At 70.2% G+C, this 56,591-nt stretch carries 46 protein-coding genes and 2 pseudogenes (1 of these 48 running past the window's edge); 19 read left to right on the forward strand and 29 right to left on the reverse strand.

Annotated features, from left to right (window positions below):
* Positions 1-216 precede the first annotated feature (216 nt).
* Positions 217-834: a TetR/AcrR family transcriptional regulator gene (locus tag HEP73_RS21150; RefSeq protein ID WP_185821439.1), complete on the reverse strand. Its 618-nt coding sequence runs from the start codon at positions 832-834 to the stop codon at positions 217-219.
* Between the two features lie 133 nt (positions 835-967).
* Here HEP73_RS21150 and HEP73_RS21155 point away from each other — a divergent pair, with 133 nt between their 5' ends.
* The 5 genes and pseudogenes from HEP73_RS21155 to HEP73_RS21170 all read left to right on the forward strand — a co-directional run bounded on the left by HEP73_RS21155 (position 968) and on the right by HEP73_RS21170 (position 7,561).
* Positions 968-2,131 carry an isovaleryl-CoA dehydrogenase gene (locus tag HEP73_RS21155; RefSeq protein WP_185821440.1) on the forward strand — a complete coding sequence of 388 codons (1,164 nt, stop codon included), beginning with the start codon at positions 968-970 and terminating at the stop codon, positions 2,129-2,131.
* 125 nt (positions 2,132-2,256) lie between these two features.
* Complete coding sequence (locus HEP73_RS21160) at positions 2,257-3,867, forward strand: carboxyl transferase domain-containing protein (protein ID WP_185821441.1); 1,611 nt, start codon at positions 2,257-2,259, stop codon at positions 3,865-3,867.
* Positions 3,868-4,625: 758 nt separating this feature from the next.
* Positions 4,626-6,302, forward strand: a pseudogene (locus HEP73_RS21165) (acetyl-CoA carboxylase biotin carboxylase subunit); the annotation flags it as partial.
* A gap of 45 nt (positions 6,303-6,347) precedes the next feature.
* A pseudogene (locus HEP73_RS22865) lies at positions 6,348-6,614 on the forward strand (acetyl-CoA carboxylase biotin carboxyl carrier protein subunit); the annotation flags it as partial.
* 209 nt (positions 6,615-6,823) lie between these two features.
* On the forward strand, positions 6,824-7,561 hold the full coding sequence (locus HEP73_RS21170; RefSeq protein ID WP_185821443.1) for a DUF6065 family protein: 738 nt from the start codon (positions 6,824-6,826) through the stop codon (positions 7,559-7,561).
* Positions 7,562-8,144: 583 nt separating this feature from the next.
* Here the strand turns inward: HEP73_RS21170 and HEP73_RS21175 are convergent.
* Both HEP73_RS21175 and chrA read right to left on the reverse strand, forming a co-directional pair.
* The gene (locus tag HEP73_RS21175; RefSeq protein WP_185821444.1) at positions 8,145-8,717 is read right to left on the reverse strand and encodes an excalibur calcium-binding domain-containing protein; all 573 of its coding nucleotides are present in this window, start codon (positions 8,715-8,717) and stop codon (positions 8,145-8,147) included.
* An 88-nt stretch (positions 8,718-8,805) separates the two neighbouring features.
* The gene (gene chrA, locus HEP73_RS21180) at positions 8,806-10,023 is read right to left on the reverse strand and encodes a chromate efflux transporter (RefSeq protein WP_185821445.1); all 1,218 of its coding nucleotides are present in this window, start codon (positions 10,021-10,023) and stop codon (positions 8,806-8,808) included.
* Positions 10,024-10,951: 928 nt separating this feature from the next.
* Here chrA and HEP73_RS21185 point away from each other — a divergent pair.
* The gene (locus tag HEP73_RS21185) at positions 10,952-12,295 is read left to right on the forward strand and encodes a hypothetical protein (protein WP_185821446.1); all 1,344 of its coding nucleotides are present in this window, start codon (positions 10,952-10,954) and stop codon (positions 12,293-12,295) included.
* 129 nt (positions 12,296-12,424) lie between these two features.
* On the opposite strand, the gene HEP73_RS21190 is transcribed toward HEP73_RS21185, so the two are convergent.
* From HEP73_RS21190 to HEP73_RS21210, 5 genes are all read right to left on the reverse strand, one after another.
* A complete protein-coding gene (locus HEP73_RS21190; protein ID WP_185821447.1) occupies positions 12,425-12,586 on the reverse strand; it encodes a hypothetical protein in 162 nt (53 codons plus the stop codon).
* A gap of 288 nt (positions 12,587-12,874) precedes the next feature.
* Positions 12,875-13,162, reverse strand: coding sequence for a hypothetical protein (locus tag HEP73_RS21195; RefSeq protein ID WP_185821448.1), 288 nt, complete (start codon positions 13,160-13,162; stop codon positions 12,875-12,877).
* 226 nt (positions 13,163-13,388) lie between these two features.
* The gene (locus HEP73_RS21200) at positions 13,389-13,811 is read right to left on the reverse strand and encodes a hypothetical protein (RefSeq protein ID WP_185821449.1); all 423 of its coding nucleotides are present in this window, start codon (positions 13,809-13,811) and stop codon (positions 13,389-13,391) included.
* 60 nt (positions 13,812-13,871) lie between these two features.
* On the reverse strand, positions 13,872-14,249 hold the full coding sequence (locus tag HEP73_RS21205; RefSeq protein WP_185821450.1) for a hypothetical protein: 378 nt from the start codon (positions 14,247-14,249) through the stop codon (positions 13,872-13,874).
* 120 nt (positions 14,250-14,369) lie between these two features.
* Entirely contained in the window at positions 14,370-17,066 is a 2,697-nt protein-coding gene (locus HEP73_RS21210; RefSeq protein WP_185821451.1) for a bifunctional acetate--CoA ligase family protein/GNAT family N-acetyltransferase, read from the reverse strand.
* Between the two features lie 522 nt (positions 17,067-17,588).
* Between HEP73_RS21210 and HEP73_RS21215 the strand changes: the two genes are divergently transcribed.
* Complete coding sequence (locus tag HEP73_RS21215) at positions 17,589-19,418, forward strand: monovalent cation:proton antiporter-2 (CPA2) family protein (protein WP_185821452.1); 1,830 nt, start codon at positions 17,589-17,591, stop codon at positions 19,416-19,418.
* Between the two features lie 624 nt (positions 19,419-20,042).
* On the opposite strand, the gene zwf is transcribed toward HEP73_RS21215, so the two are convergent.
* A complete protein-coding gene (gene zwf / locus HEP73_RS21220; protein ID WP_185821453.1) occupies positions 20,043-21,860 on the reverse strand; it encodes a glucose-6-phosphate dehydrogenase in 1,818 nt (605 codons plus the stop codon).
* Positions 21,857-23,647, reverse strand: coding sequence for a glycoside hydrolase family 15 protein (locus HEP73_RS21225; protein WP_185821454.1), 1,791 nt, complete (start codon positions 23,645-23,647; stop codon positions 21,857-21,859). Before HEP73_RS21225 ends, zwf begins: the two co-directional genes overlap by 4 nt.
* Positions 23,648-23,812: 165 nt before the next feature.
* On the opposite strand from HEP73_RS21225, the gene HEP73_RS21230 reads away from it, so the two are divergent.
* On the forward strand, positions 23,813-24,520 hold the full coding sequence (locus HEP73_RS21230) for a response regulator transcription factor (protein ID WP_185821455.1): 708 nt from the start codon (positions 23,813-23,815) through the stop codon (positions 24,518-24,520).
* On the opposite strand, the gene HEP73_RS21235 is transcribed toward HEP73_RS21230, so the two are convergent.
* Positions 24,496-25,896 carry a sensor histidine kinase gene (locus HEP73_RS21235; protein WP_185821456.1) on the reverse strand — a complete coding sequence of 467 codons (1,401 nt, stop codon included), beginning with the start codon at positions 25,894-25,896 and terminating at the stop codon, positions 24,496-24,498. The two genes, HEP73_RS21230 and HEP73_RS21235, sit on opposite strands and share 25 nt — an antisense overlap.
* Positions 25,897-26,111: 215 nt before the next feature.
* Here HEP73_RS21235 and HEP73_RS21240 point away from each other — a divergent pair, with 215 nt between their 5' ends.
* Positions 26,112-28,478 (forward strand): YadA family autotransporter adhesin, encoded by a 2,367-nt coding sequence (locus HEP73_RS21240; RefSeq protein ID WP_185821457.1) that lies wholly within the window; start codon positions 26,112-26,114, stop codon positions 28,476-28,478.
* A gap of 65 nt (positions 28,479-28,543) precedes the next feature.
* A complete protein-coding gene (locus HEP73_RS21245; RefSeq protein ID WP_185821458.1) occupies positions 28,544-30,436 on the forward strand; it encodes a S8 family serine peptidase in 1,893 nt (630 codons plus the stop codon).
* Positions 30,437-30,637: 201 nt separating this feature from the next.
* On the opposite strand, the gene HEP73_RS21250 is transcribed toward HEP73_RS21245, so the two are convergent.
* Complete coding sequence (locus HEP73_RS21250; protein ID WP_185821459.1) at positions 30,638-33,958, reverse strand: ankyrin repeat domain-containing protein; 3,321 nt, start codon at positions 33,956-33,958, stop codon at positions 30,638-30,640.
* Positions 33,951-34,211 (reverse strand): YcgL domain-containing protein, encoded by a 261-nt coding sequence (locus HEP73_RS21255; protein ID WP_185823536.1) that lies wholly within the window; start codon positions 34,209-34,211, stop codon positions 33,951-33,953. The genes HEP73_RS21250 and HEP73_RS21255 overlap by 8 nt, the downstream gene beginning before the upstream one ends.
* A gap of 221 nt (positions 34,212-34,432) precedes the next feature.
* Here HEP73_RS21255 and HEP73_RS21260 point away from each other — a divergent pair, with 221 nt between their 5' ends.
* From HEP73_RS21260 to HEP73_RS21280, 5 genes are all read left to right on the forward strand, one after another.
* Positions 34,433-35,632, forward strand: a complete 1,200-nt coding sequence (locus tag HEP73_RS21260; RefSeq protein WP_185821460.1) for a beta-ketoacyl-[acyl-carrier-protein] synthase family protein — start codon at positions 34,433-34,435, stop codon at positions 35,630-35,632.
* An 8-nt stretch (positions 35,633-35,640) separates the two neighbouring features.
* Entirely contained in the window at positions 35,641-36,417 is a 777-nt protein-coding gene (locus HEP73_RS21265) for a beta-ketoacyl synthase chain length factor (protein ID WP_185821461.1), read from the forward strand.
* Positions 36,414-37,235, forward strand: coding sequence for a glycosyltransferase family 2 protein (locus HEP73_RS21270; RefSeq protein ID WP_185814454.1), 822 nt, complete (start codon positions 36,414-36,416; stop codon positions 37,233-37,235). Before HEP73_RS21265 ends, HEP73_RS21270 begins: the two co-directional genes overlap by 4 nt.
* Entirely contained in the window at positions 37,232-38,857 is a 1,626-nt protein-coding gene (locus tag HEP73_RS21275) for an NAD(P)/FAD-dependent oxidoreductase (protein WP_185821462.1), read from the forward strand. Before HEP73_RS21270 ends, HEP73_RS21275 begins: the two co-directional genes overlap by 4 nt.
* Positions 38,858-39,022: 165 nt before the next feature.
* The gene (locus tag HEP73_RS21280) at positions 39,023-39,235 is read left to right on the forward strand and encodes a hypothetical protein (RefSeq protein ID WP_185821463.1); all 213 of its coding nucleotides are present in this window, start codon (positions 39,023-39,025) and stop codon (positions 39,233-39,235) included.
* Positions 39,236-39,299: 64 nt separating this feature from the next.
* On the opposite strand, the gene HEP73_RS21285 is transcribed toward HEP73_RS21280, so the two are convergent.
* The 13 genes from HEP73_RS21285 to xanC all read right to left on the reverse strand — a co-directional run bounded on the left by HEP73_RS21285 (position 39,300) and on the right by xanC (position 48,760).
* Positions 39,300-40,256, reverse strand: coding sequence for an exosortase/archaeosortase family protein (locus HEP73_RS21285; RefSeq protein WP_185821464.1), 957 nt, complete (start codon positions 40,254-40,256; stop codon positions 39,300-39,302).
* Positions 40,257-40,271: 15 nt separating this feature from the next.
* Complete coding sequence (locus HEP73_RS21290) at positions 40,272-40,439, reverse strand: hypothetical protein (RefSeq protein WP_185821465.1); 168 nt, start codon at positions 40,437-40,439, stop codon at positions 40,272-40,274.
* A 103-nt stretch (positions 40,440-40,542) separates the two neighbouring features.
* A complete protein-coding gene (gene fabG, locus HEP73_RS21295; RefSeq protein WP_185821466.1) occupies positions 40,543-41,280 on the reverse strand; it encodes a 3-oxoacyl-ACP reductase FabG in 738 nt (245 codons plus the stop codon).
* Between the two features lie 142 nt (positions 41,281-41,422).
* Positions 41,423-41,992, reverse strand: a complete 570-nt coding sequence (locus HEP73_RS21300) for a hypothetical protein (protein WP_185821467.1) — start codon at positions 41,990-41,992, stop codon at positions 41,423-41,425.
* Positions 41,993-42,029: 37 nt separating this feature from the next.
* Positions 42,030-42,473 carry a phosphotransferase gene (locus HEP73_RS21305; RefSeq protein WP_185821468.1) on the reverse strand — a complete coding sequence of 148 codons (444 nt, stop codon included), beginning with the start codon at positions 42,471-42,473 and terminating at the stop codon, positions 42,030-42,032.
* A 10-nt stretch (positions 42,474-42,483) separates the two neighbouring features.
* Positions 42,484-44,838 carry an MMPL family transporter gene (locus HEP73_RS21310; RefSeq protein ID WP_185821469.1) on the reverse strand — a complete coding sequence of 785 codons (2,355 nt, stop codon included), beginning with the start codon at positions 44,836-44,838 and terminating at the stop codon, positions 42,484-42,486.
* Positions 44,835-45,056, reverse strand: coding sequence for a hypothetical protein (locus HEP73_RS21315; protein ID WP_185821470.1), 222 nt, complete (start codon positions 45,054-45,056; stop codon positions 44,835-44,837). Before HEP73_RS21315 ends, HEP73_RS21310 begins: the two co-directional genes overlap by 4 nt.
* A gap of 82 nt (positions 45,057-45,138) precedes the next feature.
* Positions 45,139-45,786: a LolA-related protein gene (locus tag HEP73_RS21320; protein ID WP_345776844.1), complete on the reverse strand. Its 648-nt coding sequence runs from the start codon at positions 45,784-45,786 to the stop codon at positions 45,139-45,141.
* On the reverse strand, positions 45,710-46,684 hold the full coding sequence (locus HEP73_RS21325) for an LpxL/LpxP family acyltransferase (RefSeq protein WP_185814460.1): 975 nt from the start codon (positions 46,682-46,684) through the stop codon (positions 45,710-45,712). The genes HEP73_RS21320 and HEP73_RS21325 overlap by 77 nt, the downstream gene beginning before the upstream one ends.
* The gene (locus tag HEP73_RS21330; RefSeq protein WP_145703931.1) at positions 46,681-46,968 is read right to left on the reverse strand and encodes a hypothetical protein; all 288 of its coding nucleotides are present in this window, start codon (positions 46,966-46,968) and stop codon (positions 46,681-46,683) included. The genes HEP73_RS21325 and HEP73_RS21330 overlap by 4 nt, the downstream gene beginning before the upstream one ends.
* A 12-nt stretch (positions 46,969-46,980) precedes the next feature.
* On the reverse strand, positions 46,981-47,730 hold the full coding sequence (locus HEP73_RS21335) for a lysophospholipid acyltransferase family protein (RefSeq protein ID WP_185816748.1): 750 nt from the start codon (positions 47,728-47,730) through the stop codon (positions 46,981-46,983).
* 54 nt (positions 47,731-47,784) lie between these two features.
* Positions 47,785-48,516 (reverse strand): ketosynthase, encoded by a 732-nt coding sequence (locus HEP73_RS21340; protein ID WP_185821471.1) that lies wholly within the window; start codon positions 48,514-48,516, stop codon positions 47,785-47,787.
* A complete protein-coding gene (gene xanC, locus HEP73_RS21345; protein WP_003470209.1) occupies positions 48,491-48,760 on the reverse strand; it encodes a xanthomonadin biosynthesis acyl carrier protein XanC in 270 nt (89 codons plus the stop codon). The genes HEP73_RS21340 and xanC overlap by 26 nt, the downstream gene beginning before the upstream one ends.
* Before the next feature lie 129 nt (positions 48,761-48,889).
* On the opposite strand from xanC, the gene HEP73_RS21350 reads away from it, so the two are divergent.
* The 3 genes from HEP73_RS21350 (at position 48,890) to HEP73_RS21360 (ending at position 51,989) form a co-directional block, all read left to right on the forward strand.
* Complete coding sequence (locus HEP73_RS21350; protein ID WP_255423593.1) at positions 48,890-50,257, forward strand: NAD(P)/FAD-dependent oxidoreductase; 1,368 nt, start codon at positions 48,890-48,892, stop codon at positions 50,255-50,257.
* Positions 50,254-51,264 carry a chorismate transformation enzyme, FkbO/Hyg5 family gene (locus HEP73_RS21355; RefSeq protein ID WP_185814462.1) on the forward strand — a complete coding sequence of 337 codons (1,011 nt, stop codon included), beginning with the start codon at positions 50,254-50,256 and terminating at the stop codon, positions 51,262-51,264. The genes HEP73_RS21350 and HEP73_RS21355 overlap by 4 nt, the downstream gene beginning before the upstream one ends.
* 176 nt (positions 51,265-51,440) lie before the next feature.
* Complete coding sequence (locus HEP73_RS21360) at positions 51,441-51,989, forward strand: AAA family ATPase (RefSeq protein ID WP_255423594.1); 549 nt, start codon at positions 51,441-51,443, stop codon at positions 51,987-51,989.
* A gap of 197 nt (positions 51,990-52,186) precedes the next feature.
* Here the strand turns inward: HEP73_RS21360 and HEP73_RS21365 are convergent, their stop codons facing one another.
* The 3 genes from HEP73_RS21365 to HEP73_RS21375 form a co-directional block, all read right to left on the reverse strand.
* The gene (locus HEP73_RS21365) at positions 52,187-53,548 is read right to left on the reverse strand and encodes an AMP-binding protein (RefSeq protein WP_185821472.1); all 1,362 of its coding nucleotides are present in this window, start codon (positions 53,546-53,548) and stop codon (positions 52,187-52,189) included.
* 136 nt (positions 53,549-53,684) lie between these two features.
* Positions 53,685-54,701 (reverse strand): cytochrome d ubiquinol oxidase subunit II, encoded by a 1,017-nt coding sequence (gene cydB / locus HEP73_RS21370; protein ID WP_185814465.1) that lies wholly within the window; start codon positions 54,699-54,701, stop codon positions 53,685-53,687.
* Positions 54,701-56,101: a cytochrome ubiquinol oxidase subunit I gene (locus tag HEP73_RS21375; protein ID WP_185821473.1), complete on the reverse strand. Its 1,401-nt coding sequence runs from the start codon at positions 56,099-56,101 to the stop codon at positions 54,701-54,703. The genes cydB and HEP73_RS21375 overlap by 1 nt, the downstream gene beginning before the upstream one ends.
* A 254-nt stretch (positions 56,102-56,355) precedes the next feature.
* On the opposite strand from HEP73_RS21375, the gene HEP73_RS21380 reads away from it, so the two are divergent.
* Positions 56,356-56,591, forward strand: partial view of a S9 family peptidase gene (locus HEP73_RS21380; RefSeq protein WP_185821474.1) — the beginning only. 2,146 nt of this gene lie beyond the right edge of the window; 236 of the gene's 2,382 nt are visible here — the first part of the coding sequence; the start codon lies at positions 56,356-56,358; its stop codon lies beyond the right edge, outside the window.

The following is a 56,591-nucleotide window of genomic DNA, read 5'->3' on the forward strand; positions in this document are numbered from 1 at the left end:
GCACGGCAGTCCGGCGATGCGGCCAATCGCAGACGATGCGTGCTGCATCGCAGCAGTTTTGCCCCCAAGCAGGGACACGGCTTGGGTATTACGGCTGTGCAGGTGTTTTGACTGTGGCATGCCAAGGCGACCGAAGCGCTGCCGCCACCGTCCCTCTGCGCGCATTCGCTTGCTGCCTGAGGCCGCACTGCGCAGAGGTGGCCCCCGCAAAACTTCTTATCCCGCCTGCGCGCTGCCGACCGCGCGCAGGCAGAAACCGCACACCGCCTCGACCAGGCGGTCGCTGTCGCGCGGGCCGTCGCGGCTGGGCGCGGTCGGGCCGACCAGGGCTTCGGTGTAGGCGCCGACCAGGCAGGCCGCGGCCGCGTCCAGGTCCTGCGCCGGGAATTCGCCCGCGGCCACACCGTCGGCGAGGATGCCCTTGAACAGATCGCCGAACAGGCGCCGGCAGCGGATGCGCTCGGCATCCACCTCCGGCTCCACCGGCTCGGCGATGAAGGCATAGGCCAATCCCGGCCCGGCCAGCGCGCGGCGCACGAACGAGGCGATCGCCGCGCGCAGGCGCTGCGTCGCCGGCGCCGGTTCGGCGGCGATGCCGCGCAGGATCGCCAGTTCGTAGTCCACCGCCGCGGTCAGCACTTCCACGAACAGCTCGGCCTTGGACGGGAAGTGGCGGTAGATCAGCCCGGTGGACACCCCCGCCTCGGCCGCCACCGCGGTCACCGGCGCGCCGCGGAAGCCGCCGGCCGCAACCAGCCGCCGCGCCGCCAGCAGGATCCGCTGGCGGTTGCCGGCAAGGCGTTCTTCCATCAGCGCGGAGCGTTTGTAGGCCATGGGGTGATTCTAGGTTCAATTAATGAATTATTGTTCACTTCTTCGCCGTTCCCGGCTACGCTGGCGTCCATTCCCCGGCGCCGCCTGGATTCTAGGCGCCCCGTCTGCCGCACGCCTGCCTCCGGAGCCCGCCATGCTGATGCCGTCGTTGAATTTCGAACTGGGCGAGGACATCGACCTGCTGCGCGACACGGTGGCCGCCTTCGCCGCGCGCGAGATCGCGCCGCTGGCCGAACAGGCCGATCGCGACAACGCCTTCCCCGCGCCACTGTGGCGCAAGCTCGGCGAGCAGGGCCTGCTCGGGTTGACCGTGGAGGAGGAGTACGGCGGCAGCGCGATGGGCTACCTGGCGCACGTGGTGGCGATGGAGGAGATCTCGCGCGCCTCCGGCGCGATCGGCCTGTCCTACGGCGCGCATTCGAACCTGTGCGTGAACCAGCTGCGCAAGAACGGCAGCGACGCGCAGAAGGCGCGCTACCTGCCCAAGCTGTGCAGCGGCGAGCATGTCGGCGCGCTGGCGATGAGCGAGCCGGGCGCCGGTTCGGACGTGGTGTCGATGAAGCTGCGCGCCGAGTTGCGCGGCGATCGCTACGTGCTCAACGGCAACAAGATGTGGATCACCAACGGCCCCGATGCCGACGTACTGGTGGTCTACGCCAAGACCGACCCGGCCGGCGGCGCGCGCGGCATCACCGCGTTCCTGGTCGAGAAGGGCATGCCCGGCTTCAGCACCGCGCAGAAGCTGGACAAGCTCGGCATGCGCGGCTCCAACACCTGCGAGCTTGTGTTCCAGGAGTGCGAGGTGCCGGTGGAGAACGTGCTGGGCAGCGTTGGCGGCGGCGTGCGCGTGCTGATGTCGGGCCTGGACTACGAGCGGCTGGTGCTGTCCGGCGGCCCGCTGGGGCTGATGGCCGCGGCGATGGACGTGGTGATGCCGTACGTGCACGAACGCCGCCAGTTCGGCGAGGCGATCGGCAGCTTCCAGCTGATGCAGGGCAAGCTGGCCGACATGTACGTGGGCCTCAACGCCTGCCGCGCCTATGTGTATGCGGTGGCGCGCGCCTGCGACGCCGGACGCACCACCCGCCAGGACGCCGCCGGCGCGATCCTGTACGCGGCCGAGAAGGCGACCTGGCTCACCGGCCAGGCGATCCAGGTGCTCGGCGGCAACGGCTACATCAACGACTACCCGACCGGGCGCCTGTGGCGCGACGCCAAGCTGTACGAGATCGGCGCCGGCACCTCGGAAATCCGGCGCATGCTGATCGGCCGCGAGCTGTTCGAGCGGACCAAGTGATGCGCTTCGTGTAGGAGCGGCTCTACGTGGCCTCGGGCCATCGGCCGCGACACGCTCCCGGTAAGGCGTCGCGGCTGAAGCCGCTCCTACACGAATCTCCTTTCCTCCTTTTCGATGGCCCTGCCATGAGCGTGATCCAGACCAAGTTGCAACCCGGCGACGACGCCTTCGCCGCCAACGCCGCGGCGCTGCGCGCGGTGGTCGACGAGCTGCAGCAGACCCAGGCGCGCATCGCCCAGGGCGGCAGCGCCGCGGCGCGCGCCAAGCATCAGGCGCGCGGCAAGCTGCTGGCGCGCGAGCGCATCGACGCGCTGCTCGACCCGGGCAGCGCGTTCCTGGAGATCGCCCCGCTCGCCGCGCTGGGCCTGTATGCCGATGAGGTGCCGTGCGCCGGCGTGGTCGCCGGCATCGGCCGCGTGTCCGGCGTGGAATGCGTGATCGTCGCCAACGACGCCACGGTCAAGGGCGGCACCTACTACCCGATGACGGTGAAGAAGCATCTGCGCGCGCAGGAGATCGCGCAGCAGAACCGGCTGCCATGCATCTACCTGGTCGATTCCGGTGGCGCGTTCCTGCCGCTGCAGGACGAGGTGTTCCCGGACCGCGACCATTTCGGCCGGATCTTCTACAACCAGGCCAACCTGTCGGCGCAGGGCATCGCCCAGATCGCCTGCGTGATGGGCTCGTGCACCGCCGGCGGCGCCTACGTGCCGGCGATGAGCGACGAGACGGTGATCGTGCGCGAGCAGGGCACGATCTTCCTCGGCGGCCCGCCGCTGGTGAAGGCGGCCACCGGCGAGGAGGTCAGCGCCGAGGAACTGGGCGGCGCCGACGTGCACACGCGCATCTCAGGCGTGGCCGACCATTTCGCCGACAACGACCTGCAGGCGCTGGCCCGGGTGCGCGCGATCGTGGCCCAGCTCAACTGGCGCAAGCCCGAGCCGGCGCTGGCGTTGCGCGCGCCGGAGCCGCCGCTGTATCCGGCCGAGGAACTGTACGGGGTGATCCCGGCCGACCCACGCAAGCCGTTCGACGTGCGCGAGGTGATCGCGCGGGTGGTCGACGGTTCGCGCCTGGACGAGTTCAAGGCGCGCTACGGCACCACCCTGGTCACCGGTTTCGCGCACCTGCACGGCTATCCGGTCGGCATCATCGCCAACAACGGCATCCTGTTCTCCGAGTCGGCGCTGAAGGGCGCGCACTTCATCGAACTGTGCGCGCAGCGCGGCATCCCGCTGGTGTTCCTGCAGAACATCACCGGCTTCATGGTCGGGCGCAAGTACGAGCACGGCGGCATCGCCAAGGACGGGGCCAAGCTGGTGATGGCGGTGGCCTGCGCGAAGGTGCCCAAGTTCACGGTGGTGATCGGCGGTTCGTTCGGCGCCGGCAACTACGGCATGTGCGGCCGCGCGTATTCGCCGAATTTCCTGTGGATGTGGCCGAACGCGCGGATCGGGGTGATGGGCGGGGAGCAGGCGGCGAGCGTGCTGGCGACGGTGCGCCGCGACGGCATCGAGACCAAGGGCGGCACTTGGCCGGCCGAGGACGAAGTTGCCTTCAAGACGCCGATCCGCGAGCAGTTCGAGCGCCAGGGGCATCCGTATTACGCCAGTGCGCGGCTATGGGACGACGGCATCATCGATCCGGCGCAGACGCGGCGGGTGCTGGGCCTGGGCCTGTCGGCGGCGTTGAACGCGCCGGCGGAACCGACCAAGTTCGGGGTGTTCCGGATGTGAGCGGGCACGATCGCCCTGCTTTGCACGCGCGGCGGTCGCCTGCCGTCCCACCGACCGTGGCCGACAGCTCCGCTGTTGCTGTTGCCTCTGCTGTTGCCTCTGCTGTTGCCGTTGCTTCTGCTCTCGCTGTCGCCTTTGCTTTGCTTGTGATCTACCGGGTCCCCTCAGCGCGGCAGGCCCGGCGGGCGAAAACCCGAAGGGCGGCGCGCAGGATGCGCGACGTTTTTCGTTGGCACATGGATGTGCCATCGAAAAATGCCCGTTGGGGCTGCGGACCCGGAGCGCGCAGCGCGGAGGGCGCGCTGCGGGGTGTGCTTTCTTTTGGTTACTTTTCTTTGCACAAGCAAAGAAAAGTGACCCGCGCCAGCGGAAGCTCTTGCTCTTGCTCCAAAGCTTCAAAACCTCAATGCCAGAACCAAGGCAAGGGCAAAGGCTTTCGCCTTGCGGCGAGTCACTTTTCTTTGCTCGCGCAAAGAAAAGTAACCAAAAGAAAGCGCGCCCTGCCTCGCGCCCTCCGCGCTGCGCGCTCCGGGTCCGCGTCCATACCGGGGATTCGCGGAAGGGGCATCCTGCCCCTACCGCGAACGGCGCACATCCTTGTGCGCCGCCCTTCGGGTTTTTCCCCGCCATGGCCGCCGCTGCGGAAGGGAACCCGGTAAGTCAAAAGCAATGGCAACAGCAACAGCCCAAGCAACTGCAACTGCAAGACACGACACCCCTTCTCCAGGCAACTGACCATGGCCACGCCCGACCTGCCGATGTTCGACAAGATCCTGATCGCCAATCGCGGCGAGATCGCCTGCCGCGTGATCGCCACCTGCCGCAAACTCGGCATCGCCAGCGTCGCCGTCTATTCCGATGCCGACCGCGGCGCCCGCCACGTGCGCCTGGCCGACGAAGCGATCCACATCGGCGCCGCACCCGCGCGCGACAGCTACCTGCGCAGCGAACGCATCCTCGACGCCGCCCAGGCCAGCGGCGCCCAGGCGATCCACCCAGGCTACGGATTCCTGTCCGAGAACGCCGACTTCGCCGAAGCCTGCGCCGCGCGCGGCATCGTGTTCATCGGCCCGCCGCCGGCGGCGATCCGAGCCATGGGCGACAAGAGCGCGGCCAAGGCGCTGATGCACGCCGCCGGCGTGCCGCTGACCCCGGGCTACCACGGCGAACGCCAGGAGCCGGAGTTCCTGCGCGAACAGGCCGACGCCATCGGCTATCCGGTGCTGATCAAGGCCAGCGCCGGCGGTGGCGGCAAGGGCATGCGCCGGGTCGATCGCAGCGAGGACTTCGTCGCCGCCCTGGCCGCCTGCCAGCGCGAAGCGCAGGCCGCGTTCGGCAACGCCCACGTGCTGGTGGAGAAATACGTGCTGCGCCCGCGGCATATCGAGATCCAGGTGTTCGGCGATACGCATGGCGAACTGGCCTACCTGTTCGAACGCGATTGCTCGGTGCAGCGCCGCCACCAGAAGGTGCTGGAGGAAGCGCCGGCGCCGGGCATGAGCGGCGAACGCCGCGCCGCGATGGGCCAAGCCGCGGTGGAAGCCGCGCGCGCGGTCGGCTATGTCGGCGCCGGCACGGTGGAGTTCATCGTCGCGCCCGACGGCGGGTTCTACTTCATGGAAATGAACACGCGGCTGCAGGTGGAACACCCGGTCACCGAATGCATCACCGGCACCGACCTGGTCGAGTGGCAGCTGCGCGTGGCCGCCGGCCAGCCGCTGCCCAGACGCCAGCACGAACTGGCGATCCGCGGCCATGCGCTGGAGGCGCGGCTGTACGCCGAGGATCCGGCGCGCGGCTTCCTGCCTTCGACCGGCACGCTGCAGCATCTGCGCCTGCCGGCGGCGGACGCGCACACCCGCGTCGATGCCGGCGTCGAACAGGGCGACGTCATCAGTACGCACTACGATCCGATGATCGCCAAGCTGATCGTCTGGGACGAGACCCGCGAACGCGCGCTGCGGCGCATGCAGGCGGCGCTGGCGGCGTGCCAGGTGGTCGGCGTGGCCACCAATGCCGCCTTCCTGCAACGCTTGATCGGCACCACGGCGTTCGCACAGGCCGATCTGGATACCGCACTGATCGAGCGCGAACATACGGCGCTGTTCGAGACTGCGCCGGCCACTGCCGAGCCGACCTGGACGCTGGCCGCGCTGGCCTGGCTGCTGCACGACCGCGCCGACGCCGCGCAACCCGGCGACCCGCATTCGCCCTGGGACCTGCGCGACGGCTGGCGCCTGGGCGAACCGGCGCCGCGCAACCTGATCCTGCAGCACGGCGAGACGCGCCGCACGCTGCGCGCGGTGGCGACCGACGCGGGCTGGCGCATCCACGATAGCGCCACCGATGCCGTGCTGCTCGCCACCGGCAGCCTGCAGGAGCAACGCCTGCAGGCGCAGCTCGACGTGCAGCGCGTGCACGCCGACGCGGTGTTCGCCGGCAGCCGCCTGCATCTGTTCGTCGCCGGCCAGGCGCACCTGTTCGACCTGCACGACCCGGTCGCCGAGGCCGACCAGCCGATCGCCGATGCCGGCGGGCTGACCGCGCCGATGCCCGGCCGCGTCGTCGCGCTGCTGGTCGCGCCTGGCACCCGCGTGGCGCGCGGCACACCGTTGCTGGTGCTGGAGGCGATGAAGATGGAGCACACCCTGCAGGCCCCCGCCGATGGCGTGGTGCATGGCTACCGCGTGCGCGAGGGCGAACTGGTCGGCGACGGCGTGGCGCTGCTGGAGTTCGAGGCGGACTGAGCGCGGGTCGGCGCGCCGGCAGCGCGCACGCCTGGCAAAGCAGGCACCGCCTGCTTTGCGCCATCGACCGCGCACGATCGCACTGCGATGCGTACGACCGCGACCAGCCACGGCCAACCGCAGCGAGCGCAATGCGGCCGCCGCGCGCGGTCACCAGGCGTGCGCCGACGCGTCACACTCGGCGCACACCCTCCGCCAAGCCCGCCGCCATGAAACTCACCGCCCACGTTCTCGATGGCCACACTCTAGACGTGCGCCCGGCGCCGCGCGAGCGGCCGTGGATGGACCGCACCGACCAGCGCTACGCCTACCGCTGCCTGCCGCTGGACATCGCCAACGCGCACGGCTGGGAGCTGCTGTGCCAAAGCGGGTTCGAGGCCGAATGGAGCGGCGGCAACGCGCTCGACGCCATCCGCATCCACCCCGATGCCGGCAGCCACGCGCCGGCGGTCAGCCATTTCGGCTACGGCGTGCTTACCTTCGACGTGCCTTGCCTGTTCCGCACCGAACCGGGCATGGACCTGTACGTGACCGCGCCGGTCAACCGGCCCAAGGACGGCATTGCCGGGCTGACCGGATTGATCGAGACCGACTGGAGTCCCTACACCTTCACCATGAACTGGCAGTTCACCCGCCCCGGACGCGTGCGCTTCGACGCGGGCGAACCGTTCTGCCACTTCTTCCCGGTGCAACGGCGGGTGCTCGTCGAGACCGAACCGCGCTGGCAACCGCTGTCGCAGACCCCGGAACTGGAGCGCGATTACCAGGCCTGGATGCGCAGCCGCGGCCAGTTCCTGCACGACCTGGAGCAAGACGATCCAGAGGCCAAGCGCGAAGGCTGGCAGCGCAGCTATTTCCGCGGACCGGCGCCGGGGCAGTGCCCGGCCGGGGTCGAGCATCGGGTCAAGCTGCGGTTGGCGCCGTTCACCCGTGATGACGACAGCTGAGTTGGCGTCAATGCATCGCCGAGGGCGGTTTATCTTGTGCGTGGCTGACTGCGTGTATGCAGCAGCTCAGAGATTCCCCTATCGAAGCCAGCCCGCGGAGCCGCATCGGTTTTAGAGGCTCTTCAACTGGCGTCCGGCCTCCGGCCATTTGTCTGGACGGCCTGCTCGGATGTAATCAAGGTATTCCGACTGAGCAATGCCCTGATTCACCCAGTGGGCTGGATCGGTTGCCAGTGATGTACTCGCATAGGCAAGTGCATCTTGTGGATCAGCGAATGACGCTACCGGCGCATCAGGACCGTCCGGCTCCAGATATGGGAAGTCATATAGGTCTAGGCGGTCCTGGTTGCCGATATCTTCGACGTCATGGACCCAGACCTCTATCGCCCCTTTCGCGGGACGCAACTCGACATGGCGCACGCACTCCCCATGTTCGGGACTACGGCCAAGGAATTGCTCAACGGACACTTCCCGATGAAGTGTGGCGGGGATATCGATAGCTGGAAGATACCGCACGATGGTCTGACACCTGGTTCGAGCCGCGTTGCAAAGGGATATCGCTTGAGTGAGTGAAGCGCAAGTCCTAATGGCACCACTGCCGTTCGCACGGCACGCCGTCGTGGTTGCCATCCATCTGCACGCCGGGGCAATTGCGCAGGAAATAGGTCGCCTCCTCGCACGAAGTCATCTGTGCGCAGTGGGTGCGTCCGTCGCATTGGAAGTGCTGCCCGGATGCCGCCGCCGCGGCTGGCACCGTGGCCGGTGCACTGGAAGTGGGTGCGGTGGCTGCACTCGGCGTCGGCGTCGACGTGCCAGCGAAGCGCGGTGCGAGCAGCGAATACGCATAGGCGCCGATGCCGATCACCAACAGCACGGCAAGCACGCGGCCGAACGCGCTGCCGGAACGTGCGTCAGCCGCGGCGCGGCGCGCCGGCGTGGTCGGTGCGCGGCCGGGGCGCATCACCCGCACCGCGCGTGGCCGTCCTTCCGCGTCCTTTTCCAGATCGAACGAAATCAACTCGCCGAGCCGCGGACGCACGCCGTCGTGCGGGAACGCCGCGATGTGCACGACTATCTCGGCATCGCCATGCGCCGAGCGCACGAAGCCGAAGCCCCGCTCATCGTCCCACTTGATCAACGTTCCGTGCGTACGCATGGCCCCTTTCCCCAAAGAGAAATCGCATTCCCGCTTACCGCCGACAACAACGCAAACGATGCCCGATTGCGGCCATCGGCGGCGGCGCCTAGCGCCCCAACGCGCCGAAGCCGAGCGCCGACACCGCACACCATGCCACGACCCACAGCGCCGGGCGCTGCAGGCGTGCCATCAGGATCAAGCCCAGTGCCACCACCAGCAGATCCGGCGGGCTGCGGATGCCGTCACGCCACAGCGGGTCGTACAACGCCGCGGCCAGCACGCCGACGACCGCGGCGTTGATGCCGGCCAGCGCCCGCGCCACCGGCCGGCGCCCGGCCAGCACCTGCCACAGCGGCAACGCCGCGCCCAAGACCAGCAGGCCCGGCGCGAACAACGCCGCCAGCGCCAGCATTGCCGCCGCACCCGGCGCGATGCCGCTTCCGGCGCTGGCCCCCAGGTAGGCGGCCAGCGCGAACATCGGACCCGGCATCGCCTGTGCCGCGCCGTAGCCGGCAAGGAAGGTGTCCGCGGACATCCACCCGCTGGCGACCAGTTCGCGCTGCAGCAACGGCAGCACCACGTGGCCTCCACCGAACACCAGCGCCCCGGCGCGGTAGAACGCCGCAGCGAGCGGCGCCGGCGCCGGTATCGCGGCGTTGCTTGAAGAGACCCACAGCGCCGCCAGCAGCAATCCGCCGAACGCCAGCGCACAGCACAGTCCCACATCGCGGCGCCAGCGCCGCGGCGCGGCCGCCGTCATCGGCACCGGCGGCGGCCGGCACCAGACGATCCCGGCCAGCGCTCCCAGCCCGATCGCCAGCGGCTGGCCCCAGGCGCGATCGAGCGCAAGCACCAGCGCCGCGGCCGCCACCGCCACCGCCACCGCCAACAGTACCCGCCGCAGGTCCGGCGTCAGCGTGCGCGCCATCGCGTATACGCCATGCGCGACCACCACCACCGCGACCAGCTTGAGCCCGTGCAGCAATTGCGCGCCGAGCGGATGCAGCAGCCAGCGCGGCGCGGACAGCGCCAACGCGAACATCAGCAGCGCCGACGGCAGGGTGAAGCCCACGAACGCCGCCAACGCCCCGCGCCAGCCTGCGCGCTGCCAGCCGATCGCGACGCCGAGCTGGCTGCTGGTTGGGCCGGGCAGCACCTGGCACAGCGACAGCAACTGCGCGAAGCCGGACTCGTCCAGCCAGCCGCGGCGGCGCACGAATTCCTCGCGGAAATAGCCCAGGTGCGCGAGCGGGCCGCCGAAACTGGTCAGCCCCAGGCGCAGGAACACGCCCAGCACTTCCCTGGCGCGTCCCGGCACGGACATTGGCGGCCGCTCGGCAACAGACATGCGGCGCCCCCTCGCGCGGCGCCGACAGTGGCGCACCCCGATTCTGCCAGGGTAATGCGACCGCCGCTGCCGGGGACCGCGACCGATGCATGCAGGCCGGCCCGGCACTGCCCGGGCGGGTTCGCATTCACACTGAACTGGCAGCTCACCGTCCTGGTCGCGTGCGCTTCGACGCCGGCGAACCGCTTTGCCACTTCTTCCAAGTGCAGCGATGGGTATTGGCCGAGACCGAGCCGCGCTGGCGGGGCAGACGAACGACCTCCCGACCTGCAGCCATGCCCGAGCGCATTCCCGACCTCGGTTGCGGTACGCATCCCAGCGCCTGCGCGGCAGCGCAACTGTCTACTACTTGTGCCGGGGCGATCGGCTAGAGTCGAAAGCGTCGAGCAACGCTGCGGATCGCGCGATAGCCGCGCACGCAGCGCATGACGCGTCACCTGGCACCCGCGCGGCAGCGTCACCGCCCGCCCCGCAGCATTCGTCCCCCGATGCTGCCTGCCATGCCGGCGTGTTCCCCCTGCGCTCGATGCACCTGGGACGATCACACAGCAGTTGCCTTCACCCGCCGGTCAGGAGCGCGACATGGATATTTCTTCTTCGATCCCGTAAGCGCAGCGTCGCAGGGCGCTGCCATCTTCGCGGCCAGGCGCGCACGCGCCGCGGCGGTGTGCGGTTCCCGAACAACTCTATCTCGACACAGCCGTCGCCGCGGTTGCGGGCGTGCATGCCCGCAGCGCGGGCCGGTGCGCCCGGCGCAAGGCACGTCCTCGCGCAACGGGCTGTGCATTCTCGACCGTGCCGTCGGCGCGGTCGTGTGGCCGGTCCGGGGCCGGGGAGAGTCCGGACACCTAATGCACGCAGGCCACGTCCGCGTTGGACCGACGCACACACCAGGGAGTACACCATGCACCTGCCTCATCTGCGCATCATCGCCGCCGCCGTCGCGCTGGCGCTCGCCAGCGGCACCGCGACCGCCGGCAAGTTTCCGGACTTCGGCTACGCGCCGCCACAGAGCTACAAGGGACCAGTGTTCCAGCTCAGCCAGGACTTTCCGCAGCAAGCGCCCAGCGGACCGCCGCCAGCGTTCTTCCAGAAGTTGCCCAAGCCGCTGAGCAACAACTTCGAGACCTGGCGCGGCTACGTGGACGCTGTGAAGACCTATTGCCTGGAAGGCAACGTGGAAAGCGACTGGTACGTGCAGAACAACAAGGTCCGGCGTTGGTACCACGCGCCGTGGCAGCACTACGGACCGCTCGGCCGCGAAGGCGTGCATGGCCTCACCAAGGAAGCGCAGATCCAGGTAAAGCAGTTGGCGCCGACCCAGCTCACTACCGGGCAGACCTTCGCGGTGGGCATCTACAACGACATCGGCGGCTATACCTTCGGCCAGGTGTGGAAGGATCCGCAGAATCCCGATCCCAGTTTCACCTCCAAGCCCAACAGCTTCCGCGACGGCACCGTGGTGTGCAAGGCGCTGTTCGCCGACGTGGACAGAAGCCAGGTGCCGTTCCTGCAGAACCCGGTGCTGTGGACGGCGTACGTCACCAACAGCTTCAGTTCGGCGGACAGAACGCTCAAGCAGGTGGCGCTGATCCAGATGGACTTCGCCGTGCGCGACAGCCGCGTTCCCGGCAGCGGCTGGATCTTCGGCACCTTCCAGTACAACGGCGCGGTCAGCGGCAAGCCCGGCTGGCAGAACCTGGTACCGGTCGGGGTGATGTGGGGTAACGACCCGCAGAATACCGGCAACGACTACACCAACAAGCAGCCGACCCAGACCCGGATCAATCCCAGCATCCTGCAGTCGGCGATCAACGCCAGGCCCGAACTGCCGGCGACCCACCTGGGCTGGAACGGCCGCCTCAACGGTCCGGTCGACAACCCGATCAGCTCCTGCCTGAGCTGCCATATGACCGCCGAATCGCCGCAACTCTCGCCGATGAACCCGACCTTCCAGGCGGCCAGCAAGATCCCGCCGATCGGCTCCAAGGAATGGATGCGCTGGTTCCAGAACAACGCGGCCGGCACGCCGTTCGACGCCGCGGCCCAGAGCACCGACTTCAGCCTGCAGCTGGCCGGCGGCATCGCCAACTTCTACGACTGGAAGTGCACCCAGGACGGCGTGTTCGTCAGCGGCGGCAATCTCTGCCAGCAGAGCGCGTTACCGCTGAAACTGATGCGCTCCACCACCCCGCCGGCCACGGTCTACCCGGTCGAACGTGGCGTGGACAACCAAGAGCTGGAATAGCCGGCAACGGAACGTCATGCCGGGTGGAGCGCGCCGCTGCGCCCGGCATGCGGCACCTAGCAGGATGGCTTCGCGCATGCATCCGAGGCCAGAGGCCTGGCTGCATTGTCGAGTGCGGCGCGATCGTTTCTACCTGATCGAGCGCGTGGTGTCGGCAGGCGCTCCGCGCACGCATAGCGCGAACGCGGCGACGCCCCATCCCGCGATCAGCACCGAAAGCGCGTACAGCGTGAGCACCAGCACCCAGTACTGCACCGGCGCCTGCGCGGCGACGGCGTGGACGGCACCCAATGCCCGGCTGGTGAATGGACTTCGCCGGACTGCAGGTCCGAACGCAGCGCCAGGCAGGTCAATGCACCGAAGGCGAGCAGGAGGGCACCGCAGACCATGAAAAGCAGCGGCCGATGCCTCGGCGGCTTCAGCATGCGGACGATGCGCAGCCCCGCCAGCGTGGACAGCGGAAGGAACGCGCCTGCCATCAGCCAAAACGTCATCCCGCGCGGCTCGTCCACGCGCGCTGGGAGGTGCAGCCTGACCTCCGGCCTGCGGCACGGGCAATCAGCCGCGACAGGGGCGGCGCTATCGCGCCAGCGCCGACTTGCACTGCTCGAACTCGCCGCGCAGCGTGCTCTTGAACATCTCGCTGCTTCCGGTCTCGAACTCCCTGGCAAGGGTCTCGGCCGGCACCTTCTTCAGTGATGCCTGCAAGAAGCAGGTACAGAACCGGCCTGCCTGCGTGGAAGTGAGTCCTGTCCTTGCCCCGAGGCGGCGTTCGCAGGTCTCGCCCAGTTGCTCGGGCGCGACGGATCGGGCACACCCGCACAAGGCCAGCATAGAAAGAAAAACCGCAGCAATCACTGCCCGCATCGATTGTCCTCAATGAAATGCACACGTGAAAAACGACACCCCGCGATCGACGCACAGGTGGCGATGGAAGCGCCGATTATCGCGCGTCGCGCTGGCGTGTGTTGGCCATATCGCGCAGCCGCAGCCACGACCTGCGGGTTTCGGCACCGAACGCGGTGCCGCGGCAGCGCCGACCTTGCGGCACCACTGCGTCTGGCGCCGGTCGAAGCACGCCGCAACGTCCGGATTACCCGCGATCCGCGCGCGGCGTCGGTGCTGCAGTCGACAGCATCCGTATGCAGGCGAGCAACAGGACGACGAAGCTCAGCTCCCATACGTAGAACGCAGCACCCACATGCTCGATCGCAACGTCGTTGCCGGCCTCGTTGAGCGAGAACACCGTGGCGCGGAAGGTGTCCAGGCCGATCAGGCAAGCCAATGCCGCACAGCACAGGGCCACCTTGAACCTGCGCAACGCGAACGCGAAAAACCCGGCTAAGAAGACCGGATTGGCGAACCAGGCGTAGCACTCGCCGTGATGGCTTTGTACCCAGCCCAGCACGAGCAGGACAAACCCAATGACATGCGATCCACCGCCGTACAACGCCGGCAGGAACAACGCCACGACGTACGCGAGCGCAGATGCGATAAGTGGAACGTACAGCTTCATTCAGTCATTCCCTATCCCTGGATTGAGCCGCGCCGCGAAGCGGCATCGGGCTGAAAGTCATTACACGCACAGCTTCCGCAAGAGCGGCACAACGTACTTTTCATCGGGGGACGCTTCCGGGCCATCCCCCTCATGCACGTACTCGCCCGCTTCGAAGGCATCGAACACGGCCCATGCGTAACCGGACATGCCCCTATCGGAATCCAGATGGTAACAGTACGCATATAGCCCATTCATCGCGCGGTCGGCAACCTCGTACGACAACTCTCCGCCCAGATAACGCTCGGCCACTCGCCGCGCGAACTGATCGCAGAACGTCTCGTGCGCATCTTCCTGCGTAAATCCCGACCACGCTGCTTCGAACGAGGATGCGCTGCCGACGATAGCGATGTGCAGGTCGAGTACGTCCTCGCCAATCGGGTTTTGTTGCGCGTTCAAGGCCGACGCATGCGCAGACGTCGGCGTGGAGCATGCGGCGCGATCGGCTACCTCCGTCACGCCTAGACACGATCCGCTCAGTCTTCCGAACCATCGTCGGAGCAGGTTTTTACCCAGACCTCATCCCTTCCCCACCGGCAACACCACATCCATCAACGTCGCGTCCTCCGGGTCCGGCGTGGCCTTGAAACCCAGGTGTTCGCACATCGCCAGCATGGTGCGGTTCTCGCGCAGCACCTGGCCTTCGACGACGTTGAGGCCGAGCCAGCCGGCGTATTCGATCATGATCCGCATCAGCTGCCAGCCAATGCCGTGGCCCTTGAGGTCGGAGCGGATCAGGATGCCGTATTCGCCGCGGTCGTAGTCGGCGTCGGCGTGCAGGCGCACCGCGCCGAGCATGTCGCCGGTCTTGGGTTCGATCGCCACCAGGGCGATCGAGCGGGCGTAGTCGAGCTGGGTCAGGCGGGCGATGAATTCGTGGCTGAAGTGCTTCACCGCCTGGAAGAAGCGCAGGCGCAGGTCCTCGTCGGTGACGCGGGCGAAGAAGCTGCGGAACAGCGCGTCGTCTTCCGGGCGCACCGGGCGCACGAACGCGGCGGCGCCGTCGTTGAGCACGATGCGCCGCTCCCATTCCTTCGGATACGGGAAGATCGCGAAACGCGGGTGGCCGCGGCCCTTGTGCAGGCGCCGCGACGGCGCCACCGCCACGCGGGCGTCCACCGCGATCACGCCGTCGCGGTCGGCCAGCAGCGGGTTGATGTCCAACTCGCGGATCTCCGGCAGGTCGGCCGCCAGCTGCGCCAGCTTGACCAGCACCATCGCCACCGCGCGCTCGTCGGCCGCGGGCACGTCGCGGTAGGCCTTGAGGATGCGACTGACGCGGGTGCGGCCGATCAGTTCGTGGGCCAGGCGCAGGTCCAGCGGCGGCAGCGCCAGCGCCTTGTCGTCGATCACTTCCACCGCGGTGCCGCCGCGGCCGAACACGATCACCGGGCCGAAGGTGGGGTCGTCGGCGATGCCGGCGATCAGTTCGCGCGCCTTCGGCCGCAGCAGCGTGGGCTGCACCAGCACGCCGTCGATGCGCGCATCCGGACGCGCGGCGCGCGCGCGGGCGAGGATGCCTTCGGCGGCGTCCTGCACCGCCTGCGCGCTGACCAGGTTCAAACGCACGCCGTCCACGTCGGACTTGTGCGGGATGTCGGCCGAATGGATCTTCACCGCCACCGCCAGCCCTTCGGCCAGCATCGGTGCCGCTGCCAACGCAGCCTCGGCGGCGCTGGCGGCGTGCACCACCGGCGCGGTGGGAATGCCGTAGGCGGCGAGCAGGCGGGTGGTGGCCAGCGGATCCAGCCAGGTCTGCCCGGCGGCCAGCGCGGCGTCGACGATGCCGCGCGCGGTGGCCGCGTCGAACACGAAATCCTCGGGCAGGCTGGGCGGGGTCTCCATCAGCGCCGCCTGCGCTTCGCGGTAGCGCACCAGGTGCATGAAGCCGCGCACCGCGTCGGCCTCGGTGGCGTAGGTGGGGATGTGCGCGGCGTTGAGCGTGGCGGTGGCGCTTTCGTCGTTGCCCAGCCACACCGCGAACACCGGCTTGTCGCGGTGGTGGCGCGGGCGCAGGCCGAGGGTGCGGGTCAGCGCCTGCGCCGCGTCGGCCGAGGAGGTGAAGGCGGTCGGCACGTTGACCACCAGCACCGCGTCGTTCTCCGGATCGGCCAGCAGCGCTTCGGCGGCGGCGGCATAGCGCTCGCCGTCGGCGTCGACCACGATGTCCACCGGGTTGGCGTGCGACCACTCCTGCGGCAGCGCCTGCTCCAGGCGTTGCAGGGTCTGCGGCGACAGCGCGGCCAGGGTGCCGCCGAGGTCGGCGAGCTTGTCCACCGCCAGGCGGCCGACGCCGCCGCCGTTGCTGAGGATGGCCAGGCGGCGGCCGGGGAAGGTGCTGAGCCGGCCCAGGGTCTCGGCCGCGGCGAACAGCTCGTCCAGCGCGCGCACGCGCAGCAGGCCGGCGCGGGCGAAGGCCGCGCCGTAGACCGCGTCGGAACTGGCCAGCGCCTGCACGTGGGTGTCGGCATTGGGATCGATGCGCAGCAGGCGCCCGGATTTCACCACCACCACGGGTTTAGCGCGCGCCGCGGCGCGCGCGGCGGACATGAACTTGCGTGCGTCGTGGATGTGTTCGACGTACAGCAGGATCGCGCGGGTACGGTAGTCGGTGGCGAAGTAGTCGAGCAGGTCGCCGAAGTCCACGTCCAGCGCATCGCCCAGCGACACCACCGCGGAGAAGCCGACCGAGCGCGCCACGCCCCACTCCACCAGGGCGGCGGCGATGGCGCTGGATTCGGAGATCAGCGCCAGGTCGCCCGGCTGCGGGCAGTGCGCGGCGATGCTGGCGTTGAGCTTGGCGTGCGGGGCGATCACGCCCAGGCAATGCGGGCCGAGGATGCGCAGGCCCTTGGCGCGCGCGGCCGCCTCGACCCGCGCCGCAGCCGAGCCGGGGCCTTCGCCCAGGCCGGCGGTGAGGATGATCGCCGCGGCGACGCCGCGCCGCGCGGCGATGGCGACGATGCGCGGCACGATCCGCGCCGGTGCGGTGATGACCACCAGGTCCGGCACCCACGGCAGATCGGTGAGTCCGCGCACGGTGGGCACGCCGTCGATCTCGCGGTAGCGCGGGCTGACCCAGCCGATCTGCCCGGGAAAGCCGGCGGCGCGCAGGTTGCGCACCACCGCGCGCCCGGCCGAGCGCTCGCGCGGACTGCCGCCGACGATGGCGACCGAGGCGGGGCGGAACACGGACTGCAGATGGTAGGTGCTCATGGCGGGCGCGGGCGGGCAAGCGGTGCGCCAACGGTACACGGGTGATGCTGGCGTGGGGATGATCGGGGAATGCGGATGCGTCGCGGCCTGCCGGGTCGCGGCTTCGGGCGATGCGGGAAAGGCGGTGGGTTCCGGCGTCCCTGCGTCGGGACTGAAGTCCCTCCCACAGTGCACCTCCGGCCAGTTGCGAAGTCCCTGCAGGAGCGGTTTCAACCGCGACGAACGAAGCGGTGCAGCTGGCAGGTTCGGTATTCTGTCGGGGCTGAAACCCCTCCTACAATGCATTTGGACGCTGGCCGCGAGTTCCTGTGGGAGCGACTTCAAGTCGCGACGAACGAAGCGGGGACGCTTGTCGCTTCTCATCTTGTCGGCGCCGGTGGCCCGAAGCCGTTAAGGCGGCCCTCCAGCGCCCCACCCGGTATCCCGCCGATGCCGAAGGTCGGCATCCGCCTGCGGCTTCCCCCAATCCGGGTAAGCGGACGGTCGTGTGGCGGCCGCATAATGGCGCGATGGAGACGACTCATGCATAGCGGCGGCCTGGAGCTGGCGCTGGTCTTGCTGCTGGCCGCGGTGATCGCGGTGCCGGTATTCAAGCGCCTGGGCCTGGGTGCGGTACTGGCCTATCTCGCCGCCGGCGTGGTGCTGGGTCCGGACGGGCTGGGCTTCGTGCAGGACACCGAGCGCATCCTCAACGCCGCCGAGATCGGCGTGGTGATGCTGCTGTTCCTGATCGGCCTGGAACTGTCGCCGGCGCGGCTGAAACTGATGCGACGCGCGGTGTTCGGCGCCGGTACCGCGCAGGTGGTGCTGACCGCACTGCCGCTGGGCGTGCTGCTGCTGTGCCTGGACCTGAACTGGAAGAGCGCGCTGGTGGTGGGCCTGGCGCTGGCGCTGTCGTCCACCGCGGTGGGCCTGCAGTTGCTGGCCGAGCGCAAGGCGCTCAACAGCGACTACGGCCGGCTCGGTTTCGCGATTTTGCTGTTCCAGGACCTGATCGCGATCCCGCTGCTGGCCGCGATCCCGCTGCTCGGCGGGGCCAAGAACGACACCCTGACCTGGACCGAGGTGGCGCAGGCGCTGGGCGCGCTGACGGTGGTGGTGCTATGCGGGCGCTTCGCACTGCGCTACCTGTTCCGCATCGTGGCGCGCACGCGCATGCCCGAGGTGTTCACCGCCAGCGCGCTGCTGGTGGTGCTGGGCAATGCGTGGTTCCTGCAGAAGGCCGGGCTGAGTCCGAGCCTGGGCGCGTTCCTGGCCGGCGTGCTGCTGGCCGACTCGGAATTCCGGCACGAGCTGGAGGCGCAGATCGAGCCGTTCCAGGGCCTGCTGCTGGGCGTGTTCTTCATCGCCGTGGGCATGGGCATCGATCTTGACCGCATCGTCGCCGAGCCATGGCTGATCGCCGGCGGCGTGGCCACGCTGCTGCTGGTCAAGTTCAGCCTGCTGGTCGGCATCGGCCGGGTGGCGCGGTTGCCGCTGCGCAGCGCCTTGTTGCTGGGCAGCCTGTTGTGGCTGGGCGGCGAATTCGCGTTCGTGGTGTTCACCGAAGCGCAGCGCGTGCAGTTGCTGGACGACGCCAACCACGACCGCCTGGTCGCGGTGGTCGGCGTGTCGATGGCGCTGACCCCGCTGCTGCTGATCGGCATCCAGCGCCTGCTCGACAGCGGCGAGGCGGCCAAAGCCAAACGCACGCCGCCGCCGGCCGCCCACTACGACACCGTGGACGAGCAGCGCGCGCAGGTGCTGATCGCCGGCATGGGCCGTTTCGGCCAGATCGTGGCGCGCCTGCTGACCGCGCAGCGCATCCCGTTCGTGGCGCTGGAGCACAACCCGGACACAGTGGAAGACCTGCGCCGCTTCGGCAACAAGATCTACTACGGCGACCCCAGCCGCCCGGACCTGTTGCGCGCGGCCGGCAGCGACAGCATCGGCATTTTCGTGGTGGCGATGGACGACCCGGAGACCAACATCAAGACCACGCGGCTGATCCGCCGCCTGTATCCGAAGGCGCAGGTGCTGTCGCGCGCGCGCAACCGCCAGCACGCCTGGCGGCTGATGGACTTGGGCGCCGAACCGTTCCGCGAGGTATTCGCCTCCAGCCTGGAGCTGAGCGAAAAGGTGCTGGTGAACCTGGGCCTGAGCGCGGAGACCGCGCGCGACCGCATCGCCCGCTTCCGCCAGCACGACGAGCAGCTGTTGCGCGCGCAGCACCTGGTCTACGACGACGAAGCGGCGGTGGTGCAGACCTCGCGCGATGCGCGCGCGGATCTGATGCAGCTGTTCGAGGCGGATGTGAGCGAGGTGCCCGGAGAAACGGCGGCCGATGCGGCGGCGGCGAAGACGCCGTCGTAGCGGTGTTGGTGGTGCGGCGCTTGCGTGGTTTGTGCGGCGAAAGGGCTGGCGGCAGGATGTCGGTCATGGCAGTGCCGGATGCCGGTTGGATCCTTGCTTCGTTTGTCGCGGCTGAAGCCGCTCCTACAGGGTTTCGCGCGTGGCGGGTGCCCTTGTAGGAGGGGCTTCAGCCCCGACAGAATGCCGAACCTGCCGGCTACGACGCTTGGCGTGTCGCGGCTGAAGCCGCTCCCACAGGACTTGCGGCCGGCTTGCCGGGTGTTGTGGAAGGGAATGCTGACGGTCTTGGGCCATTGGTTCCGACAGGATCCGAAATCTGACGATGTCGCGGCTTCGTTGGTCGCGGCTGAAGCCGCTCCTACAGGGTTTCGCGCGTGGCGGGTGCCCTTGTAGGAGGGGCTTCAGCCCCGACAGAATGCCGAACCTGCCTGCTCCGCCGCTTCGTTTGTCGCGTCTGAAGCCGCTCCTACAAAATTGCAGCGGGCTCGCTGCTGCAGCACTCGCGGCTGGCACGCCGGGTGCACTGTGGGAGGGACTTCAGTCCCGACTGCAGCCAACGCCGATCGCCACGGATGGCCCCATGCCACCCGGAGTCGCTCCCACGCGGACGATGCGCACCGCCGGTCAGCGCTTCGCCGCGGCGCGCTTGGCAGCGGTCGCGGGCGACTTCTTCGCCACCGGCTTGCTCGCTTTCCCGGGCGCGGACTTGACTGCCTTCTTCGGCACAGCTGTCTTCTTGCCTTCTGTCTTCTTGGCCGGAGCGACCGCCTTCTTGGGCGAAGCGGCGCGCTTGGGCTTGCCGGCGCCTGCCGCCTTGGCCTTGGAGGCTGCAGGCTTGGCAGCGGCCGCACGCTTCGCCGGCGCTGCCGACTTGGCGTCGGCGCCGCCTTCCGCGGGGCGCCGCGGCGGTGGGCGGCGGCCGGCGGTCAGGGTGCGCCAGCTGTGGCCGCCGTTGAGCGCGAGCAATGCGTCGGCGGCGGCCGGGCCGGCGCTGCCGGCCGGGTATTGCGCCACTTCGTCGGCCGAGGCCTGCCAAGCATCCAGGATCGGCTGCACGATGCGCCAGGCCGCTTCGACCATCGTCGCGTCCTGGAACAGGCCGGCCTCGCCGTTCATGCAGTCCTGCAGCAGGCGTTCGTAGCCGACCGTGTATTCCTTCGGGAACCAGTCGCGGTATCGGAAGTCCATGCGCACCGGCGCAAGGCTGACCCGCGCGCCCGGTCGCTTGACGTCGAACTGCAGCGAGATGCCTTCGTCGGGCTGGATGTGCAGCACCAGCCAGTCGGGGCCGTAGCCGCCGATCTCGGCGCTGCGCAGCGGCGCCAGCGGCGCCGGCTTGAAGCGGATCGCGATCTCGGTGGTGCGTTCGCGCAGGCGCTTGCCGGTGCGCAGGTAGAACGGCACGCCGGCCCAGCGCCAGGTATCGACCTGCAGCTTCATCGCCACATAGGTCTCGGTATTGGAATCGGCCGGCACCGTGTCTTCCTCGCGGTAACCGGGCACCGCGTTGCGCCCGATCGCGCCGGCGGCGTACTGGCCGCGCACCACGTCGCCCGGGGCCAGCGGCCGCACCGCCTCGATCACCTCGGCGCGCCGGCGCAGCATCGACGCGGGCGTGAACGCCGCCGGCGGTTCCATCGCGATCATCGCCAACAGTTGGAACAGGTGGTTGGGCACCATGTCGCGCAGGCAACCGGTGGGATCGTAGAAACCGCCGCGCCCTTCCACGCCGATGGTCTCGGCGGCGGTGATCTGCACGTGGTCGATGCGGTCGCGGTTCCACACCGGCTCGAACAGGCCGTTGGCGAAGCGGAAGGCGAGGATGTTCTGCACCGTCTCCTTGCCCAGGAAGTGGTCAATGCGGAACACCTGGTCCTCGTCGAGCACGCGGCCGACGATGGCGTTGAGCTCCTTGGCGCTGCGCAGGTCGTGGCCGAACGGCTTCTCCACGATCACCCGGCGCCAGCCGCCGCCGGCGGGCTGCTTGACCAACCCCGCCGCGCCCAGCTGCTCGATCGCCGGGGCGAAGAAACGCGCCGCGGTGGCCAGGTAGAACAGCACGTTGCCGCCGGTCTGGTACTGCGCGTCGTACTTGGCGATCACCTCGCCCAGCGCGCGATAGGTCGCCGCATCGGCGAAATCGCCGCGCAGGTAGTGCAGGCGCGTGCGCAACCAGTTCCACACCTCCTCGTCCAGGCCGTCGGCCTTGAACTCGGCATCGCGGTCGGCCATCAGACCGTGCAGCGCGGTGCCGAGCAGGCGCCGCCAGCTGGTTTCGCTGATGTCGCCGTGGTCCACGCCGATCACCGCGAACTGTTCGGGCAATGCGCCGCTGCGGCGCAGGTTGTACAGCGCCGGCAGCACCAGGCGCCGGGTCAGGTCGCCGCGCGCGCCGAACACCACGATCAGGCACGGAGGAGTGGTTTGCGTCGCTTCGCTCATGGATGGGTTTCCTGTTCGCCGATTAAGCCATGCAGGCGCAACGCGGCGTGGACCAGGGCCACGTGCGAGTAACCCTGCGGAAAGTTGCCGAGCATGCGGCCGCTGCGCGGATCGTATTCTTCGGCCAGCAGGCCGACGTCGTTGCACAGGCCGAGCAGACGTTCGAACAGCGTGCGCGCCTGCGCCATGCGCCCGAGCAGCGCGTAGTTCTCCACCAGCCAGAAGCTGCAGGCGATGAAAGTGCCCTCGCCGGCCGGCAGGCCGTCGCCGCTGTCATCGTCGGCGCGGTAGCGCTCGACCAGGCCGTCGATGCTCAGCCGCTGCGCGATCGCATCGGCGGTGGCGGCCACGCGCGGATCGTCCGCCGGCAGGAAGCCGACCAGCGGGATCAGCAGCGTCGCCGCATCCAGCCGATCGCTGCCGTAGCTCTGCACGAAATAGCCGTCCGGGTGCACGCCCTGCTCCAGCACCTGCGCATGCACTTCGTCGGCCAGCGCACGCCAGTGCGCGCGTTGCGCGGCGTCGGCGTCGGTGACCCCGTCGCGCGCGCCGCAGTCGAACGCCAGCCACGCCATCACCTTGGAATGCACGAAATGGCGGCGCTGGTCGCGGATCTCCCAGATGCCTTCGTCCGGCTCGCGCCAACGCTGCTCCAGCACTTCGAGCAGTTGCCGCGCCAGCGAGCGGCCATGCGCCGCGGTGGCCATGCCTTCGTGGTGGCCGCGATGGAACGCGGCGATCACCTCGCCGTACACGTCCAGCTGGAACTGGCCGGCGGCGGCATTGCCCACGCGCACCGGCAGCGCGCCTTCGTAGCCGGGCAGCCAGTCCACTTCCCATTCGGGCATGCGCCGTTCGCCGCCGATGCCGTACAGCGCCTGCAACTGGTCGGGCGAGCCGGCCACGGTGCGCTGCAGCCAGTCGTGGAACGCGGACGCTTCGTCGGAGTAGCCGGCGGCATGCAGCGCGGTCAGGGTGAACACCGCATCGCGCAGCCAGCAGAAGCGGTAATCCCAGTTGCGCTCGCCGCCGAGCCGTTCCGGCAGCGAGGTGGTGGGCGAGGCGACGATCGCGCCGGTGGGCAGGTAGCTGAGGCCCTTCAGCACCACCAGCGAGCGCCGCACCGCCTCGGTCCACGGACCTGCGTGCACGCAGCGGTGCGACCAGCCATGCCAAAACGCTTCGGTCTGCGCCAGCGCCTGTTCCGGCGCCAGCGGCGGCGGCAGCTCCAGGTGCGAGGCGCCATGGCTGAGCACGAACCAGGTGCTGTCGCCCGCCTCCAGCGCGAAGTCCGCTTCGGTGGCGAAGCCGTGGCCATGCATCGGCTGCGGGCTGCGCAGCGCGATCTGGTCCGGCCCGGCGATCGCCTGCAGGCCGCCGTCGATCTGCGACACCCAGGGGATGGTGCGGCCGTAGTTGAAACGCAGCTGCAGCTGCATGCGCAGCGGCACGCGCCCGCGCAAGCCGCGCACGATGCGCACCACGTGGTTGTGCACGTCGTCGTTGTGGCTGGCGACCATGAAGTCCAGCACCGCCACGGCACCCTCATCGGTTTCGAACTCGGTTTCCAGCACCAGGCTGCCGTCGCGGTAATGGCGCGTGCTGCGAAACTCGCCGACCGGCGCGATCGACCAGCGGCCGTGCTCCGGCGTGCCCAATAGCGCGGCGAACAGCGCGTCGGAATCGAAACGCGGCAGACAGAGCCAGTCGATCGAGCCGTGCTTGTCCACCAACGCCGCGCTACGGCAATTGCCGAGCATGGCGTAGTCCTCGATTCGTGCTGCCATCATGTCCGCCGTTCGCCGGGAAAGCGCGAGTTTGCCAGCGCCGGCGTTTGCTTTGCGTAAGGGCCGCCGGCCGGCCAGCGCGTGCCATCAAGGCCTGCTCGGGGATCGACGACGCGCGCCACGGGCATACGCGATCGGCCGGCTGCCGCTACACTGCGCCGGCGCATGAATGCCACTATCGCCGCCGCCGCCCTGCGCGTTCTGGTCCTGGAGGACGATCCAACGCTGCGCGAGCGCATCCTGCTCCCGGGCCTGCGCCGTTTCGGCTTCGACACCCATGGCTGCGGCAGCGGCGCCGAACTGCAGGCGCGGCTGCGGACCTGGCCCGCCGACATCGTGGTGCTCGACGTCGGCCTGCCCGACACCGACGGCTTCACCGTGGCGCGGGAGTTGCGCCAGCAGTATCCGGCCATCGGCATCGTCATGCTGACCAGCCTGGGCGAGACCGAAGACCGCGTGCGCGGACTCACCGGCGGCGCCGATGCCTACCTGTCCAAACCGGTGGAGATCGACCTGCTGGCGGCGACCTTGCACAGCCTGACCCGGCGCCTGGGCGGCACCCCGCTGGAGCCGACGCGTGGCCGCTGGCAGCTCAGCGAGGACGGCTGGTGCCTGCTGGCCCCGTCCGGCGCGGCGGCGGCGCTGACCGCAAGCGAACGCCGCCTGTGCAAGCGCCTGCTCGAGCAGCCCGGCCTGCTGGTCGCGCGCGAAGCGTTGATCGCGGCGCTGACCGACCGCGTCTACGACTTCGACGCGCACCGCCTCGACTCGATGGTGCACCGCCTGCGCAGCAAGGCGCAGCGCCGCTGCGGCATCGCCCTGCCGCTGGCGGCGGTGCACGGCAAGGGCTACATCTTCGATCCGTCCGGCTGAGTTGCGGCCACGCGCGCAGTGCCGGCTGCCGCGGTTGCCTGCGGCAAGGCGATGCGGAAGCGGGTGCCCACGCCCAGTTCGCTGTGCACCTGGATGCGGCCGCCGCTGCGCACCACCAGATCGTGCACCACCGCCAGACCGAGCCCGGTACCGCTGTCGGCGGGCTTGGTGCTGTAGAACGGCTCGAACACGCGCGCCATCACGTCCGCCGGCATGCCCTGGCCGTCGTCGGCGATCTCGATGATCGTCCACGCCTCTTCGCTGCGCACGGCGATGTCCAGATGGCCGCGGTCGGCGATGGCGTCGCGGCTGTTGCTGGCCAGGTTGAGCAGCATCAATTCGAACTGGCTGCGATCCAGGTGGATCGGCGCCGGCGTCGCCGGCAAGGCGCAGCGCAGCACGATGCGCGCTTCCAGCAATTGCCGCAGCATCGGCTGCAACGCATCGATGGCGGCCGCGGCGTCGAAGTCCTCGGCCTGTTCGCCATCGCGGCGGCTGAAGCGCAGCAGCCGGCGGATCACCGCCATGCCGCGCCGCGCCGATTCCTCCACCGACGCCAGGCTGTCTTCCAGCAGCGCGATGCGCTCGCCGTCGCTGCCGGCCTCGTCGTCGTGGCGCGTGGCGGAGAAGCCGACGATCACCGCCAGCACGTTGTTGAAATCGTGCGCCAGGCCGCCGGCCATGCGCTCGACGATCTCGCGCTTCTGCGCATGGATCAGCTGCGCCTGCGCGCGTTCGCGCGCCAGCATTTCCTGCTGCAGGCGATGCCCGCGCGCATTGGATTCGCGCAGGCTCTCGCGTAGCGCTTCGGTGGTGCGATCCAGCAGCAGCGTCACCAGCAGGTAGCTGAACAGCACCGACGGCAGGTTGTAGAACGCGCGCCCCGGCTCTTCGACGAATTCCAGCAGCGCGTCGTGGCCCACGCCCAGGCCCAGCATCAGCAGCAGTGCGCCGAAGGTGATCCAAAGCGCACGGCGCCCCAGCACCAGCCCGGCCAGGATCAGCACCAGCATCTGCGCCAACTGGTCCGGCAACTGACGCTGCAGGCCGTTGACCGCGGCATTGACCAGCAGCGACGCCAGCATCGCCGCCAACAGCAAGCCGACGCCCCCGCGCAGCGCGCCGCGACGCACGCGCATGAAGCCGATCGCGGCGCACACCGCGATCAGCAGGCTCATCGCCAGCGACACCACCATCCCGGGCGGCACCGCACGTCCGCTCAATTGCGGCCAAGCGAGGGTCAGCGCGACGGCGAACGTGGCCGGAATGGTGATCGCCAGGAACAGCAGCAACAGCTGGATCACCCGCACGTTGCGCCGGTCCACCTCGTCCACGACCGGCGCCCGGTCGAACCAGTTCAACAATGCCCTCACCATCCGAATGTGCTCCCCATCCCACCGACTCGGTGAGAACCCGGTGATGATCGGGCGAGAACTTGCGGGTGACAAGCAAATGACGCAGCGCCTAAGTTCGCTGCACGGAGCGCGCCCAGGGTCAGCGGCGCATCCCAAGACCACCGATCCCGAAGCGGCGCGCCTGCGCGCCGCTGACGTCGCCTCCTGTCCATCCGCATAAGAACCGAGAGATCGCCATGAACGAATGCACGACCATACGCGGCACCGCCGCCTATCGCCCGATCCGCCATGCCGCGCCCGCCGTTTCGCGCACCGGCGCCCGTAGCGCGCTGGCGCTGGCCTGCGCGCTGTGCCTGGCGACCTCGTCGCTGGCGCAGGCCGCCACTGCCCCGGCCGCCACCCCGACTGCGACCCCGGCGGCGACCGCCGATGCGGCGCCGACCGACGCGAACGCGGTGCCATCGGATGCGAGCGGCGACACCGCCCTTTACTTCCAGGCCACCGGCAGCGACAGCAGCAACGCCGGCGCCTACGCCGACGGCGACGAGGCGCTGGCCGCCGGCGAGGCCGCCTCGGCGGTCGGCACCGGCACCGTCGCGCTCGGCGCCGGCGCGGTCAGCTACGCCAACCAGGCGCTGGCGGTGGGCCACAACAGCCTGGCCACCGACGTCTCCACCACCGCGGTCGGCGGCATGCTCGACCTGGACTTCTCCTCCCAGCCCAACGGTGCGGTCATCCTGCAGCAGACCTCCGCCTCCGGCATGGCCGCGACCGCGCTGGGCGCCGGCGCCCAGGCCAGCGGCAAGTACAACGTGGCCGCCGGTGCCGGCGCGATCGCCAGCGACATTTCCAGCGTCGCCGTCGGCGGCATCGTCGACGTGGGCGAATACGGCTTGGGCTCGGCAGGGATACAGTTGCAGGCCACCCAGGCCACCGGCCCGCTGTCCACCGCGGTGGGCGGCGGCGCGATGGCCACCGCCTACAGTTCCACCGCGGTCGGCGTGCTGGCCGAGGCCAGTTCCGAGCGCACCGTCGCGCTGGGCCAGAGCGCCACCGCCAACCAATATGCTGCGGTCGCCCTGGGCGCGCAGACGGAGGCTACCGGCGAATGGGCCCTCGCCGTGGGCAATGGCGCGCGGGCGCTGAGCGATCGCGGCGTGGCCGTCGGCCCGCAGGCCTTCGCGCAGGCGGAAAATGCCACCGCCGTCGGGCAGGCCGCATTTGCGCTGCAGCAGGACTCCACCGCCATCGGCAGCGGCTCCTGGGCCGGCGGCACCCGCAGCATCGCCATCGGCAAGGCGATGGTCTGGAACGGTGTTTTTGGGGGCGACGCCGCCCCGATTCTTTTCTACGACAGCATCGCGATGGGCACCGGCGCGGACGTCCATGGCAACCAGTCGGTCGCGATCGGCGCCGGTGCGCGGGTCGGCAACTCCACCTACGTCAACGACGTGCAGATCGTCACCAACAACAGCGTGGCGCTGGGTTCGGGCTCGGTCGCCGAGCGCGACAACACCCTCTCCATCGGCCACGCCGGCGCCGAGCGCCAGCTCACCAACCTGGCCGCCGGCACCACCGATACCGATGCGGTCAACCTGGCGCAGTTGCGCGGCGTGGCCAGCGCGTTCGGCGCCGGCAGCACGGTGGATGCCAACGGCAACCTGATCGGCGGCAGCTATCTGGTACAGGGCACGCGCTATAACGACCTGGGCTCGGCGATGGGCGCGTTCGACACGGCGCTGACCGGCTTCGACACCCGCATCAACGCCATCGCCAATTCCGGCGGCGGCCAAGGCGTCAGCATCGGCGGCGGCGACACCGCGCCCCCCAGCACCGGCACCAGCACCAACGCGGTCGCGGTGGGTTCCGGCGCCACCGCCAACGGCGACAACGGTCTGGCACTGGGCGCCGAATCGCTGGCCTACGGCCCCAACGACACCGCGATCGGCGCCAACGCCAAGGTCAATGCCGACGGCAGCACCGCGGTCGGCGCCAACGCCCGCGTCGCCGCGGTCGCGACCAATGCGGTGGCGGTCGGCGAAGGCGCCAGCGTCAGCGCCGCGTCCGGCACCGCGCTCGGCCAGGGCGCGTCGGTCACCGCCAGCAATGCGGTCGCCCTGGGCCAGGGCTCGGTCGCCGACCGCGCCAACACCGTTTCGGTCGGCGCCAGCGGCAGCGAGCGCCAGATCGCCAACGTCGCCGCCGGCAGCGCCGGCACCGACGCGGCCAACGTGGCGCAGATGCGTTCCGGCGACAGCGCCACGCTGAGCAGCGCCAACGCCTACACCAACACCCGCGTCACCGCGCTCGACGACAGTTTCAACCAGCTGCGTACCGACACCGAACATCGCCTGGACGGCATGGACCGGCGTATGGATCGGCTGGGCGCGATGAGCGCGGCGATGCTCAACATGGCGATCAACGCCGCCGGCACGCAGAGCCCGCGCGGGCGCGTGTCGATCGGCGCCGGCTTCCAGGGCGGCGAGCAGGCGCTGTCGATCGGCTACGCCAAGAAGCTCGGCGCGCGCGCCTCGTTCAGCCTGGGCGGCTCGTTCAGCGGCAGCGATTCCTCCGCCGGCATCGGCGTGGGCGTGGACCTGTGATCGCACGCGGGGCGCAACGCGCCATGCGTTTCTTCTCTTCCTTCTCGTTTCTCTAGGACCTGCAGATGATTTCCTCCGACAAACTCGCCGCCGCCCTCGCCGCCGCCCTTGCCGTCGGCAGCGCCCACGCCGCCACGCCGACCATCGGCCTGGGCAGCGTGCACGACGCGGTTGCGCAATCCGCGCAGACCGCGAACCTGGGCCAGCGCTTCATCGTCAAGACCCGCGACACCGGCAATCAGGCGCGGCGCCTGCTCGACGGCACTCTGTCCAGCGCCGTGTCGCGCAGCAGCCTGCAGCAGGCCAGGGCGGCCAGCAGCGACCTGCCGGCGCGCAGTGCGGTCAGCGCCAAGGTCCTGCGCGAGATGGCGGTGCCGGGCTGGCATGTGGTGCAGACCTCGCGCCGCCTTAGCGATAGCGAACGTGATGCATTCGTCGCCGAACTCAAGGCCGATCCTTCCGTGGTTTCGGTGCAGGTCGACCGGCTTTACCAACGCCTGGACGAAGCCAGCGTGACCCTGCCGCGCGCCACCGCGACCGCGACGGGGGCCGCGACCGCGCCGAACGATCCGGCCTACGCCCAGTTGCAGTGGAATTTCCACGATCCGGTCGGTGGGGTGAATGCCGAGCAGGCCTGGACCCGCTCCACCGGCCAGGGCGTGGTGGTGGCGGTGGTCGATACCGGCGTGGTCAAGGACAACCCGGACCTGGCCGCCAATGTGCTGCCCGGCTACGACATGATCAGCGACCATCGCATCTCGCGCCGCGACCAGGACGGACGCGCAGCGGGCGGTTTCGACCTGGGCGACTGGGTCGACGTCGACTACTGCAACGCCCTGGGTGGGTCGGGCAATCCGGCGCAAGCCAGCTCCTGGCACGGCAGCCACGTCTCCGGCACCATCGCCCAGGTCACCAACAACAACCTGGCCACCGCCGGCCTGGCCCACGACGCCAAGATCCTGCCGGTGCGCGTGCTCGGCTCGTGCGGCGGCTTCGGCAGCGACATCGCCGACGGCATGCTGTGGGCGGCAGGGCTGCCGGTGGACGGCCTGCCGACCAACCCGAATCCGGCCGAAGTGATCAACATGAGCCTCGGCAGCAGCGGACCGGAGAGCTGCCCGCAGCTGTACCAGGACGCGATCGACAAGATCAACGCCGCCGGCAGCATCGTCGTGGTGGCCGCAGGCAACTCCAACGCCGACGCCGCCACCTACACCATGTCCTCCTGCAACGGCGTGATCAGCGTCGGCGCCACGCGCGTCAACGGCGGCCGCGCCAGCTACTCCAGCTATGGCACGCGCGTGGACATCGCCGCGCCGGGCGGCGGCGGCAGTATCGACGGCAACCCGAACGGCTACATCTTCCAGGTGGTCAATGCCAGTACGCAGGGTCCGACCGGCGAGTGGCAGATCGGCGGCATGGCCGGCACCTCGATGGCCTCGCCGCATGTGGCCGCGGCGGTGGCGATGGTGCAGAGCGTGGCCAAGACCCCGTTCACCTGGAGCGGCATGCGCGACCTGCTGCGCGCCAGCGCGCGCCCGTTCCCGGTGGCGATCCCGACCAGCACGCCGATCGGTGCCGGCATTCTGGACATCGACATGCTGTTGCAGATGGCGACGACACCGCCGTGCGACCCGGCGGACAGCAGTTGCGTGCCGCCGACCAAGACCCTCAGCAACAAGGTCGAACTGAGCGGCCTCAGCAGCCAGCGCGGCGACGCGCTGTACAGCTTCCAGGCCGAAGCCGGCAAAGCGGTGAGCTTCATGACCTTCGGCGGCACCGGCAACGTCGCGATCTACGCGGCAGCCGGCAAGGTGCCGACCAGCAGCAGCTACGACACGCGCTCGGTACGGGCGGGCACCACCCAGACGATCCGCTTCACGCCGTCAAGCGCAGGCACGTATTACCTGCGCCTGTCCGGCAGCTACAGCGGCCTGACCCTGGTGGTGCGGCAGTAAGCGAACGGCAAGCGGCGGCGCCGTTCGCCGCCGCGCCGGCGGGCGCGGGAGGGGAAATCCTCCCGCGCGCGTTTTCGTGAGATCGACCGGCCCGCCCTATGGCGGGCTTTTTTTGGCCGCGCGGCGCGAGCGCTGCCACGCGACCGCCGCGCCGAGGGGCACGCATGCGCATGCACCGCCACAACGCGGAGCCAGTTGCCGTCAGCGGCCTTCGCGCAGGAACCGGGCCATCGACGACACGCCCGGCAGCGCTGGCTGGAACTGCCCGGCGACATCGACGAAGCCGCGCATCACCGCGATCTCGCGCGGCGGGCGGTTCAAGGTGTCGCGCAGGTCCGGGTCGGCGCCGGCGCGCAGCAGGCGCTGCACCAGCAGCGGCAGGCCGTGCAGCGCGGCCAGGTGCAGCGGGCCGAAGCCGCGCGGGTCCTGCACGTCCAGGCTCACGTCCTCGTCGAGCAGGCGCTCCACCCCGGCCAGCACCACCGGCTCTTCGCAGGCAGTGCCCGGTTCGGCGCGCGCGCCCAGCAGCAGCAACAGCGGGGTCACCCCGCCGGCGGCGCTGCGGTCGGCTTCGGCGCCGGCCAGCAACAAGGTGTCCAGCAACGCCAGCAGGCGCGACTTGTCGCGCGCGGTGAAGCCATACAGCGCGGCGCAGTGCAGCGGTGCCAGTTGCTGCGCGTCGCCGGCATGCACGTCGGCGCCGGCCGCCAGCAGGCGCGCGGCGATGTCCGGCAGGCCCAAGGCGCAAGCCAGCATCAGCACGGTGACGCCGCCGGGCAGGCGGTGTTCGATCTGCGCGCCGGCGGCCAGCAGCGCGGCGACGATCTCGGTCTGGCGCATGCTCACCGCCGCCGACAACGGCGTGGCGCCGCTGCCCGCGGCGTGCTGCAGGTTGGCGCCGCGCGCCAGCAACAGGTCCACCGCCGCGGCATGGCCGCCGCCGGCGGCGCGCAGCAGCGCGGTGCAGCCCTGCGCGTCGATCGCATCGACCGGCAGGCCCAGGTCGATCAGGCGGCGGATCGCATCGGCGTCGCCGACCATCGCCGCGGCCGGCAGGTCGGCCTCGCGCAGCGGACGCCGCGGCAACGGCCAGATCCGCCAGTCCAGCCAGTCGGCCAGGTCGCGGCGGCCGCTGGCCAGGGCCACGCCCAGCGGCGTCTGCCCGTCGGCGGCGCGCGCCTCCGGCGAGGCGCCCTGCTGGATCAGCAGTTTCAGCGAGGCCTCACGGCCCAGCGCGGCAGCCAGGTGCAGCGCGGTCATGCCGTGGCTGTCGCGCGCCTCGCGGTCGGCGCCGCGTTCCAGCAGCTGCAGTTGCAGGCGCAGCCAGCCCAGGCGCACCGCCAGCGACAGCGGCGGATCGCCGGCCGGCGACGGCGCGAACGGATCGGCGCCGCGTTCGAGCAATTCCAGCGCGAACTGCTCCAGCGCGCGCGAGGCGTGATCGTGCTGGGCGCAGGCGGCGAGCAGCCGGGTCAGGCCGCCGCGGCCTGCAGGCGACACGCCCTGGCGCAGCATCGCCTGCAGGCTGGGCACCGCTTCCACGCCGCGCGACAGCAGCGCGAACATCGGCGTGTCGCCGCAGGCATCGAGCACTTCCGGCGCGGCGCCATGCGCCAGCAGCCACTCCACCGCCTGCGGGTTCAGCGCCAGATGCGGATCGTGCAGCAGCGCGCCCAGTTCCTCGGCCGCGCACAGCCGCGCCAGCGCCGCCAAGCCGTCGCGCTGGCCCAGTTGCAGGCCTTCGCGCAGCAGTTCCAGCGGCGGCCGGTCCGGCAGGCTGGCGCTGCCGACCTCGCCCTGGCCGTCGCTGACCGCAGCCGGCAACGGGTAGTCGGGGTCCAGCGCGGACACGATCGCCCAGCGTCCGGCCTCGGCGGCCAGATCGACCGCGCGGCGGCCGCTCTGGTCCGGCTGCGCGGCGGCGATGCCCAGTTCCAGCAGGCGCCGGATCAGCCCCGGCGAGACCTGGTCGGCGGTGCAGGCCAGCAGCACCGCATTGCGGCCGTCGCCATCGACCGCGACCAGGTCGGGCTTGTGCGGCAGCAGGTGTTCGAGCACCGCGACGCGGCCATGCCGCGCGGCTTCCAGCCACGGCGTGCGGCCCAGGGCATCGCGCGCTTCCAGGTTGGCGCCGGCGCCGAGCAGCGCATCGACGATCTCAACATGCCCGGCCTGCGCCGCCTCGTGCAGGGCGCTGCGGCGCTGGCGGTCGCGCGCATCGACCCGCGCCTTGTGCTTGAGCAGCATCTGCACGCCGGCCGGATCGTCTTCCTCGGTGCCGGCCGCGGCCAGCAGCACCGGGCTGCCCTCGGCCGGTTCCGGCTTGGCGCCACGCTCGAGCAGGAACTTGCCCATGCGCCAGTTGCCGACGTGGCAGGCCACCGCCAGCGGGGTCAGGCCGTCGTGGTTCAGCGCGTCCAGCTCGGCCGCGGCATCGCGCAGCAAGGCCGCCACGCCCGGATCGGAACTGCGCGCGGCATGGTGCAGCGGCGTGTTGCCGTCGCTGTCGCTGGCGCGCGGATCGGCGCCGTTGGCGAGCAGGGTCATCACCGCCTCGGGGCGGCCGTGCCAGCTGTCGCGGGTGGCCGCCAGCAGCGGGGTCATGCCCAGGTGCGGCTGGTTGACGTCCACCCCGCGCACGATCAGCTCGCGCAGCAGGCGCAGGTCCGGCAGCACCGCGGCCAGCACCGGCAGGCTGCGCTGGTCGCGCCAGTCCGGCGCCGGCAGCGCGTGCGGGTCGGCGCCGGACTGCAGCAACTGCAGCGCGCGATCCACACGGCCGCCGCGCGCGGCGTCGTACAGCGCCGCGTGCAGTTCGTCCGCCGCCGGCGCCGCTTCGTCCTCGCGCGGCGCGGCATTGGCGCTCAGTTCGGCGAACAGGTCCGCCGAGGTGGTCCGCACCGGCGACGGCAGCGCCTGCGGCGGCGCCACGCGCTGCAGCAGCGCATGCAGCAGCGGCGACAGCAGCGCATAGGCCAGTGCCAGCGGCCAGCGCGCCGCGGCGGCCAGCAATCCGGACCAGGCCAGCAACACGCCGACCCCGGCCAGCAGCAACACCAGCCCCGCCACCGCCAGGCCGCGCCAGGCCTGCACGTCCTGCTGCGCCAGCGCCTGCCAGCGCGCGCCCAGCGCGCCGCCCTCGCACTCGCTGCCGTGCCACAGCGGCCAGGTGCGCCACAGCCCGAGCAGCGCCGCGCTGGCGGCCACGCTCAGCGCCAGGGCGGCGGCCAGGCTGCCGCTGTCGCGCAGCGCCGCCAGCGGCCAGGCCACCAGCAGCGCGACCAGGCCCAGTCCGCCGGCCCACAGCGCCAGCAGCGGCAGCAGTTCGCGACCCAACGCCTGCACGCTGGCCGGCCGCGGCCGGCTGCCGCGGGACCAGGACAGCGCCAGTGCGAACGCCGGCTGTGCCAGCCACGCGCCCAGGGCGGCGGCCAGCGGGCCGAACCCGGCGACCAGCGCCAGCAGCGCGCCCAGCGCGGCGGCGATCCAGGGAGCGCGCGCGCGGAAGGGGGATTCAGTCATCGTGGCGATCGGTCCGGCCGTCGGGCAGCGGCGGCAATTGCAGATGGAAGCCGCAGCCGGCCAGGTTCGCGCGTACCGCCGCGGGGTCGGTCCGGGCCAGGGTGCGTTCGGCGGTCAACGCCACGTCCAGCACGAACAGCAGCGGCTGCAACGACGCCAGCAGCGGCGGCGGCAGACAGCCGAAATCGTCGCGCTTGGCGAGGTAGAGATAGGTGTCCGGCTTGCGTTGGCTTTTGTAGACGTAGGCTTGCATGCCCGTGGCGTGCGCCTGGCGTGGAAAGGCAAGCGATTGTGGAGGAAATGCGCCAGCGGCGAAAGCGCGCGCGCCGCGCTGCATTTATAAATGCACGCGGCGTGCCCGTTCACGTTCAGCGTGGCCGCGCGCGCTTCACGGCTTTGCGGACCGCGCCGATATACTCCCCTGATCCATTCTTTACGGAATATCGCGTGACCGAAGCGTCCCCGTCGCCCCGCATGGCACCCGTCGCAATTCGTGCGTACACCGCGACCACCGCGCTCGGCAGCGGATTGCAGGCTCAGGCCACGGCCTTGCGCGACAGCCGCAGCGGCCTGCGCCGCAACGATTTCGGCGCGCAGCCGCTGCCCTGCTGGATCGGCCGCGTGGACGCGCTGGAAACACTGCCGCTGCCGCCGGCGCTGGCCGCATGGGAATGCCGCAACAACCGCCTGGCCTGGCTGGCACTGCAGCAGGACGGCCTGCGCGAGGCGGTCGCCGCCGCCGCGCAGCGCCATGGCGCCGAGCGCGTGGCGGTGGTGATGGGTACGTCCACCTCCAGCATCGGCGCCAGTGAAGAGGCCTATACCCGGCTCGAGCAGGACGCCGAGGGTGCGCGTTTCCCCGCCGACCTGGAGCGGCCGATCGTGCACACGCCGCATTCGCTGGGCGATTTCGTGCGCGCCGCCACCGGCCTGCGCGGACCGTGCATCACCGTCGCCACCGCGTGTTCGTCCAGCGCCAAGGTGTTCGCGCAGGCGGCGCGGCTGATCGCCGCCGGGGTGGTGGATGCGGCGCTGGTCGGCGGCGTGGACACGCTGTGCGGCAGCGTGCTGTTCGGCTTCAACGCGCTGCAGCTGGTGTCGCCGGAGCTGTGCCGGCCATTCGACGTGCGCCGGGTCGGGCTGTCGCTGGGCGAAGCCGGCGGCTATGCGCTGCTGGAGCGCACCGATGCCGCGGGCGCACCGCCGGCGCTGGCGCTGCTGTGCGGCTATGGCGAATCCAGCGACGCGCACCACATGTCCGCGCCGCACCCGCAGGGCCTGGGCGCGCGCCTGGCGATGGGCGGCGCGCTGCAGCGCGCGGGCGTGGACGCGGCCGAGATCGGTTACCTGAACCTGCACGGCACCGCCACCCCGGCCAACGACAGCGTCGAGGCCGCGGCGGTCGCCGCGCTGTTCCCGGCCACCTTGCATGCCAGTTCGACCAAGGCCTGGACCGGGCATACGCTGGGTGCGGCCGGGATCGTCGAGTCGGTGTTCGCGCTGCTCGCGCTGCGCGACGGCCTGCTCCCCGGCACCCTCAACAGCGAACAACCCGATCCCGAATGCGGCCCGCAGATCCGCTTCGCCAATGCCCACGCACAGGTCCGTTACGCGATGAACAATTCCTTCGGCTTCGGCGGCAACAACTGCTCGCTGCTGTTCGGCCGCGCATGAGCACGCCGATGTTGACCGCGACAATCGAAGGCATCGGTTTCTGGACCGCGGGCCTGCCCAGCTGGGCGGCCGCGCGCGCGTTCGCCGCCGGCAGCGGCGGCCTTGTGGAGACGCCGGCGCGGCCGGCCTCGCAACTGCTGGCGCCCAACGAGCGGCGCCGCGCGCCGGACACGGTGGCGGTGTCGCTGGAGGTGGCGCTGGCCGCGTGCCAGGACGCCGGCCGCGATCCGGCCGCGCTGCCGTCGGTGTTCACCTCCACCCACGGCGATCTGGCGATCACCGACTACATGTGCGCCACCCTGGCCGACGATCCGCTGGCGATCTCGCCGACCAAGTTCCACAACTCGGTGCACAACGCCGCCGCCGGCTACTGGACCATCGGTGCCGGCGCCACCGCCGCGGCGACCGCGATCAGCGCGCACCGCGCCAGCTTCGCGCAAGGCCTGCTGGAAGCGCTGTCGCAACTGGCCGCCGGCGAAGCGGCGGTGCTGCTGGCCGGCTACGACAGCCGCTCGACCGGTCCGCTCGGCCGCGTCTCGCACAGCGACGGCCTGCTCGGCGGCGCGCTGGTGCTCGGCGCCGCCGCGCAGTCCGGCAAACCGCGCCTGCGCGTGCGCCTGGCCGATGGCGACGCGGCCGCTGGCGACGGCGCACTGGCGCGGCATGCCGCCGGCAACGCGATGGCGCCGATGCTGGTGCTGTTCGACGCGCTGGCCGCCGGCGCCGCCGGCTGCACGCTGGATGCCGGTGGCGGCCGCTGCCTGCACGTGGAACTGCAGGCATGAGCCGGATCGCGCTGAGCGCCGCCGATGCGGCGATCCTGATTCCGGCGCTGAACGAATCGCTGCGCATCCGCGACGTGGTCGGCGACGCGCTGACGCACTGCCCGCGGGTGATCGTGGTCGACGACGGCTCCGACGACGGCACCAGCGACTGCATCGCCGACCTGCCGGTGACCCTGATCCGGCATCCGCAGCGGCGCGGCAAGGGCGCCGCGCTGCGCAGCGGTTTCGCCGAAGCGCAGCGCCAGGGCGCGCGCGCGGTGATGACCATGGACGGCGACGGCCAGCACAGCGCCGCCGATTTCCCGCGCCTGCTGGCCGCGGCCAATCGCCACCCCGGCTGCGTGATCGTCGGCGCGCGCCTGCGCAAGCGTGCCAGCCAGCCGACCATCCGCCGCATCGGCAACGACTTCGGCGACTGGGGCATCGCCTGGGGCTGCGGCTTCCGCCTGGTCGACAGCCAGAGCGGGCAGCGCCTGTATCCGCAGGCGGTGTACACGCTGCCGAACGTGCCCGGCGAGGGCTTCGTGTTCGAGGCGCAACTGCTGATCTCCGCCGCGCGCCAGGCCGGCGCGCGGGTGGTCGCGGTGCCGATCGAAACGCGCTACGCCAACCAGACGCCGGGCAACTTCCGCAAGAGCCATTTCCGCCTGGTGCGCGATCTGTGGAAGATCACCTCGCACGTGATCGTGCAGGTCTGGCAATACGGCCATGTGGTCCGCGAATACCGCCGCGCCCGTGCCAACCCGGCGCTGATCGACGACGCGGCCGGCGAGTTCGCAGCCAAGCCCACCCCTTTCGACAAGGAAGAAACGACATGAACGAACGGCATGCTGATGTGGTCATCGCTGGCGGCGGCCTGGCCGGGCTGACCCTGGCCCTGCAGCTGCGCCAGCGCGATCCGCAGCTGCGCATCAGCGTGCTGGAACGGCGCGCGCACCCGGTGCGCGAGGCCGCGTTCAAGGTCGGCGAATCCTCGGTGGAGATCGGCGCGCATTACTTCGCCAGCGTGCTCGGCCTGCGCGAACACCTGGACACCGAGCAGATCCGCAAGTTCGGCTTCCGCTTCTTCTTCTCCGATGGGCGCGAGGACATCGACCGCTGCACCGAGCTGGGCGTGAGCCGGCTGTTGCCGACGCCGTCGTGGCAGATCGACCGCGGCCGCTTCGAGAATTTCCTCGGCGAACGCGCACGCGCGCTGGACATCGAATTCATCGACGGCTGCACGGTGCGCGGCATCGACCTGGCCGACGACGACGCCGACCACCAGGTGCGCTACGAGCGCGACGGCGAAGTGGCGACGTTGCGCGCGCGCTGGGTGGTGGACGCCAGCGGCCGCGCCGGCCTGCTCAAGCGCAAGCTGGGCCTGGCCCAGGACAACGCGCACAACGCCAACGCCGTGTGGTGGCGGGTGGACGGACTGGTGGATCCCAATGCCTGGTCGCAGGACAGCGACTGGCTGCAGCGCTGCACGCCGCCGGACCGCTGGCGCTCGACCAACCACATGTGCGGCCCGGGCTACTGGTTCTGGCTGATCCCGCTGTCGTCCGGCGCGCATTCGCTGGGCATCGTCTGCGATGCGGCGATGCATCCGCTGGAGACGATGAACACGCACGAAAAAGCCATGGCCTGGCTGCACACGCACCAGCCGCAGGTCGCGCGCACGCTCGAACAGAGCCAGCACACGCTGCAGGACTTCCTGTTCCTGCGCAAGTTCTCCTACGGCTGCAAGCAGGTGTTCTCGGCGCAGCGCTGGGCGCTGACCGGCGAGGCCGGCGTGTTCCTGGATCCGTTCTATTCGCCGGGCAGCGACTTCATCGCCATCTCCAACACCTACATCTGTGAACTGATCGGACTCGATCGCGCCGGCCGCAACATCGCGCCCTACGCCGAGTTGTACCAGCAGCTGTATTTCTCGTTCTACGAAAACACCCTGACCCTGTACCAGGACCAGTACCCGCTGTTCGGCGACGCGCAGGTGATGCCGGTCAAGGTGATCTGGGACTACACCTACTACTGGGCGCTGCTGGCGCCGCTGTACTTCTCCGAGCGCATAGCCGACCTGCCCATGCTGGGCCGGCTGCGGCCGGACTTCGGCCGCGCGCGCGAACTCAACCTGGGCATGCAGGCGCTGTTGCGCGACTGGGGCCGGCACAACGACGCGCAGGGCCGGCCGGAAGCCGATGGCCGATTGCTCGACCAATACCTGATCGGCTGGTTCCACCAGCTCAACGCGTCGCTGCGCGAGGTGCTGGACGACGCGGCCTTCCTGGCACGCCTGCGCGGCAACGTCGCGCGGATGGGCTGGCTGGCGCGCGAAGTGCTGGGCCAGGCGCGCGCGCAGCATCCGCAGATCGACGACCACGGCCTGGACGCCCTGCTCGCCGATATGATGGAAGGCGAAAGCTCGCTGGCCGACAGCTGGTACGCGCGCGCCGCATGAGCGCCGGCGACGCACGCTGCAGCACGATCTTGAAGCGGTTCCACGGGAGTCACGCATGAAGGCAAACATCTGCATCTGGTCCTGGGGGCGCTGGCCGCGCAGGCCTCCGCGCAGACCCAGCAACTGGACCGCCGCGACCGGATCCTGCACCAGGCCAGCGACCTGATGCCATGGTGCGAAGCCGAAGCGCGCTATCGCTACATGCTTCAGGGCGTCAGCACCTTCCAGTGGTCCGGGTCTTACCACGACCGCGGCAACACGCTGTTCGTCGAAGGGCACCTGCGCGCCGGCGGCGAGGACGTGCCGGTGCGTTGTCGCGCGGTGAGCGGAGCGCGGACCCAGGATGCCGTGATCGAGATCGACGCGCCGCCGAGCTGACGCACCCGCGCCAGGTCCGTCCCGCACCTCCCACAAACGCTGCGCCGCGCAGCGCGGCCCGGGTTCACCGCAACGCTCGCGCTCCGTCGTCCGCTTGCTCGTCGTCCGCTTGCTCGTCGTCCGCTTGCTCGTCGTCCGCTTGCTCGTCGTCCGCTTCCGGTGGCGTTGCCTCGCTGCCGAAGCGGTCGAACACGTCCGGATCGAACAGGCTGGCATTGGCGATGTCGCCGGTGGAGATCACCTTCGCCGCCGGCAGCTCGGAACCGGAGAAGATGTCCTCGGAGTAATTCTCCGTCACCACCACCCGCAACGTCTGCGCATCGCGGTAGCCGCTCCACACCGGGACCAGGCGCAGGTACGGCGAGGCGTCGGCGCGCAGCGGCGGGATCCATTCCAGCCAGCCGGCATAGACCTTGCGATCCTTCAGCGACAGCAGCACCGGCACCGGCGCGAGCAGGCCGTCGCTGGTCTCCAACGCGTCCAGGCGGTCGGCGGGGTGCGGATCAGGCCCGGCCTGATCCGACGCCGCGCGCGGCGCCAGCAGGCGCGACAGCCAGCGACACAGACGCAACGGCGGATGCCACAGCATGCGCAGCGCCAGCTCGGCGACGAAGCCGCGGGTGCGAACCTGCTCCACGCGCAGCACGCTGAGGAAGAACAACCGCTCCAGGCTGTTGTAGGTGCCGGTGCCGTACAGCCACAGCGCCGCCTCGTCGCGCGGCCAGAACCAGTTGATCCACACCCGCAGCGCCAGACAGACTAGGAAGGCGAGCAAGGCGGTGCCGATGCCCGGATACGGCGCGACCAGATGCAGCACCTGCCAGGCCTCGCGGCCCCACGCGGTGGCCATCAGCAGCACCGCCAGCACCCGCGCCGCCACCAGCGCGACGATGCCGACCAGCGCCGACGCCATCAGCAGCTGTTCCTTGCCCTGGCGTGAGGCCCAGTAGGAGGTGATGAAGGTGAAGTTGACGAAAAGGTAACCGCCGATCAGCGGCAACAGCAATTGGTTGAAAGGCATTCCTTGCCCCTTCGGCTATTTGGCGCGCTTCGCCTCGACGCGCCCGCGAACCGTGCGCGCCACCTTGCTCACTGCCTGGCGCCCAGACTCGCTGTCGAAGAACGCCTGCAGGTCCACGCGCACGCCGGACCCGGTGAACACGGCATAGGTCCGGTCCTTGAGCTGGGATACGGTCGCGGCCATGCCGCCGGGGATCCGGCTGGGACGCTTCTTGGTGGCAGGCTCGGCGGACATGGTCCGACTATAGGCCCGCCCCGCCCGCATTCCAAGTGCCGCAGCGCGGGCCTCAGCCCATGCCGCCGTTGATGCCGATCACCTGGCCGTTGATGTAGCCGGCCGCGTCCGAGCACAGGAATCCGACCAGCGCGGCGACCTCGTCCGCCTTGCCGGGGCGGCCGGCCGGCACCAGTTGCTTGATCGCCTCCGGCGCGAACGCTTCGCCGGCCATCGCGCCTTCGATCACGCCGGGCGCGACCACGTTGACGCTGATCCCGCGGCTGGCCATCTCCCGCGCCAGCGACTTGCTGGCGCCGTGCAGCGCGGCCTTGGCCGCGGCGTAGTTGGTCTGCCCGCGATTGCCGAGCACCGCCGCCACCGACGACACGCTGACGATGCGGCCCCAGCGGGTGCGCGCCATCGGCAGCAGCAGCGGCTGGGTCACGTTGAAGAAACCGTGCAGCGACACGTCGATGACCCGGTGCCATTGCGCCGCGCTCATCCCGGCCATCGGCGCGTCGTCGTGGATGCCGGCATTGTTGACCACCACCTGGATCGGCCCGGCCTCCAGCAACGTCGCCAGCGCCGCGGCGCTGGCATCGGCATCGGCCACGTCGAACGCCACCGCCTCGGCGCTGCCGCCGGCCGCGGCGATGTCCTGCACCACTGCAGCGGCGCGCGCCAGGTTGCCGTTGGCGTGCACGATCACGTGCAGCCCGTCCGCTGCCAGGCGCCGGCAGATCGCACCGCCAAGGTCGCCACTGCCGCCAGTGACCAGGGCGCGGCGTTTCGTCGAAGGATCGGTCATGCGCACATTCTCCGTATTGCGTTGGCTGCGGGACCCTTCATCGTAGAACACGGCGACGTGCAGGGTCAGTGGCCGGCACCGCGCCGGGCGCGCATCCAATGTGCGGCGGATGCATCTTGCGGCGCCAGGATCGGGCGATCGACTATTTGCTGCCGAACAGCGTTTGCATGTTGTGCGCAGCCTTCCTTACCCGTTCGAGCGCAACCTCGCTATCCACACGCAGGTCTTCCGGCAAGGCGAAGTACTCCATGCATGCGTTCTCGGCGATGGCCCCGCGCAAGTGCGCAATGACCCGGAACATCAGATGGTCCATCCGCCAGCAGATCGACGGTTCGATGCCGGCAAGCCGATCCGCGCTGGCCGGATGGCTGCCCCCTCCGATCCAGATGTCCGTTTCGAAGGCGAATTGGATGTCATCGTAACGGGAGTCGGATTTTTCGTAGCCGGGATCGCTGAAGAGCATCTTCCAGCGCGGGATCGCCGAAAACCGCAGGCTGCAGAAGATCGGCCTGAACAGGCGGCGCGACGTATCCACCTGGGCGATGGATGCCGGGATCTGCGTATGGAAATCGGCGAACACCTCGATCAGATGACCGAGCGCAGGCGGTATGAGTTCGATGTAGCGTGCGATCACGAAGCCGGGCGCATCGGCGGCATCGACGGCGGGGATATAGAAAAGATCGCCCGGTCTCGGCGCTCTGAGCGCCTTCATCGGAGGTTTCCTGCCTGCATGATCGGTACGGGCGCCGCTACGCCGCGCCCAGCATCACCGTGGCGCGGCCTTCGGCCAGCAGCTGCGCGCCATGCACGATGCGGAAACCGTATTGCTGGCTGTCCTCGGCCTGCAGCAGCACCTCGGCCTCGCATTCGATCGCCTCCGGCAACTCCTGCAGATCGGCCACGTGCAGCTGCACGCCGCGCAGCGCGACCAGCATGCCCGGGCGCACCGGCTTGCCGCTGGCGCGGCCGAGCAGGCCGCCGTGCACCGCCATCGCCTGCGCGCCGTATTCGCACAGGTGCAGTGCGCGCAGGCGGCCGCCGCTGCGCAGCGGATGCTCGGCGGCGCGGTGCGCGTGGCTGCGCAGCACGATGCGCTGCGCGTCCCAGGCGACGACTTCTTCCCACAGGCACATCAGGCCCTGGTGCGGGATCAGCGCCGCGATCGCGTCGCGTCCGTGCGGAAGCTCGGTCATGCAGCGTCTCCTAATGCGCGGTGGCTGCGGGCGCGTCGCTGGCGGTCTCGCGCGAGATCAGCAGCGCCAGCACGAAATTGAACAGCACGCCCAGCGCCACGGTGCTGCCGATCGCGCGCAGCACCGGAATGCTGGACGCGGCCAGCAGCGCGAACACCAGCAGCGTCATCAGGCTGCACACGATCAGCGCGTGCAGCGTGCGCAGCTGGTCGGCGCGGTCGTCGCCGGCATGGTCGAAGAACAGCGCGTAGTCCAGGCCCAGGCCGGCGGCCAGGATCAATGCGATCAGGTGGAACAGGTTCAATTCGACCCCGCAGCCGCGCAGGATCGCCAGGATCAGCAGCGTGGTCAGCGCCATCGGCAGCAGCACGCGCGCGATCCGGCGCGGCGTACGCAGCGCGACCGCCACGGTCAGCGCCAGCAGCAGCGCGGCGATGCCGAGCGCGCCGAGCACGCGCCCGCGGTAGGCGGCGACCAGTGATTCGGAGGCCTCCTTCAGGTCCATCAGTTGCGCGCCGCTGCCCTGCACCGCGTCGGCCAGCAGCGCCGGGTCGCGCAGGCCGGTCAGCGAGACCAGCGCGGTGGCGTGGTCGGCGCGGTCCAGCAACAGGCCATCGACCGTGGTCGCCAGCGGCGTGCCGTGCAGGTCGCGCGCGGTCAGCGGCGGTGCGCTGCGGGCGCGCTCCAGGTCGGCCAGAAACGGGGCGAAGGCATCGGCGCGGAACGGCGTGGCGGCCACCGCGGCGGCGGTCAGCGCGCGCGCCTGCGCCGCATCCGGCAACGCCGCCTGGCGCCGCTGTTGGCTCGCCTTGCTGGGCAGGTAGCGCGCGGCCATGTCGTAGCCGGCCAGCTCGCCGCGCGCGACCAGCGCATCCAGGCGCGGCCGCAGCCGTTCCGAGGCGGCCAGCGCGGCGTCGGCAGACGCGGCAGGCAGGGCCAACACGTAGCGCACGTCCGGCGCGCCCAGTTCCTTGCGCAGATGCGCGTCGCGGGCCAGGCCGTCGGCCGGCACCGGGGTCAGCTTGGACAGGTCGTTCTGCCAGAACGGGCCCGGCGCGAACGCGATCACCGCTGCCGCGACCAGCGCCAGCGGCAGCAGCGACCAGCGCGGCCGCGGCAACCGCGCGATGCCGCGCCACAGCCGCGCCAGCGCCGGCGAATCGGCATGGTCGCGCGGCGAGGGGTCGATCAGCGCCGGCAGCAGCAGGCGCGTGGTCAGCGCCGCCACCAGCAACCCGGCGATGGTGAACACCGCCAGCTGGCGCAGGCCATCCACCCCGGAGAACAGGAAGGTGACGTAGGCGATGCAGGTGGAGACCACGCCAGTGGCCAGGGTCGGCCACAGGTGGCGCGCATTGGCGCGCGGATCCAGGCCCGGGCGCTGATGGCTGAACAGGTGGATCGGATAGTCCTGGACCACGCCGATCAGGGTGAAGCCGAACGCCACGGTGATGCCGTGCACGCCGTCGAACAGCAGGGCCACCGCGCCCAGCCCGGCCAGGCCGGCGCTGGCCAGCGGCAGCACGCCGAGCACCGGGATCTTCCAGCTGCGGTAGGCGACCAGCAGCAGCACGATCAGGCCCAGCGTATCCAGCATGCCGATCCACTGCGCCTCGTTCTGGGTGCGCCCGCCGATCTCCACCGAGAACGCGCCGGGGCCGGTCAGGGTCAGGCGGCTGGCGCTGCCGGCGCTGGCCTTGGCGAAGGCGGCATGGATCGCGTCCACCGCCTGCTGCTGCCCGGTCGGATCGAACCCGGCGGCGCGGGTCTGCGCGACCAGCAACGCGTCCTTGCCGGCGCGGTCGAACCAGACCCCGTCGCGCTGCTGCGGGCCGCCGGCCGGCTGCAGGCTCTCGGCCAGGTGCAGCACTTCCAGGGTCGGGTCGCGCGGCAGCAGCGGCTCGATCATCGCCGCGGCCGGCGATCCCAGGTCCTGCAGCCGCGCCTGCAGCGCGTCGGCCAGCGTCGCCGCATCCAGCGGATGGGCGTCGAAACTGTCGCTGAGCAGGTAGCGGTAGGCCAGCAGCCGCTCGGGGATCGCGTCCAGGCCGGCATCGGCGCCATTGGCGACCAGTTCGAAGGTGTCGCGTTGCGCGGCCAGTTGCGCGCGGATCGCCTGCGACTGCCGCGCCAGGGTCGGCGCATCGGCGCCGGACAGCGACATCAGCAGCAGCCGCGAGCCCGGACCTTCGCCGAGCTCGTCGAGCAGCAGTTTCTGCGCGGGGGTCTGGGCCTCTGGCATGAACTTGCGCAAATCGCCCGACACCTGCAGCACGTTGCCCAGCCAGATGCCGGCCACGGTCAGCAGCGCCAGCCACAGCAGCGCCAGCGAGATGCGTGCCTTCGAACTCAGTTCGCGTTTCATCGCTGCGACCACGCAAGAGCCCACACGTCCGGATCCGGGGCCGCGCGCGCGGCATCCGGCGCTGCGAACCGCCTCCTGCTACCGCGGGCGGGCATGAACTTGCGCAAGTCACCTGACACCTGCAACACGTTGCCCAGCCAGATGCCGGCCACGGTCAACAGCGCCAGCCATAGCAGCGCCAGCGAGATGCGCGCCTTCGAACTCAGTTCGCGTTTCATCGCTGCGACCACGCAAGCGCCAGCACGTTCTTACCCAGAGCCGCGCACAGCGCGGCCCGCCTGCAACTGACGCGGGCCGACATCAGCGCGCGTCGCCGTGGCACAGCGCGGTCAGCGCCTCGGTCTCGGCCAGGCTGGCCGCGTCGCGCGCGGCGCCGGCCAGCAGGGTGCGCTGCACGTCGCCCTTGGCCGGGGTGGTCTCGATGCAGCGCAACTCGGCACCGCGGCCGTACAGGCGCAGGCTGCGCACCTGCGCGGCCAGCGCCGGGTCCTTGGGCTGCAGCTGCAGCTGCCAGCGTTCGCGGGTGCCGCTGCTGCTCAGCGTGTAGTGCTGCTGCAATTGCGCGCGGTCGCCGGACAGCAGCGCGCCGAAGCCGTTCTGCAGGCCGGCCAGTTCCGGCACCCGCGCCAGCGAGAAACGCCGCGGCGCCTTGCCGGCCCGCTCCAGCGTGGCTTCGCCGCCGCGCAGGGTGGTGGTCTCGCGGTACGGCGCGGTGACCTCGCGCACCAGCGTGTCGGTATCCGGACGCCGGTACTGGCCCTGCACGCGCAGCGGCGCCTTCAGCAGCGCCGAGCCGCGCAGCTCGACGAAATCGGTGCTGACCGGGACCGGCCGCGCCAGCTTCTGCAGGATCCAGCCGGGGTCGAGCGGCTCAGGCGACGCGACGCACAGCGGTGCGGCGCTGCACAGCAGTATCAGCATCCACGGCAAGGTGCGGCGCATCGGCATGGCGGTTGTTCCAGAAATCGTAGAAGTTGAACCAGTTGTACGGCGCGGAGCGCGTGTAATGTTCCAGCCTGGCGGCGTAATCGCGGATGAGCGCCGCCAACGCCGGCGCGCGCTGCCGGCGCGGCAGGTCCAGGCCTTCGCTGAAGGTCTCGAACACCAGCTGGTAGCGGTTGCCGCCACGGTACAGGCCGAACGCCAGCACCACCGGCACCTTCAGCGCCGCGGCGATCAGCCACGGCGAGGTCGGGAACATCGCGCCCTGGCCGATGAACGCGGCCGGCAGCGCCGGGTCTTCCGGGCGCGGCCGATCGACCAGCAGCGCGACCAGCGCGCCTTCGTCGGTGGCCTGCTTGATCGCCATGACGATCGAGGTGCTGTCCATGCCGGCATCGATGATGTTGGCCGCCAGCTGCGGGTTCAGCGCGCCCAGCAGTTCGGTCATCGCCGGGTTGTGGGCCTTGTCCAGCACCACCTTGACCTGCACGTCGGGACGCTCGGTGGCCAGCACCCGCAGCGCATCGAAGCTGCCCAGGTGCGAGCCGAAGATCAGCACGCCGCGGCCGCGGTCCATCTGCGCATGCAGTTGCTCCAGGCCCTGGATGTCGACCCGGAAGCGGTGCATCTGCCCGCACAGCATGAACACCCGGTCCAGGATGGTCGAGGCGAAGGTGTGGATGTGCCGGGCCACGTCCAGCAGCGTGGCCGGACGGCCGAACACGCGGCCCAGGTAGTCGCGCGAGTCGCGCCGCTCCGGGCCGCGCACCAGCAGGAAATACAGGGTGATCGGATACAGCAGCAGGCGCCCGAGGGCGCGGCCGCCGTAGCGGGCGATGCTGCGGATCAGCCACAGCGCGAAGCGGCCGCCACCCTCGGGGCGGTGTTTCCAGCTGGCGCTCATGGAGCCGCCTCGGCGACCAGGTCGCCGCTGACCAGCAGGTCCTCGCCGCGGCGCACGCGGAAGCGCCAGCGCGGCGCGGCGCCGTCCAGTTCCACCCGCGCCGGCTGCCCGGGCAGCAGCGGCTGCAGGAACTTCACCTGCGGCAGGCGCAGCGGCCCGCACGCGCCGTGCGCGGCCTCCACGGCCTGCAACACGTGGTCCAGCACCACTACGCCGGGCACGACCGGGTGGCCCGGGAAATGCCCCGGCAGGCTGGGATGATCATGCGGTACGACGAAATCCATAAGGCTGGCGACTCATATCCTGGGTTCGAGCATGGCACGGACGGCCTGGTGCGCGCGCTGGGTCAGCTGTTGCCGGTCCAGCGCGCCGTCGGCGCCGTTCACGTTGATCGGCGTGCCGATCCGCACCCGGATCACTCCGGGCCGCACCCGGAACAGGCTGGTCGACGGCAGCACCTTGCCCGCTCCGTCCAACGCCACCGGCACCACGTCCACGCCAGCATCGATAGCGGCCTGCAGTAGCCCGGCCTTGAATTCGGCCAGTTCGCCGTTGCGGCTGCGGGTGCCTTCCGGGAACAGGCACAGGTCCTGGCCCTGGCGCAGCAAGGCCGCGGCCTGGCGCCGGACCATAGCGCCGGCGCGGCGGCTGTCGCGGTCCAGGAACAGCATGCCGGTGGCGCGCGCATACCAGCTCACGAATGGCACCTGCAGCATTTCGTCCTTGAGCAGGAAGCGCAGCGGCACCGGCAGCGCCGCGAACAGCGCGCAGATGTCGATGATCGACTGGTGGTTGCTGACGAACAGGTGGTTGCGCGACCAGTCCACCCGCTCTTGGCCCTCCACTTCGAAGCGCACGCCGGCGCCGAAGAACAGCACCGGCGCCCACACCCGCGCGCCCATGCGCAGCGGCAGCCGCGGCCCGGCCAGCAGCAACAGGCCCAGCGCCACGACGATGCCGACCCCGGTGAAGCTCAGGGTGAACAGCAGTTGCAAGGCATTCCACACGGCCCAGGCCATGCGCGACGGCATCCCTGCCTGCGGCATCTTCAGTTTGTCCTTGATGATCTGCACAAGCCTCTGCATCCCCCGATGCGCGCGTCAGCGCAATAGATCGCGCCAAAAAACCGGCCCCAGCCGCGCCAGCTGGTGCAGGAAGTCAGGCAGATTACGGTAGGGACGCTGCGGAAACCAGCGCCCGCGCAGGAAGTACTCGCCGACGAAGAAGCCGCCGATGACGCCGTAGCCCAGCAGATTGGCGATCAGCGAGGCGCGCGCATCGCCGATTGGCAGCGGCGAAGCCTGCCCCAGCTGCGCCAGCACCCCGCTGGGCACGGCGCACAGCGCCAGCAACAGGTTCAGCAAGGTCATGGCGGCCAGCAGCAGCGCCCACGCCAGGGTCAGCCGGCGCGTGTAACGCAGCTGCTCGGGGGTCAGCGGCAAGCCGGCTTGGCGGTACAACGCCTCGACGATGCGCGAGATCAGCGGCGTGCGCCCGCGCTGCAGGCTGCGCCCGAAGAACCAGGCCACCCAGGCGGTGAACAGCACCGGCGGCGCGGCCAGCAGCAGCAGCGCGTGCGGCGAGCGCCACAACGGCAGCAGCGCGGCCAGCGCCAGCAGCGCCAGCGCCCAGGCCCACGGCCGCAGCCGCGCCATCGGCTCCACCAGCACCATCAGCACCAGCGCCGCGCCGGCCAGGACGGCCAGATCGGAACGGTGCGCGGCGTTGGCCCAGTGCGCCAGCGGCGAATACGCCAGCGCCAGCAATACCCCTAGCGCCAGCGCCCACGGCGCCGCGGCGGCCGGCTCAGCTGGTCTTGTTGGCTTCGACATGCGCCGACAGTGCGCGCAGCGAGGCGAAGATGCGGCGGTTCTCGTCGTTGTCCGAGCGCAGCTGGAAGCCGTAGCGCTTGCTGATCGCCAGCGCCAGTTCCAGCGCGTCGATCGAGTCCAGTCCCAGCCCGGTATTGAACAGCGGCGCCTCCGGATCGATGTCGCCGGGCTGCACGTCTTCCAGGTTCAGGCTCTCGACCAGCAGCTCGGCCAGTTCACGTTCGGCGGCGGTTTGCGAAGACATCCAGGGGCTTCCAGGCGGTGAGGACAGGTGCGACAAGATGGTGCATCGGGCGCAGCGACGCAACTGTCCGACCCTGGCAGGCAAGCTATCATGACCCTCGTCTTACAAGTCCGCCGCAGGTTTTTCAGGATGAATTCCACCGCTCCCGCCCGCGCGCCCGCGCCCTCGCCCGCCACGCCGCAGGCCGCCGCGGCGGAAACGCCCGATGTGCTGGTGATCGGCGGCGGCCCGGCCGGCTGCGCCGCGGCGACCCTGCTGGCGCAACAGGGCTGGCAGGTGACCCTGCTGGAGAAGGACCACCATCCGCGCTTCCATATCGGCGAATCGCTGCTGCCGATGAACATCCCGATCCTGCAGCGGCTGGGCGTGCTCGAGCAGGTGCGCGCGATCGGCGTGCTCAAGCTCGGCGCCGATTTCCCCAACGACAGCGGCGGCTACAACACTTTCCGCTTCGCCAAGGCGCTGGATGCGCAGTCCGACTACGCGTTCCAGGTGCCGCGCGCCGACTTCGACCGGGTGCTGTTCGCCCACGCCCGCGCCGCCGGCGCCGATCTGCGCGAAGGCGTCAAGGTCGAGACCGTGCAGCTGGACGGCGCGCAGCCGCTGGTACAGGCGCGCAGCGCCGACGGCGTGCACAGCTTCCGTCCGCGCTACCTGATCGACGCCAGCGGCCGCGACACCTTCCTCGGCAACAAGCTCAAGCTCAAGCGCGCCAACGCCCAGCATCAGTCGGCGGCGTTGTTCAGCCATTTCCGCGGCGTGGCGCGGCGCCCCGGCGAGGACGCCGGCAACATCAGCATCTACCGCCATCCGCACGGCTGGATGTGGCTGATTCCGCTGCCCGACGACGTGATGAGCGTCGGCGCGGTGTGCTACCCGGAATACATGAAGACCCGCCAGGGCGACAGCGAGGCGTTCCTGATGCGCACCCTGGCGCTGAACCCGGATGTGGTCGAGCGCATGGCCGGCGCGCAGCGGGTGGCGCCGGTGCACGCCACCGGCAACTACGCCTACGAGTGCACGCGCATGAGCGGGCCGCGCTGGCTGATGCTCGGCGACGCCTATGCCTTCGTCGATCCGATGTTCTCCTCCGGCGTGTACCTGGCCATGCACAGCGCCGAGCGCGGCGCGGCGATGGTGGATGCGGCGCTGCGCGATCCGGCGCGCGAGGCACGGCTGCAGCGCGGCCTGGAGAAACACCTGCGGCGCGGCCTGGACGAATTCAAATGGTTCATCTACCGCTTCACCTCGCCGACCATGCGCGAGCTGTTCGCGCAGCCGCGCAACGTGCTGCAGGTGGAACAGGCGATCGTGGCGATGCTGGCCGGCGATGTCTTCGACAACCGCGCGGTGCTGCGCCGGCTGCGCGTGTTCCGCGCGATCTACGCCATGTCCGCAGCGGCGATGCTGCCGCGCGCCTGGCGGTCCTGGCGCCAGCGACGCCGCCAGGCACGCGAACAGTTCCACGGCGACACCTTGCACGGAGACAACTCATGAGCCGGCCGCACCCGCAGTTCCCGTCCCACGCGCAGCGCCACCCGCAGCTGCAGGTGGACTACGTCGCCGAGACCGATCCGGGCGCGCTGCTGCGCGACGAACGGGTGCTGGCGGTGTTCGGCTTCGGCAACGACGCGCCGCACCACGACGATCCGCGCTACCTGCGCGTGCCGCTGCAGCCGCACGGCCCGCGCATGCTCGAGGTCTGGCGCACCGACGCGCCGGTCAGCAGCGGCCGCGACGGCGACATCGCCTGGGCCAGCGACGGGCGCCTGCAGTTCGGCGTGATCGAGATCGACGAGCAGACGCTGGAGATCGAAGAGGCCTCGCGCCTGGCCTACGCGCAGATCACCGCCTTCGTCGGCCGCAGCGCCACGCCGCGCCTGCTGCGCATCTGGAACTACCTCGACGCGATCACCCTGGGCAGCGGCGACCGCGAGCGCTACCGCCAGTTCTGCGTCGGCCGCGCGCGCGGCCTGGGCGATTTCGACGCCAGCCAGCTGCCGGCCGCCACCGCGGTCGGCCGTTGCGACGACGCGCGGGTGATGCAGATCTACTGGCTGGCCGCCGCGCAGGCCGGCACGCCGCTGGAGAACCCGCGCCAGGTCAGCGCCTACCGCTACCCGCGCCAGTACGGCCCGCAATCGCCGAGCTTCGCCCGCGCGATGCTGCCGCCGGCCGGCAGCGACATGCCGCTGCTGCTGTCCGGCACCGCCAGCGTGGTCGGCCACGCCTCGATGCACACCGGCCAGCTGCTGGCGCAGCTGGAAGAAACCTTCGCCAATTTCGATGCGCTGCTGGGCGCCGCACGCATCCACGCCCCCGATCTGCCGGCGCAGTTCGGCGACGGCACCCGGCTCAAGGTCTACGTACGCGAAGCGGCCGACCTGCCGTTGGTCGCCGCCGCGCTGGACGCCCGCTTCGGCGAGCGCGTGCCACGCCTGCTGCTGCATGCGGTGATCTGCCGCAACGAACTGGCGGTGGAGATCGATGGCGTGCATGGTTGAGCGTGCGCGCGGCTGAGGGCATCCGCCTGCCCTCATGGCGGCGGTAGCGGCTGCTCGACGAGGCGTCGAGCAACGCAAGATGTTCGGTAGCGGCGGCGGCCCGGGCCGCCGCTCGCATATACGGACCGAACCCGGAGTAGCGCCGCCAAATGATCGGTGGCATCCGATCCAGACCTATGCACTGGCATTCCATGCTCGACATTCGCCGCAAGATCGTGATCGTTTCCGGCGCGCCTGGCGCAGGAAAAACCACCTTGGCGATGCCGCTTGCCAAACGGCTCGGCTTTCCGCTGTTCTGCAAGGATGTCATCAAGGAAACGCTGACCGACAGCCTCGGCGACAGCGGCGGCGATCTGGCCGCGTCACGCCGTCTCGGCGGCGCGGCGATGGAACTGCTCTGGTCGCTGGCGCGCCACGCGCCGCAAGCGGTGCTGGAAGCCAACTTCCGGCCGCGCAGCGCGTACGAACGCGAAAAACTGGCCGGCCTGGACGCGGTCATCGTCGAAGTTCACTGCGACTGCGGTCCCGACGAAACCGCCCGGCGTTTTCGGGATCGCGCGGCGGCCAGCGCACATCACGCCGCGCATCCGCTGAAAGAACTGCCGCCGGACATGCTTGCGGAGTACGCCGGGCCGGTTGGACTGGGGACGGTGGTCGCGGTGGATACGCGCGTGCCGGTGGACCTGGAGCGCCTCGTGGCGCAGGTAGTGAGCGCTTTATCCTGAAGAGCGGCGGCTGGTCCATTCGGCGTTGAGGCCAGGCCGAGTGCCAAAGGCAGTGACGACCACCAAGGCGTGCGAGATGCGTGCCGTATCCACTTATCCGATCAGGACCAGCAGCGAATTTCCCGGCCAATACAGCGCCATGCTCTGCAGATGCGACAGTCACCGGAAGCATTACGGCATCCGGCACTGACCAACCCTCAGCCCTCGCGCTCCCCCGCCAACAACGCCAGCAACCGATCGCGCGGCAGCTTGCCGGTTTCGTTGCGCGGCAGGGCATCGAGCTTGCGCAGGCGGCGCGGCAGGAAGACCGGGTCCAGCTCGCGGCGCAGTGCGGCCAGGATTACGGCTTCGTCCAGGGTCGGCGCGACCACCACGGCGGCGATGCGGCCGACCGCCTGGCCGGGTTCGGGTTCCAGCTGCAGCATCGCGCCGTCGACCACGCCCGGCACGCCCAGCAGGCGCCGGGTCAGATCGGCCAGCGAGGCGCGCTTGCCGGCGATCTCCAGCAGGTCGGCCTGGCGGCCGCGGACCTGGAAGCGGCCGTCGGCGTCCACGTCCATCAGGTCGGCCAGCAGCACCGGCTGCGGCAGGTGCGGCGCGTGCACCAGGGTGCCATCTGGTTGCGGTGCCACGCGCACGCCGGGCAGCGGCGTCCACTGCGCTTCGCAGGCGGTGCGGCGGCTGGCGAACACGCAGGTTTCGGTGGAGCCGAACATCTCGCGCACCTGCCCGCCGAAGCGCGCCTCGGCGGCCGCGGCCAGTTCCTGCGCCAGCGGCGCGGTGGCCGAGACGATGCCGGCCAGCGGCGGCAGTGCAACGCCGGATTCGACCAGCGCGCGCAGGTGCACCGGCGTGGTCACCAGCAGCCGCGGCGTCGGCACCTGCGCCAAGGCGCGCGCCACGTCCTCGGGGAAGAACGGCCGCCCGGCATGCACCGCCAGCGGCGTCACCAGCGGCAACAGGATCGACAGCTCCATGCCGTACATGTGCTGCGGCGGCACCGTCGCCACCACCTGCGGGATCGCGTCCGCCTCCCACAATCCGACCAGCGCCAGCAGATCCTGGCGGGTGCTGGTGAGGAAACTGCCCCAGGTCTTGGGGTTGGGTTTCGGCGTGCCGGTGCTGCCGGAGGTGAAGCCGATCGCGACCAGCGCGTCGTCCGCCAGTTGCGGCATGTCGCCGTCCAGGTTCGGCAACGGATCGGGCAGCTGCCAGTAGCGCGGCGGCGGTTCGGCCAGTTCCAGGTCGCCCAGGCAATAGCTATCGGCATGGCTGCGCTGCACTTCGGCGACCACCGCCGGCGCGCGCGAGGACGGCAGCAGCGAGGTCTGCCCGCGCAGCGCGACCGCGCAGAACGCGACCATGAAGCGGTAGCGGTCCTCGCACAGATTCAGCGCATGCCGGCCCGGTGGCAGCACCGCGGCCAGGCCGCGCACGTGGCCGAGGAAGGTGGCCAGATCGATGTGCTGGCCGCCGGCATAGGCCAGCGGACGATGCAGGTCGCCGACGGCAAGAGGATGCAGCAGCGGCGGGGAAACGGCGGACGAAGCGACAGGCATGCGTGGCGAAGGCTCGGCGGGCGACAGGCCCGCAACGGGCAGCGCGAATCGGTAGCTTGGCCGCGACCGCCGCCGCTGGCAAGCCGGCGGCGCCGCGCATGCGATCGCGGCAAGCGGCGCGCCGGCGCCGCCGGACTCAGTGGTGGTAGCCGCTGTCGGCGGTGATCTTGCCGCGGAACACCCGGTACGACCACGCGGTATAGCCCAGGATCACCGGCAGCAGTACCACCAGCCCGGCCAGCACGAAGCCCTGCGAGGACGGCGGCGAGGCCGCTTCCCAGATGGTCAGCCCCGGCGGCACGATGTTCGGCCAGATGCCCAGCACCAGGCCGAAGAACCCGAGCACGAAGAAGCACAGGGTCAGCAGGAACGGGCGCGCATCGCGGCCCTGCGCCATCGCCGCGCGCCACAGCGCGAACGCGTTGACCAGCACCAGCAGCGGCACCGGCGACAGCCACCAGAAATTGCCGCCATGGAACCAGCGCGCCATGATCCGCGAGTCCAGGAATGGCAGCCAGGCGCTGACCAGGCCCATGAACACCACCACCACCAGCACTAGCGGCCGGGTCAGCGAACGCGCGATGCGCTGCATCGGCCCCTCGGTCTTCAGGATCAACCAGCTGCCGCCGAGCAGCGCGTAGCCGAACACCACCGCCGCGCCGGTCAGCATCGAGAACGGGCTGAACCAGCCCAGCACGCCGCCCAGATACTTGCCGCCCTGCAGCGGCATGCCCTCGACCAGCGCGCCGAGAATCACGCCCTGCCAGAACGCCGCGCACAGCGAGCCGGCGGCGAACGCCCAGCCCCACAGGTACTTGGAAGTGTGCGCCTTGAAGCGGAATTCGAACGCCACGCCGCGGAACACCAGCGCGATCAGCATCATCAGCACCGGCAGGTACAGCGCCGACAGGATCAGCGCATAGGCCTTGGGGAACGCCGCCAGCAGGCCGGCACCGCCGAGCACCAGCCAGGTCTCGTTGCCGTCCCAGATCGGCGCGGCGGTGTTCATCATCAGATCGAGCTGGTCCTCGTCCTCGGCGAACGGGGCGAGGATGCCCAGGCCGAGCACGAAGCCGTCCAGCAGCACGTACATCAGCACGCCGAATCCGATCACCCCGAACCAGATCACCGGCAGCACGGTGGCCATGTCCATCAGCGCGTCTCCTCGAGGTCGTCGTCGGCCGCCGAGATCGGCCGCGCCGGGGTCTTGTCGCCATCCTGCAGTTGCGGCTCGGGCTCGTGCGGCAGCGGCCCCTTGCGCAGCATCTTCAGGATGTACCAGCCGCCGAAGCCGAACACGAAGGCATACGCGGCCACGTACACGCCCAGCGACACCCACACCATCGCCGGGCTGATCGCGCTGACCGCATCGCGGGTGCGCAGCAGGCCGTAGATCACGTACGGCTGGCGCCCGATCTCGGTGACGAACCAGCCGGCCAGCAGGGCCACGAACCCGGCCGGCAGCATCGCGTTCCAGGCCACGTGCAGCCAGCGCCGCCGCAACAGCGTGCCGCGCCACCAAAAGAACAGCGACACGAAGGCCAGCAGGAGCATGGCCATGCCCAGCCCGACCATGATCCGGAACGCGTAGAACACCGGCTTCACCGGCGGCCGCTCGTCGGCCGGCACCGAGGTCAGCGGCGCGATCTCGCCGTCCAGGGTATGGGTCAGGATCAGGCTGCCCACGCGCGGGATCTTGACCTCGTAGTCGTTGCGCTCGGCTTGTTCGTTGGGCACCGCGAACAGCACCAGCGGCACGCCGGCGCCGGGCGCCTCGCCATGCCAGTGCGCCTCCATCGCCGCCACCTTCATCGGCTGGTGCTCGAGCGTGTTCAGGCCATGCGCGTCGCCGGCGGCGATCTGCAGCGGCACCGCGATCGCGGCGAACGCCACCGCCAGCTTCAGCATCCGCCCCGCCACGGCCACGTGCACGCCGCGGCGCAAGTACCAGCCGCTGACCCCGCCGATCACGAAGCAGGTGGTGATGAACGCGGCCAGCACCATGTGCGTCAACCGGTACGGGAACGACGGATTGAAGATCACCTCACGCCAGTGCGCCGGCTGGAACACGCCATCGACGATGGCGTAGCCGGCCGGCGTGTGCAGCCAGCTGTTGGCCGACAGGATCCAGAACGTGGAGATCAGCGTGCCCAGCGCGACCAGGCAGGTGGACAGGAAGTGCAGCTTCTCCGGCACCTTGCGCCAGCCGAACAGCATCACCCCGAGGAACGAGGCCTCCAGGAAGAACGCGGTCAGCACCTCGTAGCTGAGCAGCGGGCCGAGGATGTTGCCGGCGCGTTCGCTGAGCACCGACCAGTTGGTGCCGAACTGGAAGCTCATCACGATGCCGCTGACCACGCCCATGCCGAACGACACCGCGAAGATCTTCAGCCAGAAGAAATACAGATCGCGCCACAGCGTGTCGCGGGTGCGCAGCCAGCGCCATTCCAGGAACGCCAGCCAGCTCGACAGGCCGATGGTGAAGGCCGGGAACAACACGTGGAAACTGATGACGAATCCGAACTGGATGCGCGAGAGCAGCACTGCGTCCATGGGACGTTCGCTCGTGAAACCGTAACTGAGCGTCATTGTTAGCCCCAGGCCGTGAAATTGCGTGTGACGGGTTGTCGCAGGGGGGCTGGGAATCGGGAATGGGGAATCGGGAATGGCAAGAGCGGTTTCCTGTTGATTTGATCGCGCGTGCAAGGCGAGGCGCAAGCAAAGCGCCTTTGCGATTCCCGATTCCCGATTCCCGATTCCCAGCCCCCCTGCTACCCTCCCCGCTTGCCCGTTCGTCCGGAATCCAGATGCGTCGCGTAACCCTGTGCGTTGTGTTGCTGTCCCTGTCCTGCCTGGCGCCGCTGGCCGTCGCGCAGGAGGCCGCTGCCCCGTTGACGATCGAGCAGGCGATGGCCGATCCGGACTGGATCGGACCGCCGGTCGAGGCCGCCTGGTGGGCCTGGGACGGGCGCCAGGTGCAGTACCAGCTCAAGCGCGCCGGCAGCCCGGTGCGCGACACCTACCGCCAGGGCGTCGACGGCGC

This window comes from Xanthomonas sp. GW, assembly GCF_014236815.1.
Lineage (GTDB): Bacteria > Pseudomonadota > Gammaproteobacteria > Xanthomonadales > Xanthomonadaceae > Xanthomonas_A.

What these genes read in the sequence shown, in the direction of transcription:
- HEP73_RS21290 (WP_185821465.1), bottom strand. Translation starts at nt 40,439, where the DNA reads ATGGCCGCGACCGTATCCCAGCTCAAGGACCGGACCTATGCCGTGTTC.
- HEP73_RS21245 (WP_185821458.1), top strand. Translation starts at nt 28,544, where the DNA reads ATGATTTCCTCCGACAAACTCGCCGCCGCCCTCGCCGCCGCCCTTGCC.
- HEP73_RS21285 (WP_185821464.1), bottom strand. Translation starts at nt 40,256, where the DNA reads ATGCCTTTCAACCAATTGCTGTTGCCGCTGATCGGCGGTTACCTTTTC.
- HEP73_RS21360 (WP_255423594.1), top strand. Translation starts at nt 51,441, where the DNA reads ATGCACTGGCATTCCATGCTCGACATTCGCCGCAAGATCGTGATCGTT.
- HEP73_RS21200 (WP_185821449.1), bottom strand. Translation starts at nt 13,811, where the DNA reads ATGAAGCTGTACGTTCCACTTATCGCATCTGCGCTCGCGTACGTCGTG.
- HEP73_RS21235 (WP_185821456.1), bottom strand. Translation starts at nt 25,896, where the DNA reads ATGGTGAGGGCATTGTTGAACTGGTTCGACCGGGCGCCGGTCGTGGAC.
- HEP73_RS21240 (WP_185821457.1), top strand. Translation starts at nt 26,112, where the DNA reads ATGAACGAATGCACGACCATACGCGGCACCGCCGCCTATCGCCCGATC.
- HEP73_RS21160 (WP_185821441.1), top strand. Translation starts at nt 2,257, where the DNA reads ATGAGCGTGATCCAGACCAAGTTGCAACCCGGCGACGACGCCTTCGCC.
- HEP73_RS21375 (WP_185821473.1), bottom strand. Translation starts at nt 56,101, where the DNA reads ATGGACGCAGTGCTGCTCTCGCGCATCCAGTTCGGATTCGTCATCAGT.
- xanC (WP_003470209.1), bottom strand. Translation starts at nt 48,760, where the DNA reads ATGTCTTCGCAAACCGCCGCCGAACGTGAACTGGCCGAGCTGCTGGTC.
- cydB (WP_185814465.1), bottom strand. Translation starts at nt 54,701, where the DNA reads ATGGACATGGCCACCGTGCTGCCGGTGATCTGGTTCGGGGTGATCGGA.
- HEP73_RS21365 (WP_185821472.1), bottom strand. Translation starts at nt 53,548, where the DNA reads ATGCCTGTCGCTTCGTCCGCCGTTTCCCCGCCGCTGCTGCATCCTCTT.
- HEP73_RS21215 (WP_185821452.1), top strand. Translation starts at nt 17,589, where the DNA reads ATGCATAGCGGCGGCCTGGAGCTGGCGCTGGTCTTGCTGCTGGCCGCG.
- HEP73_RS21265 (WP_185821461.1), top strand. Translation starts at nt 35,641, where the DNA reads ATGTTGACCGCGACAATCGAAGGCATCGGTTTCTGGACCGCGGGCCTG.
- HEP73_RS21275 (WP_185821462.1), top strand. Translation starts at nt 37,232, where the DNA reads ATGAACGAACGGCATGCTGATGTGGTCATCGCTGGCGGCGGCCTGGCC.
- HEP73_RS21330 (WP_145703931.1), bottom strand. Translation starts at nt 46,968, where the DNA reads ATGGATTTCGTCGTACCGCATGATCATCCCAGCCTGCCGGGGCATTTC.
- HEP73_RS21320 (WP_345776844.1), bottom strand. Translation starts at nt 45,786, where the DNA reads ATGCCGATGCGCCGCACCTTGCCGTGGATGCTGATACTGCTGTGCAGC.
- HEP73_RS21255 (WP_185823536.1), bottom strand. Translation starts at nt 34,211, where the DNA reads ATGCAAGCCTACGTCTACAAAAGCCAACGCAAGCCGGACACCTATCTC.
- HEP73_RS21310 (WP_185821469.1), bottom strand. Translation starts at nt 44,838, where the DNA reads ATGAAACGCGAACTGAGTTCGAAGGCACGCATCTCGCTGGCGCTGCTG.
- HEP73_RS21225 (WP_185821454.1), bottom strand. Translation starts at nt 23,647, where the DNA reads ATGGCAGCACGAATCGAGGACTACGCCATGCTCGGCAATTGCCGTAGC.
- HEP73_RS21210 (WP_185821451.1), bottom strand. Translation starts at nt 17,066, where the DNA reads ATGAGCACCTACCATCTGCAGTCCGTGTTCCGCCCCGCCTCGGTCGCC.
- fabG (WP_185821466.1), bottom strand. Translation starts at nt 41,280, where the DNA reads ATGACCGATCCTTCGACGAAACGCCGCGCCCTGGTCACTGGCGGCAGT.
- zwf (WP_185821453.1), bottom strand. Translation starts at nt 21,860, where the DNA reads ATGAGCGAAGCGACGCAAACCACTCCTCCGTGCCTGATCGTGGTGTTC.
- HEP73_RS21260 (WP_185821460.1), top strand. Translation starts at nt 34,433, where the DNA reads ATGGCACCCGTCGCAATTCGTGCGTACACCGCGACCACCGCGCTCGGC.
- HEP73_RS21325 (WP_185814460.1), bottom strand. Translation starts at nt 46,684, where the DNA reads ATGAGCGCCAGCTGGAAACACCGCCCCGAGGGTGGCGGCCGCTTCGCG.
- HEP73_RS21300 (WP_185821467.1), bottom strand. Translation starts at nt 41,992, where the DNA reads ATGAAGGCGCTCAGAGCGCCGAGACCGGGCGATCTTTTCTATATCCCC.
- HEP73_RS21175 (WP_185821444.1), bottom strand. Translation starts at nt 8,717, where the DNA reads ATGCGTACGCACGGAACGTTGATCAAGTGGGACGATGAGCGGGGCTTC.
- HEP73_RS21170 (WP_185821443.1), top strand. Translation starts at nt 6,824, where the DNA reads ATGAAACTCACCGCCCACGTTCTCGATGGCCACACTCTAGACGTGCGC.
- HEP73_RS21230 (WP_185821455.1), top strand. Translation starts at nt 23,813, where the DNA reads ATGAATGCCACTATCGCCGCCGCCGCCCTGCGCGTTCTGGTCCTGGAG.
- chrA (WP_185821445.1), bottom strand. Translation starts at nt 10,023, where the DNA reads ATGTCCGTGCCGGGACGCGCCAGGGAAGTGCTGGGCGTGTTCCTGCGC.
- HEP73_RS21305 (WP_185821468.1), bottom strand. Translation starts at nt 42,473, where the DNA reads ATGACCGAGCTTCCGCACGGACGCGACGCGATCGCGGCGCTGATCCCG.
- HEP73_RS21335 (WP_185816748.1), bottom strand. Translation starts at nt 47,730, where the DNA reads ATGCCGCAGGCAGGGATGCCGTCGCGCATGGCCTGGGCCGTGTGGAAT.
- HEP73_RS21185 (WP_185821446.1), top strand. Translation starts at nt 10,952, where the DNA reads ATGCACCTGCCTCATCTGCGCATCATCGCCGCCGCCGTCGCGCTGGCG.
- HEP73_RS21155 (WP_185821440.1), top strand. Translation starts at nt 968, where the DNA reads ATGCTGATGCCGTCGTTGAATTTCGAACTGGGCGAGGACATCGACCTG.
- HEP73_RS21150 (WP_185821439.1), bottom strand. Translation starts at nt 834, where the DNA reads ATGGCCTACAAACGCTCCGCGCTGATGGAAGAACGCCTTGCCGGCAAC.
- HEP73_RS21315 (WP_185821470.1), bottom strand. Translation starts at nt 45,056, where the DNA reads ATGAAACGCGAACTGAGTTCGAAGGCGCGCATCTCGCTGGCGCTGCTA.
- HEP73_RS21270 (WP_185814454.1), top strand. Translation starts at nt 36,414, where the DNA reads ATGAGCCGGATCGCGCTGAGCGCCGCCGATGCGGCGATCCTGATTCCG.
- HEP73_RS21340 (WP_185821471.1), bottom strand. Translation starts at nt 48,516, where the DNA reads ATGTCGAAGCCAACAAGACCAGCTGAGCCGGCCGCCGCGGCGCCGTGG.
- HEP73_RS21280 (WP_185821463.1), top strand. Translation starts at nt 39,023, where the DNA reads ATGCCATGGTGCGAAGCCGAAGCGCGCTATCGCTACATGCTTCAGGGC.
- HEP73_RS21250 (WP_185821459.1), bottom strand. Translation starts at nt 33,958, where the DNA reads ATGACTGAATCCCCCTTCCGCGCGCGCGCTCCCTGGATCGCCGCCGCG.
- HEP73_RS21195 (WP_185821448.1), bottom strand. Translation starts at nt 13,162, where the DNA reads ATGCGGGCAGTGATTGCTGCGGTTTTTCTTTCTATGCTGGCCTTGTGC.
- HEP73_RS21355 (WP_185814462.1), top strand. Translation starts at nt 50,254, where the DNA reads ATGAGCCGGCCGCACCCGCAGTTCCCGTCCCACGCGCAGCGCCACCCG.
- HEP73_RS21350 (WP_255423593.1), top strand. Translation starts at nt 48,890, where the DNA reads ATGAATTCCACCGCTCCCGCCCGCGCGCCCGCGCCCTCGCCCGCCACG.